The organism is Streptomyces adelaidensis (genome assembly GCF_016598475.1).
Lineage (GTDB): Bacteria > Actinomycetota > Actinomycetes > Streptomycetales > Streptomycetaceae > Streptomyces > Streptomyces adelaidensis.
The window spans coordinates 1-57,671 of sequence record NZ_JAEMUX010000041.1 but is presented as its reverse complement, the minus strand read 5'-3'; the positions used below and the strand labels follow the sequence as shown (position 1 = coordinate 57,671).

Here is a 57,671-nt window from a genome sequence, read left to right as displayed (position 1 = left end):
GGTCGCCGCCGTAGCTCTGGGCGATGCCCGCGAGCAGGGCGGCCTTGAAGGAGACGAGCCGTTCCTGGGTGTGGGCGGTGACGGCCGGGATGAGGATGCGCAGTGCCTCGGTCTCCAGGACGTGGGCGAGCAGCACCTTCACGCCCGTCTGCCGGGCCTGCGACTCGGTCGGCCCGGAGCGCACCTCGGGGCACCAGGGCCGGTGGTACTGGGTGGCCTTCACCTGGATCAGCGCGTCCTGGTTCATGACGGGCCCGCCGTCGGCGTCGGCCTGTCCGCAGGAGTCGCAGACCCAGAAGGGGTTGAGCCGCACGCGCCGGCCCGCGAAGGCGTCGTCCGCGACGGCGTCCACACGGGACGCCCCGACGTTGATGTGCCGGACGGTGGCCTGCCGGGTGTACTCCCAGCCGAAGGTGGCCCGGGGGTGCCGCCACGCCTCGACGACGCCGTCGTGCGCAATGTCGACGGCCGGTACGACGGTGTAGTGCCGGCGCTCGCGCTCGTCGGTGTCGTCCCGCACCCGGGCGTCGTCGCGCTGGTCCCTGGAGTGCGCGCGATGCGGCACGAGGACCTTGTGCAGACAGCCGACGTCACCGATCGCCGCCGAGCGGCAGCGCGGGCAGGCGGAGGAGTCCTGTTGTGCCTTGTGGGTGCGGACGTGGCCGCAGTCGGGGCAGACCCGCCACCACAGCCAGGCCGGGCGGCCGGGGCTGCCGATGTCGAGGCCGCTGAGGTGGTGTTTGTAGCCCTGGACGTAGAAGTGGTTGCCGGGTGCGAAGTCCTCCAGGGCCAGGCGCGCGGACCGCTCGTAGCGGAGCACCTTGCTGTGGTGCTCGGGCTGCCCGTCGGTGCCTTCCTCCCGCCAGATGAGGGTGGCCTCCAGCTCGGTGGTGGAGTCGACGAGGCTGTAGTTGGGCAGCAGACCGAGGTCGACGAGGGCCCCGTGCGCGGTGCCTCGGCTGATGACCGCGGCGCGCGCGCCGATGGCCCGCCGCTCGGCCCGCAGTTCGCGTCCCTGCCGGTCGTGCTCGGGGTCACCTGCGACGAGCCGTCCGATCGCGTCGTCGATGGCGGCGACACGGCGTTGCAGCTCGCCCTTGCGGCTCTCCCACTCCCCGCTCGCCCCGGCCAGCGCGTCGGCGACCCCACCGGTCGCGAACCTTCGCAGTGCCTCTGCGGCGTCGGGGCTGACGCCGATGCGCCGGCTCTCGTCGTACGGCGGGAAGAGGCCGAGGAAGTTCCGGACGAGCTCTGCCCCGTTCTCCACCGCGGCCGTGGTGAAGTCGGACAGCCAGGCGGAGGGCCCGAACAGGGCGGTGGCCAGACGCGGCAGAGCGAGCACCGCGGTCCCGTCCGCCGACAGCAGCCGCCCGGCCCCCGCGAGGTCCAACAGGTGTGCCAGGTACTGGCGTTGGAGGATCTCCACGGCGGAGAGGAAGCAGCCCGGCGGCTGGATGTCGCCGGCGATCATCCGGAGCGGGTCTTCGAGGTAGTACCGGTCACGCGGGCCGCGGTCGACCATGGTGAGCAGGTAGGCGTTGCCGGTGGACCGCCCGGCCCGGCCCACCCGCTGCACGTAGTTGGCCGGGCCCTTGGGCAGTGAGGCCAGCACCACGGCCGACAGGTCGCCGATGTCGATGCCGAGTTCGAGGGTCGGGGTGCAGGACAGGACCTGCGGGTTGGCGTAGTGGACGTCGGTGCCCTCCCGGAAGGCCTTCTCGACGGCCTCCCGCTCGGGCCGGTCCAGCGTGCCGGTGTGCTCGGCGGTGTTGATGGTGAAGACTCCGGCGTCGCGGTACATACGCCGGTAGAAGTCGTCGGTGAAGTCCCGTTGCCGCAGGCTGCCTTCGCCGTCGCGTCCCGCCTGGAGGTGGCCCCCGCACCGGTAGCGCGGGCAGGGCTGGCCGTGCCAGTGATGAGCCAGGTCCGGGTGGACGGTCTGCTGCCACGAGCAGTCCGGGCAGCGCACACCCGCCTCGGCGACGATCTCGTCCGGCAGCTTGCGCACCCGCACATGGCCGGGCTGGAGACCGTACACGCGGGTGGCGCCGTCCTTGGCTGTCCGCACGGACAGGACACCGGCTTCGGCGAGGGCGGGAAACAGTCTGACGAGGAAGGCGTTCGCCGCGTCGGCCTGCCGCAGGCCGAGGCTGCGCCGGGTGAAGTCCTGGTACCAGCCGAGGCGTCCGGTCAGGACGTCGAAGTCGTCGCTGCCCTTCTTGGGACTGCCGAGGAGGAAGGCAGGGGCGGAGACGCCCGGCGGGAAGGCGGGCATCCCCGCCTTCCGGCCGCCCCAGATCAGCCAGCGGCGCACACCTGCCTGGTCGAGCCAGGGGTCCAGCCAGGCGTGCCGGATGGCGCCCCGCGTCCGGAGCCTCTCCAGCAGTCCGCGCACATAGCCCACGAACCGGTCCGGCCCCGGTACGGAGCCGTCCGGCAGGGCGATGTCACCGGGTGTGGTGTACAGCAGTCCGCGTACCAACTCGGCCACGCCGTCGGGGTCTTCGAGCGGCACCTCGGCGGCGACCGTCCGCGTCAGCTCCAGGGTGCGTCCCTGCCGCGACCTGAGCCCGAACTCCATCACCGTCGCGAAGGCCAGCCGCTGCGCGATGAGCTCCCACGTGGGCTTGGAGCCGTGGCTGCGGCCCGCGAGCAGGATGTCCACGCCACGGAGCACGTGCAGGTCCGGCGGGATGACGGCGACCCGCACCTTCCGGCTGTCGACGACCTCCTCGACGATGTCGGCGGCGAGGTCGCTCAGCGCGATCGGGGTCTCCTCGTCGACGCGTCGGGCGAGCAGCGAGCGGAAGGAGAACGTGTACGAGCGGCTGGCGACGTATCCGGCGCGGTGGGCGGCGTCCTGGACGGAGTCGTTGAAGAGGAGGGTCTTGTTCTCCTTGAGGTTCTCGTCCAGCTCACCCCCGGTGAACAGCTGGGTGATGGAGGCGGCGGCGAGGGCGGCGAGGCCCGTGCCGAGGAAGCGGATGGCGTTGAAGGTGCGGCAGGCCGGGCACTGGTCGGTCTGGGCCGCGCGGTCGTTGGTGAGGTCGACGACGACGAACGCGGCGCCCCGCAGCGCCTTCGCCACGCTCGGCCCGGCCCCGTCGCGGGGCTTGTCGAAGTCCTTCCCGGGCGACAGCGGCCGCAGCCGGCCGCTGTCCCCGTCGAGCACCATGACCGTGGGCCCGCCGCGCGCCGGCTCCTTCGCGAACGCGGTCTCGTATGCCTCGGCCGCGGTAGCCGCGATCATGTTCCGCACCCGGCGCTTGTCCCGCCCCACCGAGGCCCTGCGGATCTTGGTGGCGTTCAGGTCGAGCTCGGCCGCGTCCGACTCCGGGGAGAGCGCGGCCCACCCGGAGCGCCCGCACTCGCGGCAGAACACGGCGGGCAGGAACACCTCGGCGGGCGAGGGCGCGCTGTCGTCGGCCGGGACGGTGGCGGCCTCCTCGTCCCCCGCGCTCGTGTCCTTCCCCGCCGGTGTCCTGTGCGTGAGCCGCCCCCCGGACGCCACCCGCTCGTCGTCCCAGCGGAACTCCGCCCGCGCGGGCGTGATGCCGCGCAGCACCCGGGAGACGGACCGCACCCAGTGGTGGACCTCGACGGAGAGCAGCGGCCGCCCGGGGTTGTCCGGGTCCTTGGCCGTGGACAGCAGCGCGACATAGCGGGCGAGGGCCTGGGCGGCGACGGTCGGTTTCCGCTGGGCGGCCATGCCCCAGTGGTAGGCGTACCGCGGCAGGACCTCCATGAGTTCCGCGAGCGTACGCGGACGGCCGTCGAGGATCTCCAGGACCGCGGCGGTGAGCCGGTGCCGCCGCAGCCTGGCCCCCAGCTCCTCGGGCGTGAGCCCCCACTCGCCGGTGAACTCCGCCGCGAGCCGGTCCAGGGCGCCCTCGTCCCGGGTCGGATCACCGAGGAGTACGACCTCCTGCGGCGCCGGGAAGGGCAGGCTGAAGTCGCTCTCCCCGGCGAACTCCTGCACGCTGCGCCGGGACTCGCCGACCACCGACTCCGCGGGGAACGGCACGCCGAAGACCTGTTCGGCGACCTCCAGCATGGCGTCGCCGGACCCCCCGGACTCGCCGAGGGTGGCGGAGGTGGCGACCGGGCAGACCGGTCCGAGGGGCCGCCCGTCGCGCGCGAGCCCGGTCACGGAGCCGAGCCGGCGCAGCAGCATCGCGACGTCCGTGCCCTGGGCGCCGTCGTAGGTGTGGAACTCGTCGAGGACGACGTAGGCGAGGGAGGAGCCCTCCCAGAGTTTCTGGTCCTCGGGCCGCTGCAGCAACAGGTCGAGCATCTTGTAGTTGGTGATCAGGATGTCCGGCCGGGTCCGCCGGATCTCCTCCCGCTCCACCGCCACCTTGGGGGCGGAGTCCTTGAACTCCCGGGACGGCTTGTCCCCGATGTACAGCGCGGCCCGGACCCCTTCCAGCCGCGTGTCCCGCTCCAGGTAGTCGTTGATGCGCTGTGCCTGGTCGGTCGCGAGCGCGTTCATCGGGTACAGCAGGACGGCCTTCACCCCGCTCCGCCCGGCCTCGCGCTCCCGGCGGCAGTGGTCGAGCAGCGGCACGAGGAAGGACTCGGTCTTGCCGGAGCCCGTGCCGGTGGTGACCAGCGTCGGCTCGGCGGGCCCGTGCAGCGTGGAGAGCCGCTGCCAGGCCCGTGCCTGGTGCCGGTGCGGGCGGAAGGCGCGCGGCCACCACTGGAGGTGCCGCTGCCAGTCGTCGTTGTCGGAGGCCCGGAACGGCGTCCGGATCCGCAGATACGGTCCCCGGAAGATCCCGTCGTCAAGGTCGCCGAGGAACTGTTCCAGGGCCCGTCGCGTCGACTCGTCCGCCAGGGCGTACGTCGTCGACAGATACTGGCTCAGGCTGGCCCGTACCTGGTCGGCGGCGAGAGTCGGTCGCACGCGCGGTCCCCCTTCTGCGCCGGATCATGATTCGCACACCCACCGTAAGGGACGGCGGGGTGCGCGGGGACCCCTGCGGGGCTCTGCGGACCTGGTCAGGCCCCGAGCTTGCGGCCGACGTAGGCGACGCGGACGGTGCGGTCCTCCGGTACGAGCCTGAAGTGGATCCGGCCGGGCTTGGGCGGGTAGTCGGTGTGCAGGTAGAAGAGCCGCTGTTCGCCGTCGAGGTCGGTGAACCGGCACAGGTGCTTGCGGGACTCGAACTCGCCGCGTACGTCCCCTCGCCACTGCGGACGCGGCCGGGCGTCCGGGTCCCAGCCGGTGACGGCCTCTTCCAGCTCCGTCAGCCGCCTGCGTACGACGGCCACGGAGGCGGGGGCCAGCTTGCGCAGGTGGTTCTCGACCTCGGGCAGGAACTGCAGGCTGGGGCAGATCCTGTCGCGCTTCTCCCACAGCTGGGCTCCGGTGGTGGCGGCAGTGTCGAGGGAGGTCTTGATCCACCGTAGGTGGTCGTCGACGTGCGGCACAGTCGACACGTGCCGGACATCGACGAGGTCGGCCTCCGTGCCGCTGCCTTCCTCGCTCTCGTCCTCATCGACCAGCCGCTCGCGCTCCAGCGTCAGCGTGGTGGCGTCCCAGTGGGCGTCGACGGGCAGCGAGATGCCCAGCCCGCCGGTCATGTGGGCTGCGCCGAGGCCATCGACGAGGAGCCCTCCGTGACGGTATTCGACGTCGTAGCCGTCCACCCCGTCCGGGAGCCCCGCCTTGAACGGCGACTTGGTCCGCAGCTTGAGCAGCAGGACCCAGGCGGCCTGGTTCTTCGGGTTTGAGATCCATTTGCCGATCGGGTGCCCCTGCGCGATGTACAGCTCGTTGAGCTTCGCTTCGGTCACCAGTGTCGTCCCCGTCGGGTCGGCGCGCTGGACCGCTGCCGCGGTGCGGGCGAACTCCGTCATGGCCCGCTCCGCGCGTAACGGTTCGCAGACGCTGCGGCACGACTCCTCGTTCAGGAACAGTTGCGGCACAAGTCCCCCTGGCTCATGACGTGTTACGGGTGGTCGCCGGGCTCAGTCGAGCAGTCGCACCAGCGTGTTCTCCAGCTCGTCGAAGAATCCCTTGGGCCACTGATCGAGCTGGCCGCCCTCGTCGATGTGGGGCGTGATCACCTCGACGCCCGAGCCGTTGGTGCTGCGGAAGAAGTGCACGACGGCTTGCTCCGGCGTCAGCAGTCCCTGCTTGACAGCGAGACGGATGCCGTTGAGGACGTGGTCGCTGTGGGTCTCGACGATCAGCTGCGCGCCCTGGGCGGCCGCGGAGGCGGCGAGTTCGGCCATCCTGGTCTGCCCCTGCGGATGCAGATGCGCCTCCGGGTTCTCCAGGAGGACGAGCCCGCCCGGCTGAGCGGTGAGGCAGGCGACGACGACGGGCAGCGCGTACGTCAGACCGAAGCCGACGTTGGTGGGGCGGCGGCGCCGGGTGGCGGTGAGGGCGTCACCGAAGCCGTAGGAGAGGCGGACCGTGTCCGTACCCTCGATGGGCACGGCCTCGATGTTGACGCCGGGGCACAACTCGCCCATCCAGGCGGCGACTTGGTCGAGGAGGAGAGCGGAGTCCGCTCGCGGGTGGCGGAGGGGACCTTCTGGGACCTCTTCGCGGGCGTGGTGAAAGAGGAAGTTGACTGTGTGTTCGCCTCGGACGCCGAGGAAACCGCGGCCGATGGCGGCCTGGTGGTCGCGGGGGTAGCGCTCGGCGGGGGTGATGCGGTCGGCGTGGAGGTACTGGAACTGGGCCCTGAAATACTCCGGGTACAGCCCTTCCGGCCCCGGGGGCCGGGCAGAGCCCTCCTCGGTGGCGGGTACCTGGATCCGGGTCACTGGCAGAAGGTTCTGCTCGCGCTCGTACTCGGCTCCGTAGGCGTATCGGAGAGCGCCTTCGGCCACCGCCACCACGATGAGCTCGATTCCGACGAAGTCCTCGTGCAGGACGTCCTGTCCGGTGCCGAGGCGGACGAGCTCACCGTTGAGCAGGAATCCTCCTCCGCCCAATGGCCTGCGCTCGTTCCCGTCGGTGATGAAGGGTGCCTTCAGGAAGCCGGCTTGGTACGACTGGTACAACAACGCCAGCGCCTGGATCACCGTGCTCTTGCCGGAGGAGTTCAGCCCGGTCAGGAGGGTGAGCGGGCCGAGCGGGATGTCCGCGTGCTGGAACGCCTTGAAGTTGGTCAGCGTCAGCCGGTCAATCACCGCTCAGTACCTCCTGGAAGAGTTGCTTCACCACCCTGAACCGCGTCCGTACGTTCTCCGGGGTGCCGGTGGCGACGGAGAGGGCGCGCCCGAAGTTCCAGTCCGTCGTGAGCCGGTGCGCGAGACCGCCCCGGACCTCGTCACGCGACGCTACCAGCAGCTCACGCTGATGGTCGTCGAGGTCCGCGAGATTGACCGCCACGGCCTCGAACAGCGCCTTGTTCACCGGATACCTGCTGCGCCCGACCGACTTACGGAAGGCGTGCATCCCGAAGATCCGATGCGCGCACTTCATCGCCTCGCGGAACTCCCTTGCCTCGTCGCCCCTTTGCACGTCCGACAGCTCGTTGACCCGGTGCATGGCCGTGTTCAGGAACTGCTCGAAGTCCTGCTGCCGGTACGCCTCCGGCGGCGACAGCCGGAAGGCCAGGTAGCGGAGCACCATCTCCCGGTCGGTCATCCGCTCGTTCGACACGCTCCATCCGGTGGCCTCACCGAAGGCGGGCTCCTCCACGAGGTCGGCGAGGAAGTCACGGGCGGGGCCGGGAATCATCGCGTGCCGGATCTCTTGGCGGGTAAGGGCGAGTCCGCCTTCGTTGACGCGGGAGAACACGTTGAACTTCACGGCCTCCGGTGTGCTGTGACGTACGAGGTGGACGGCGACATGCGTCTCACGGAGTCGGATACGCAGCCGTCCCGGCAGTTCCTGGTGGACGACCCCGACGAACTGTTCCAGGTAGTCCAGGCCGCGCAGGGCCAGCGGCGGCGCGTCGATGAGTCCGGGAGCGATGAACCGGACGAGGGCGGTGAGCCGCTGGGTGCCGTCGACGACGGACCAGTCGTCGTTCTTCTGCTGGGCCAGGAAGAACGGCGGCAAGGGGATACCCAGGAGCATCGACTCGATGAGACGGCTCTGCTGCACCTCGCTCCACATACTGGCGGCCCGGCGCTGGAAGTCCGGTGCCAGGTCGAGCGTGCCGCTCGCGAGCCGGTCCAGCAGTCCTTCGACCGTGACGGACAGGATGTCGATGCTGACGCTGTCCGGATCGAAGGGCTCCGAGATCCGGTCGGGCTCGTCGGCCGGCACCTCCAGCTCGACGCCGGTCGGCCGTCCGTTCGCGCCGATCTCGACCGGGCTCTCGAAGAGCGGCCCGCGCGGGTCCGCTTCGTCGTCCTCCAGCCCTGTCATGTCTCCTCGTCGCCCTCGCCTCGCGGTGCCGCCGGCGTGTCGCCGCGGATGCGGCAACCCTACCGAGCGGTCGGCGAGGGCAACGGCCGACATGTCGGGCGAACAGTGCGGTCATCTCCTTCCGGAGGACGTCGACGCCCGAGGCGAACGGCCGGCGCGGTGTCCACCGTCAGTCTCGCCGCAGGTCCAGTTCGGCCCTGATCGTCTTGCCGAGGAGCGCCACTCCGCCCGCCACCCGGTCGACCACCTCCCAGCGGTCGGCGAGCGCGTCCACGAGGACGAGTCCGCGCCCGGACTCGTCGAGCGGCGCCGGACACCCGAGGTCCTCGGAGCGGGGCGGTCGGCATTCGGCGCGGGTGTCGGAGACCTCGATCAGGAGGAGGCGGTCCGGGGTGTGGGCGAGGCGGAGTTCGAAGTCACGGCCCGGCACACGGCCGTGGGTCACCGCGTTCGCGGCCAGCTCGGCGACGATCGCGGCGGCGGTGTCGGACAGTGAACTCCCGTGCGGCACGCCCCAGATGTGCAGTTGGGCGAGCACGAGGTGCCGGGCGAGACGGGCACCGAGCGGGGTCGAGCTGAACCTCTGGGTGAACACACGTACGGTGACCTGGTGTTGGCGGGTGGACGGTGGCGGAGGTGGCGTCATGGGCCCAAAGCTGGCGCCCGCACGGAGCGGTTCACCAGGTCGACGACTCGTACTCTGAGTCAGCGTACGAGTGCGAAGAGTGGACAGTGCCCATGACGGGGCGTAACCATGGGCGGGTTCGGAGTGTGCGGCTAGGCAGGTGCGCGGAAGGTGGCCAGGTATGGCGGACGGCGCGGGCGGTACGGACGGAACCGAGGGAACCGGTGGGCACGGCGGGGCGGTCACGGTGGCCGCCCTGGCCGGTGGGTCGCCACCGGGTGGGGGTGAGCCGGAGTCGTCCGACAGCCTGAAGACGTTCGGCGCGGTGCTGAGGGCGTTCCGCAAGCGGGCCGGTCTCACGCAGGAGGAACTGGCCGAGCGGGTGCGGTACTCCGTGCAGACCGTGGCCTCCATCGAGCAGGGGAGGCGTTTCCCCCAACCCGAGTTCGTGACCAGGGCGGAGGAGGCACTCGACGCGTTCGGGGCACTGCGCGCTGCCGCGCAGCATCTGTCGCGGCAGCCGGGTCTGGCGAGTTGGTTCCGGCAGTGGGCGAAGCTGGAGGCGGACGCGATCAGCCTCTACACGTACGAATGCCGTGTGGTGCCTGGCCTGTTGCAGACGGAGGCGTACGCGCGGGCGGTGTCGTTGAGTGTGCCGCCGCGTCCGACGGATGAGGAGATGGAGGAGCGGATCGCCGCACGGTTGGCACGGCAGGAACTGCTGTCGACCCGACGGAAGCCGCCGGCCGGGTTCACCTTCATCGTGGAGGAGTCGGTACTCAAGCGGGATACGGGTGGGGAAGAGGTCACGCGGGAGTTGCTTGACCATCTGGTGGAGGTGACGGAGCGGCACTGGAACATGGAGTTGCAGATCGTGCCGTTGCGGCAGCCTGTGCATGCGGGGCTGGATGGTCCGCTTCAGCTGCTGGAGACGCCGGAGAACGAGTGGTTCGGGTACTCGGAGGGGCAGAAGAACGGCCGTCTCATCACTGACCGGAAGGAGATCAGCGTCCTCCACCAGCGGTATGCGAAACTGCGCTCGCAGGCTCTCACTCCGGCGGACTCCTTGAGCCTGCTGAAGCGAATGCGAGGAGCGCTATGAGCATGTCCGAGCTGGCCTGGTTCAAGAGCAGCTACAGCGGCTCCGAGGGCGACAGTTGCGTGGAAGTGGCCGTCTCCTGGCAGGGCTCGGGCGCCGCCGAGGCGGTCCAGGTCCGGGACTCCAAGGAGAAGCGCGGCCCGCAGCTCGCCCTCTCCCCCGCCACATGGAACGACTTCGTCTCGTACGCCGCCCAGGCCTGACCACGTACGTCAAAGCGCCCCGCCCCGGTCGACTCCGGTGCGGGGCGCTCGCGTTCACGCCGACAGTTCGTCGCGGGCGGGCGGCGAGGCCCACTCACCCTTGGCGATCGCGTCCTTCAGCCTCTTCTCGAAGTGGGCATGCGCGGTGCGCATCTCCTCCTCGCGGTTGGCCTTGTAGAAGGGGGCGGTGTAGCCCTCGGGCGGCTCGGTGCGCTCCTTGTCCTGGTACGCCATGTACTGCTCGTAGTGCTCCTTGGTCTGGCCGTGGCCGAAGGCGTACGAGTCCTTCGCGAGCTGGCGCCCCTCCACGTCGAACCACATCTCGGACTCCCGGTCCGCGAGGATCGCGTACCGCGCCTTGTGGATGGCGATCAGCTCGTCGGCGCTCATCCCCAGCCATACGGCGACCAGCGCGTCCATCTCCACGAGCGCGGCCCGCCGCTCGTACTCGGTCCGCAGTGGAGTGCCGTACTCCCAGGCCGACTTGAGGTGCCCGGCGAGCGGCTTGAGCTTGGGCCACCGCACGGCCCAGGCCTCGTAGCCGGGCCAGGTCATGTCGTAGAGCTCTTCCCAGAGGGGGGCGTAGGCCTCGGTTAGGGAGTTGAGGCGGAGGGTGCGGAGGAGGAGGGGGGCGGCCAGGGGGTGGGTGGGGTCGGCGTAGGGCATCTTCTTGGCTTCGGCGACCTGGAGATGCGAGCGACCAGTGATGCGCAGCAGGTAGTCGAATGGCAGCGAAGCCCAGAGACCGGCGTTCAGCGCAGTAGCCCGGTTGTTCTCCAGCGCCATCGACTGCACGGTGTGAACGTGCGCCGGGCCCGGCGGGATAAGCGCCGCGAAAAGGCTCCGCTCCGTGTTGAACGGGATCATGACGCGCCACGCCAGACGGTAGAACCGCGTGTACGGCCGGAAGAGCCACAGACGCTGAAGCAGCCGCTCCCGTTGCTCATCGGCGGGGAGCAGCAGCTCCTCCTCCGTCAGTACATCACCGCGACTCTCCCAGTCCTCGGTGGTGGGTTCCCAAGCACTGCTCAGCCGGGAGCGGTCCAACCAGCGGTCTTGCTCCTCCTCGTAACGCTCCAGCGAACACGTTTCAGGCCGCACGTAGTTCGTGCGCGGTACGGCATCGGCGGCAAGGCCCGTCAGTTCGAAGCTCGTCCAGTCGTGGTTGCCCCGGCAGGGAACCTTCGGCTGCTTACTCACGGGCGTCGCGTTGCCGAAGTGCGGCCCTTGGAGGACGAGTTCGGACATCGACGGGGGCTGAGAAGTGTCCCAGCTGATGAAACCGTCCTTCTTTCCGTTCGCCTCGTCGTACCCCCGGGTGATGCGCGGATCGTGCTGCCCCACACGGTCGACCACATTGGACAGTGCCGTGATGGCTCCCTGCTCGTCGGTGGTCACCGGTTGCAACAGGGCCGCCTGACTCGCGAGGGCGCCTGCCTCACCGGTCAGCCACCGCCACTCCGCGAGCCTGACTTCATCCACAGTGATCACCCGTGCCTGATGCGCCCGTAGGTCCCATCCCCCGCCGTGCTTCATGCCGGGCACCTCGCCCTCCCCACTGTGCTCCAGGGAGGCCACGAGCGGCTCCACACCGTACAGACGGCTCAGGTTGTCGAAGTGGATGGCCTGCTGCGGAGTGCCGTAGATGTGCACCCCGAACTCGGTGTTCCTGCTCGCCTCGAAGGCCCAGTTGCCGACGTTCACGAAGCCCGCGTGCAGTCGTAGCCGCCGGTAGGCCGCGCCGCGAATCCTGCCGTCCTTCGTGCCGCCCAGGTGTGTGTCCGGGTGCACCAACCCGGCAATACCTTCTTCGCCCAGGTTGTTCCACGCCCGGCACATGAAGGCCCGGTACAGATCCGGCTGTGTGCCCGTCAGTACCGGGTAGGTCACCGCCGACCCGAGCCACTCCGCCATCCCGGAGTTCGACACCAGCTCCCGCAGGAAGTACGGCAGCGCCCCCACCGACTCCAGCAACTCGTCCTTGCGCCCCCGCCAAACGGCCACACTCGGCTTCTCCGCCAGCTTGAACCAAGGCTCAAGCTCAGCAAGAACCGTGTCCTCCTCCCACCTGGGCCGCACCCAAGGCGGATTCCCCACCTGAAGATCGAACCCCCCGCTGACCCCCCGAAAAACATGCGCGAAGTGCAGCTCCCAGTGAAAGAACCCGTGCCCGTCCTCCGCCTTTATGTCCTTCTCGGTCGTGCCGGCGATGTCCTCCACCGCATGGAGCCAGGGGAACCGCGACCGGAGATTGAACCCCCGGTCCATCCCCAGCGCGACATCCATGTCCCGCTCGAAGTCCTCCAGGATGGGCAGCGCCTCATCCACAGGGAGGTCGTCAAGACCGTCCAGGAAGGACCCGTCGGCGTCGTTCGTGCCGAGGGTCGCCTCCAGGAAGTCCAGCCAGTCCTCGAACGACTTCAGCGGGATGACATCGCGCCACGGACTGTCGCCGATCTGGGCCTTGCGGCCACCCCCGCCCCCGGCCAGAGAGGCCTTGGTCCGTAGCCCCTTCCCGGCGTCGGCGACGAGGAGCGGTTCGACGAACTCGCCCTGTTCACCGTCGGGGTCGTCGAAGAGGCCACCCGCCTGCCAGGCGAGGTCACCGGGCGCGGGCCCGCTCGGCTCAGGGGCGGTCTCCGCCACCTCGGACGTAACCGAAGCCTCCTGCCCCGCCAACAACTCCGGCAGATCCGCCGCCCGGACAACGACCCCGCCCGCCGCGTAGTCGGGACCCGTACCGTCCAGGTCCGCCACCTTGTCCAACGGCCAGAACCACAGCGCGCACCACGTGTCCATGACGGTCTTCAGCCGCCAGTACGGGGTACCGAGCGCGGTCAGGTCGTCCAGGACCTTCTGTTTGTCGGCGGCCTCGACGGACGGCGTCAGCCAGTCCGCGCCCCAGACGTCGATCCGTCGGGACACCTTGCGTTCGGACAGCTCAAGCCGCTTGGCGACGAGGCTCCACAGGAACTCGGCGCGGCGCGCGACCCGCTGGACGCGCCACAGCTCGGTCTTCTCCCGCGCCTTGGCCCACCGCTCGTACCGCTTCTGCCGCCGCTCCTTGCTCTCGTCCCCCTTCTCCTCGAAGGGCTTGTACGGCTTGGGCGCCCGCAGAATCCCCTTGCGCCACTGTCCGAGGGCCTTCGCCTCGTCCTCCGCGAGCTTCTTCGCCTCGGCCTCACCGGCGACGGCTCCCCACCCCACGGCAGGCAGCAGAAAGTGATGGACAGCCCCGTCGGGCAACTCGCCTTCCCTGAAGGGGAGTTCACGCGGCGGAAGCGGATCCTTCTTCGCCAGCCACCCGCCCCCCGGCAGGACCTCACCGGCGTACACCTTGCGTCCGGCGCCGATGAGCGAGTTCCCGCGCCGCAGATGCAGGCCGAACCACGGCGCCTGCATCCCGGGATGCATGGTGTTCAGCCACAGCGAGACCTCCGCCAGCTCCACAGCCGTGGCGTTCAGGTCGACGCCGTACGCGTTGTGGAGGGCGATGTACGCCTTCACCTTCTGCAGCTCGATCTGCCGCAGCTCGGTGTCGACCCGTTCGCCCCGCTCGGCCTCGCGGCGCCGCAGGTACTCCTCGGCGACCTGGTCGATGGCCTCGTTGAGGAACGCGCCCGAGCCGAGGGCCGGCTCGCAGATCTTCCACTCCAGCAGCTCCCGGGCCGCGGTGGTCGTACCGTCCTGGTCGAGCCGGTGCCGCAGCGCGAGCTCGACCGTGACCGCCGTCAGGCTCTTCGGCGTGTAGTACGAGGCGGACGTCTGCCGGTCCCGGCCCGCGAGGCGGTACACGAACGAGCCCGCCGGGTGGACGACCCGCCGCAACTGGCCCGTCTCCTCGTCCACGCGGTGCACGAAGACGTCGTCCGGATAGTCCTGCACCTTCGACGCCGGAATCATCCAGCTGCCGCCGGACGGGTCCCCGCCCTTGGCGACCTCGTACAGGTCCTCCTCGGCGATGAAGCCGGTGTAGGACATCAACCCCTCGTAGACCGCGCCGAGTTGGTTGATACCGAGCTGCGCGTACGAGATGAAGCCGCCGCGCTCCCGCCCCTTGCCCTTGGTGAGCATCAGGCGGCGCAGTACCCGGTGCAGGGTGGCGTTGCGCAGACTGGTGTCCAGGAACTCGGGTTCGTCCGAGTCGTCGCCCTCGTACAGCGGGTTGTCCAGGCGGCGGCCGATCAGCCGTACCGCGTCCTCCTTGAACAGCTCCGACCGCAGCGGCTCGAACCGCAGTCCGGCGCTCGCGCTGAGCGCGGCGGCCCGCCGTACCCGGCCGGCCTCGCGGACCCGCTCGTCGTGCTCGGCCTGGGTGAGGGAGCCCGCGGCCAGCAGCTCGGCGGCCTCGGCCTCGGCCGTGCTCGCCTCACGGTCGGCGGCGTCGGCGGCGGCGTCCTCCGGCTCGCTGCCGTACCGCCGGTGCCCCTTCTCGACCATGCGGAAGAGCAGGTCGAGCGAGTCGTACAGATGCGCGCCCCGGCGGGACTTCTCACCGATGAGGTCACGCACCACGAGGTCACCGAGACGCTGGAGGCCGTACCCCTGCGCGTACTCGGGATAGTCGGAGGGCAGGATGCCGAGCGCCGGCTGGGCCTCCGCGTAGAGGAGGAAGAGGACCCGGTACAGGTAGCGCAGCGACTCCCGGCTGAGCTGCTTGGCCAGGCGGGTGGGATCGTCCAACTGATGCGGGCTGACGCCCTGTTCGCGCAGCCGCTCCAGCACCTCGTTGGCGATCCACTCCACGGACAGCCTGAGACCCTCGCGGAGTTCCGTCGAGACACCGACCGCGTGCTTGCCCGACTTGTCGACGAAGTCGGCGAGCGGTGCCGTACCGCCCTCCTCGGGCCCTCGCATCGCGTCCGCGCTGAACAGGGCGGCGACAGTGTCGAGTTCGCCGCCGCCCCGGTCGTCGCGCCGGTTGAGCGCGGTGTCGAGGCTGACGGCGAGATAGCGGCCCTCGTGCCAGGCCATGCGGTCGGCGAGGACCAGGACACCGCCGACGAGCAGCAGCACGTACCGCGACGGCTCGTCGCACTCGAAGAGGAAGTCGGTGAGCGCCTTGCCGTTCACCAGCCGCGCCGAGCCCTCCAGCGCGACCGGGTGGAGGAGGGCGCCGGGGCCGTCCGGGTCGAGGGCCGCGTCCGGCTGTGCCGTCCAGCCGCACGCGACGGCGGTGACGAGACCGGGCTCGTGGTGCAGGACCTCGACGGCGTACTCGTGACCCGACCGGTGCACGGTCACCGTCTGCTCGTGCGCCTCGCCGAAGCCCAGCGCCCGCAGGGTGGTGAGGTGCAGGTCGGTCAGACGCTTGACCCAGTCCGCCGGGGTCGGGCGGTCCGGGTCCGTCGCCGCCTCCGCGTCCTGGGCGAAGGCGGCGCGGCCGGCGAAGTACGGGCCGTGCAGGCCGCGCAGGCCCTCACGCGGGGTGCGGGCACGCGGCGGCACGGTGTCCGGGTCGTCGCCCAGGCGCCCGGCCTCCGCCACCGCGTCGGCGTACCGGCGGCGCTCCTCGTCCTCGGTCGCCGCCCAGCGGGCGAGGAGACCGTCCTTGGCCTTGAGATCCTTGGGGAGGACCTCGGCGAGGTAGTGGGCCGAGAGGTAGTCACCGTGGTTGACCAGCGAGTCATACGTCATGTCTCAGCTCTCCGCCGGGTCGTCGTCGGTGATCGCGTCGGTGGTCGAGTCGGTGATCGCATCGGTGGTCGCGTCGGTCGCCGGCCGGTCCAGGACGGCCAGGACGCGCAGCAGGGGACGGCCGGTCGTCCGGAGCTGGTCGAGGAGGTGCGCCTGTTCGTCGGCGGTCTCCTCGATCTGGCGCCGACGGCGGGTCGTCCGCTCGGGCAGGAGGGAGTCCTGGCGCCACTGGGCGAGCTGCTTGCGATACTTGGCGAGGGGCTCGCTGATCAGGTCGGCCCACTCGTCCTTCGTACGCTCCAGGTGGTCGCGGGCGGCCGAAACTGCTGCCGGCACAAGGGACTTGAGGTGGTCCGGGTCGCGTGGGCCGCCGGTCACGGCCAGGCGTGGGCCGACCTCGGCGGCCTCCAGCGCCTCGGACATGGAGCCGACCACCGGTGCGCCGGGCAGACCCGAGACGGCCATCCACCTGACGACGGTGGGGCGGCCGAGGGCGTTGGAGTAGATGCCCTGGATGAGGAAGGTCGGGTCGCTGACGTGCCGGGAGGTGATGACCGGCGCCTCCTGGCGGCCGAACTGCACGAGCACCTTGTCGATCAGCCACTCCACCACCGGGTGGATGTCGGTGAGGAAGGAGACGTTCGGCCACATCGTGGCCGAACTCTCGCGGGCGTCACTGAGCTTGCGCTCGGCGAGGGGGCGGTCGAAGGTCACGAGCATCCGCTCGGCCACGCCCTGTTCCTTGAGATAGGAGGGCGGGAGGGCCTTGAGGCGGTGCAGGAGGTCGGGGGCCTTGACCGGGGAGAGGGAGAGGTAGCCGCCGCCCTTGGGGTCCTCGCCGCGGGAGAGGGCGATCAGGTCCTCGGCCCGCTCGTCGTACAGCTCGGCGAGGGCCGCCTCGACGAAGGCCGCCGTGTCGCCCTCGAAGAGGCTGGGGACGTCGGCGCGCGGCGGGAGCTCCTGTTCGGTGATCGTGTCGACCTGGCCGAAGAGGTCGGCGAGCATGCCGTCGTCGGCGGCGGGCGCCGAGTCGAGGAACCCCTCGACGGTTCCGCCCTCGACCAGCTCGCGGATCAGCCGGCGTTCCTCCTCCTCCGCCCGGTAGTAGCCGGTCACCGCCTCCGCCGTGCCGTCCAGCTTGTGGGCCTCCTCCTCACGCTTGAGCAGCTTCTCGGCGACCGTGCGGTCGTCCTTGGCGCCGGGGGTGGCGGAGGTGAGGATCATCGCGCGGAACTGCGGCTGGTGCTTCTGCCCGTAGCGGTCGATACGGCCGTTGCGCTGCTCGATGCGGATCAGCGACCACGGGATGTCGTAGTGGATCAGGTGGTGACACTGGCGGTGCAGGTTGACGCCCTCGGAGGCGACGTCGCCGGTGAAGAGGAGCCGTACCGGGTTCTCCGCCAGGCCGAAGGCTTCGAGGACCTTCTGCTGCTCGTCGTCGCTGAGGCCGCCGTGCATGACGCGGACGGGTTCCTGCGGCTTCCTGCCGCTCTTCGCGTCCTTCGCGGGCTCCTCGGCGTAGTCCTTGGCGGGGAAGCCGAGCCTCGGCGGTACGACCCTGGCGAGCCACTTCAGAGTCTGCACGCGCTCGGAGAAGACGACGGCGCGCATCGCGCTCTTCGGGCCGATGCCGATCTGCTCCAACTGCCCGACGAGCGCGTCGAGTTTGGCCGAGTCGCCCGGGGCGCTGCCGTCGCCCATGGAGTCGGTGATCGCGCGCAGACGGGCGATGGCCTCCTGCTCACGGTCGATGGCGGGGTCGTGCCTCTTGCCGTCCTTCTCCGCCTTGGCGACGCGGTCGGCGAGGTTCCTGGCGCGGGTGCCGAGCGTCTCCGCCAGGGCCCGGTGCGAGGACAGGAAGGACTTGAGAAGGTTGTAGGCGAAGAGCGCGTCCGTGCTGACGGACCGCCGGTCCTGCTCGGCCGTGCCGAACTCGGCGGAGGCGGGGCGGGCGGGCAGCCAGTGCTCGGTCAGCTCGGCGAAGATCCGCTCCTCGTCGTCGCCCGCCGCGCAGTGCAGGGAGTGGGTGGGGCCGCGGTCCGCCCACTCGGTGCCCATCTGGTCGCGGACCTCGGGGCTGATCTTCGTACGCCTGATGAAGAGGTGGCCGAGGTCCTCCTCCGGGTCGTAGTGGTTCGCGTCGGCGATGGCGGCCGGGTCGAGGAGCGAGACGAGGTCGGCGAAGGACTGCTTGTCGCCGTTGTGCGGGGTGGCGCTGGCCAGCAGCAGGGCGTCGGTGCGCGGGGCGAGGATCTCGGCGAGGGCGCGGCGCTGACTGCCGGGGTTGATGAGGTTGTGGGACTCGTCGATGACGACGGCGTCCCACTGGATGCGCTCCAGGTGGTGGCGGTACTGGCCGATGTTCTTCAGTGTGTCGACCGAGATGATCACGCGCTTGTAGTGCGTGAACGGGTTGCGGCCGGCCGGGATCTCACGCTGGATGCGCTGGATGCCGAGCGAGTCGAGACGCACGAGGGGGATGGAGAAACGGGTCCACAGCTCGTGCTGGAACTGCTCCAGCACGCTCTGCGGAGTGACGACGAGGATCCGCTCGCCGCGGCCGCGGCGGATCAGCTCGGCCAGGGTGAGACCGATCTCCAGCGTCTTGCCGAGCCCGACGACGTCCGCGATGAGGATGCGGGGCCGCAGGTTCTCCATGGAGAGCGCGAGTTCGGCGGGGCGCTGCTGGTAGGGAAGCGGGTCCAGGAGGAAGCGGTCGGCGAGGGCCAGGCCGCGCTCGGACTGCGGGAGCGGCGTCTTGCGCAGGACGGCTTCGAGGAAGAGGCGGCTGCGGCGGAAATAGGAGGAGGTGTCCGGTACGAGGCGGGTGTTCTCCGGTTCGAGCAGATCGACGTCGTCGATCTTCGTGAAGAAGACGGCCTCCTCGTCACGCACGAACTCCGACACCCCGACGGCTTCGATCTTGTCGCCGTCGTAGTCGGTGCGTATGGCGTTCTTGACCAGCCACTCCTCGTCGCGCACCAGAATCTGCGCGCCCGGCGGATAGCGGGTCTCCCCCTGGTCTTGCACCCGGCGTTCCTCCGTCAGCAGAGCGAAATGTGGGCAAAGTCTTTCACGGGGCTGGAGGTGCGGGGAGCCCCGGTCGCCGGAAAAGAGCCTCGTCAGAAACGGGCGTCGCGGGCGTAGGCGGCGCGGAGGCGCTCGGCGATCCGCAAGGGGGCGGAGAGGCGGGAGAAGGAGTCCCGGGAGGAGGGTGCAGGGGAGGCCGAGGCGGGGGAGGCGGTGGCCGGGGAGGCGGAGGCAGAGGCGGCCACGGGCTCGGGTTGGGGTTCAGGCCTGGGCTTGGGCTTGGGCTTGGGCGTGGGCTCCAGGTCGTGCGGCGCGTCTTCCGGTTCTTCGTCCTGTGGCTCCGGCCGCTGCTCGGCGGGGCGGTCGTCGTCCTCGTGCGCGGCCGGGTCGACGACGGTCGGGGTGTAGGACGCGTACTCGGACGGCGCGGGCAGGTCCGGGAGGGGCACCGCCGGGGTGAGCCCGGTGAGCCGGTGCTTGGCCTGCGCCGATGTCAGGCCGCAGCCGTGGATGACCTGGACCAGGCGCTCGGTGACCTCGTCCAGCGAGGGACGCGCGTCGGGGTCGTACGCCAGCATCGCCTCGATCACCGGCCGCAGCTCCGCCGGGAGCGCGGACAGGTCGGGCGGCGTGGCGGGGTCCTCGATGCGCAGGGCGACGGCCTGCCAGCCGGGGCCCGTGTAGGGGTAGTGGCCGGTGGCCGCGTAGAGCAGGACGGCGCCCAGCCCGTACACGTCGGCGGCCTGGGTGAGGTCGTGCTCCCCGCGCGCCTGCTCCGGCGCCATGCACAGGACCGAGCCGACCACGAACCCGGTGGCCGTCAGCATGGAGCGGCGCTCCGCGAGCACGGCCAGCCCGAAATCGATCAGCTTGGGCCCGTACTCGGCGAGGAGGATGTTCTGCGGCTTGAGGTCGCGGTGCAGCAGCCCGGCCTCGTGGACGGTGTGCAGCCCTTCGGCGAGCAGCGCACCGAGGCTGGCGGTCTCGGTGAGGGGCAGCGGACCGTGCTCGGTGATGAACGTACGGAGATCGGGGCCCGGCACGTACTCGACGGCGAGCCACGGCTGGTCCGCGTACGCGTCGGCGGCGACGAAGGCCGCCACGAAGGGGCCGTAGACCGTCTTGAGGCTGTCCACCTCCAGGACGAAGCGCGCCCTGGTGTCCTCGTCGAGCACGGACGCCTTGATCACCTTCACCGCGACCTGGAGACCGGCGGCCGACTCCCCGAGATAGACCTGGCCCATCCCGCCGGCACCGATGCGGCCCCGCAGCGTGTACCCGCCGATGACCGCCGGGTCGTCTTCCTGCAGTGGTTCCACGGGCCGTCGCCCTCCCCCTTGGTCAAGTACGGCGTCTCGCCGCCCCTCGTCGGGCAGTCTAGTGAGCGCCCACCCCACCCGAGTCTCTGTCCCGTCACCCACCAGGAGCCCCCGTTGAACACCCCGCCCACCCTGCTGTCCCGCGCCAAGCCCCGCCTGCGGCGGGCGTTGGAGATCCTGGTGGAGGAAGAGGGGGGTCCGCACTCCCGCCTTGTCCCCGCGCTTCCGCAGGACGGAGGGACGAGAACACCCATATCAGTGTTTCTTCCTACTTCCGGTTGGCCGCCCGTGCACGGGTCGTCTGGCGCGGCCCGCTCCCCGACCGGTCAATGAGCCTTCTTCTCCAACAGTGACTCGACCGCCACCAGGGCTTGGACCATCACTCCGGGTCCTGAGGCAGTGCACATCGTCTCGATGATCCCGTCCACCCCCCGCAATCCCGCCCGTTCCAGCAACCGCTTCTCGTTCGTCACCCACTCCCCGCGCGCCGCCAGCACCCCGTGCGCGGCCTGGGCAGCGGCCGTGCCGATGGCGCCGGCGACCTCGGTGAGGCGGCCCTTGGTGGCGTGGTTGGCCTTCGCGTACGCGAGAGTCGCTCGGGCAGTGCCGTGCCAGCGTTCGGCGGCGGTCGTGCGGAGCCTGTCCGGGTAGGCGGCCGGGCGGGGCAGGTCGCCGCGCAGGACGTGGTTGACGGCCAGTTCGGCGACGAGGAGGTAGCTGGGGATGCCGGCGAGGTGGAAGAGGAGGGGCTCCACGTGGAAGCGCCCTTCCTCGGCCTCGGCCAACTCCCGTTCGACGACGTCCAGATCGCGGTAGTGGACGTCGACCCGACGTCCGTCGATGGCCAGCCAGGCACCGCCGTTGAAGACACCCCCGCCCCAGCCGCCGATCTCGGAGACCTCGCCCTCCCAGCCGACCGCACGGAGATCGGCCGGATCGAACGGGCCTCGGTAGTAGACCGCCAGATCCCAGTCGCTGTCCGGACCGTCCGTGCCCTGCGCCCGGGAGCCGCCGAGGGCGACGGCGCGCACGGTGGGCAGGGCGGCGAGGCGGTCCGCCACGTGGTCGAGGAACGCGGGGTCGGAGAACTCCCGGCCAGGAGATTCTTCGGCTGAGCGCGCCCAGCCGGTGAGCGCGGCGCCGGAGGGCTCCGCGTCGCCGGTCGTGCTCATCGCCGGGTTTCACCGGTCATCCGGCCGATCGTGCCGGCCTGGATGACGGTGCTGTTGCGATACACGCCGTTGTTGATGGTGTTGTAGGTCGATCCTCCGCCCCGGTCGCTCCTCTCGGGCGCCAACTCGTCGAGCAGCGCCCGGAGTTCGGCGGCGGCGTTCGGATCCGCCCGCAGGGTGCGGCGGAGACGGTTGCGCCACTCCGCCTGTACGTCGGCGAAGGCCTCCTCGTCACCGGTGTCCTGCGCGGCGACCAGCTCGGCCCGCGACTCCTCCAGGTCCTCCTGGACGTCCTCCTCGTTCCTCCCGCGTGAGAAGAAGGAGGCCACCCGATCACGCAGCCCTGCCCATCCGTCGCCCACCATCGACTGAACCAGCGTCGTGGCTCCCGCCGCCGCGAGTGCGGCCAACTCCGCGTCCACCGGGCCCCCTTGCTCTTCATCGCCGTACCGGACCCCCAACCGTACCGTCACACCGCGCACGGGCCGAGAGACCAGGACGAAGGCTTCGGCCCCGCCTGTTTCCGTGGGCGCCGGCTGAGCGGGGGCCGTCGTCCGGGCTGTCCGAACTGCGCTCGGCCGAGCCGCGGCCGATGCTGGTGGTGGGGTCCTGATGACTCCGTACTCAGGAGCAGGAGGTCGTGATGGCACGTCTGAATGAGCGGGTGGCGATCGTCACCGGTGGGGTCGGAGGGATCGGGGCCGCCGTGGCGCGTCTCCTCGCGGCCGAGGGTGCCACCGTGGTGGTCGCCGACGTCCGCGACAGCGAGGGGGCGGAGCTGGCGGCGGACCTCGGCGGCAGGGCCCGCTACCTGCGCCTCGACGTCAGCAGCGAGAGCGACTGGCAGCGGACGGTGGCCGAGGTGGAGCAGGATCTGGGGCCGGTGTCGGTGCTGGTGAACAACGCCGGGATCGCCGAGTGGGGCGCGATGGAGGAACAGTCCCTCGAATCGTTCCGCCGGGTCATCGACGTCAATCTCCAGGGCCCCTGGCTGGGCATGCGCGCGGTGGCGCCCTCGCTGCGCCGGGCCGGCGCAGGGGTGATCGTGAACATCTCCTCGCTCGCGGGACTGACCTCGTACGCCGGCATCGGATCGTACGCGGCGAGCAAATGGGGGCTGCGCGGACTGACGAAGACCGCCGCGCTGGAACTGGCCCCCGACGGGGTCCGTGTCTGCTCGGTCCATCCCGGCGCCATCCGCACCCCGATGACAGCCGGCTTCGGCGACTCCTACACCTCGGGACAGCCCATTCCCCGGTTCGGTGAGCCCGAGGAGGTCGCCCGCATGGTGCTCTTCATCATCACCGAGGCCACCTTCTCCACGGGCACCGAGTTCGTCCTGGACGGCGGCATCCTCGCCGGCCAGCCCACCGTCGTGACCTCGGACGACCGATCGGACGACTGACACAGCGGACGGTGGACGGTGCTCCCTCTGTCCGTCGCGCGCCATCCGCATCCGCACCCTCATCGACATCGACATCGACATCGGCATCGGCATCGGCATCGGCATCGGCCGGGAATTCGGATGCGAAGCCGTCGCGTGCTTTGCATGATCGACAGGTTGTCCGACCGATTACCGGGAGCCGTCATGATTCAGCGCGTCACCGTCCCCAGCCTCTTCCGGCCGCCCGTCTACTCGCACGCGTCCGTCGTCGAGGCGGGGACCAAGCTGGCATTTCTCGCCGGTTCCGTTCCGCTGGACGCCGACGGGAACCTGGTCGGGGAGGGGGACCCCGTACGGCAGGCGGAGCAGGTGCTGGCGAATCTCGGGGAGCAACTGCGGGCGGTGGGCAGCGACTTCACGCAGGTCGTGTCGACCGACGTGTACGTCGTGAGCGGCGAGCCGGCGGTCCTCTCCGCGGTCTGGGACGTCGTCGAGGCGTCCGGCCTCAGCACCGGACCCCACTCGTCGACCCTGCTCGGCGTGGCCTGTCTCGGCTACACGGGCCAACTGGTGGAGATCACCGCGACGGCGGTGGTCCCGGAGGCGTGAACCCGTCACTCGCGTTGCGAGCCAGTTCCAGCGCGTACGCCGGCCGCCACTGGCCCGCCGCCGGACCGCCCCGGCAGGTGCCGTCGCACTCACGCGGGCGTTTGATCCACAGGTAGGCGTCGAGGAGAGGCTCGCCCGTGGTGGTCGTCGGGGGGCGGCCGAGGGCTCTGTCCGGCGGGTCGCAGCAGGCCTCGGCGGAGAGGTCGGCGTAGGGGCCGTTGCCGTTGCGGCTGCTGTCGATCACGAAGTGCTTGCCGCCGAGGCGGGCGGACAGTTCCCTGCCGTACGCCGTACTGGCCTAGTCCGTCTGGAAGTGGGAGTCGTTGAGGGCGAAGCCGTCGGCGCCTGCGACGCCGGACGCCCGCAGTGGTTCGACCAGCCCTGAGGTCTCCGGGACCCAGGCGGCGTTGCCCGCGTCGACGTACACGCGGGCGCCCGGCTGCCGTGAGGTCGAGGACGCCGAGCCCGGTGCCGACGATCGCGGCGCAGTCGCGGCCCACCCCGGCGGCCTCCAGGCTGTCCTCGATCTGCCCGCACGAGCGTTCCAGCGTGGTGACGACGCCGTAGCGCCGCCCGAGCAGACAGGCCAGGTGGGCGGCGGCTTCCGTGGCCCGTCCCCGGCGCTCAGCCCTTGGCGTACTTGTCCGACGCCTCCACCAGCGCCTGCGCCATGTCCGGTGCGCCCGCGTTGTGTCCCACGTCGTCGATGAGGACCAACTCGCTGCCGGGCCAGGCATGGTGGAGGCGCCAGACGATGCCGAGGAGGTTGCCGGGGTCGAGGCTGCCCTGGACGAGGGTGCCCGGGACGCCCTTGAGCAGCGGCGCGTCGCGCAGGACGACGCCGGCGTCGTTGCCCTCGCCGAGGAAGTGGTCGTTGCCCCAGTAGTGGGTGACGGTGCGGGCGAAGGCGTAGCGGAACACCGGGTCCTCGTAGCGTGGCACGGAGCGGGGCGGCTGTGCCGCGATGGCCGTCTCCCAGTCGGTCCAGGCCCGCGCCGCCCGCGCCCGCACCGCCTCGTCGGGCGACTCGATCAGCCGGTTGTAGGCGGCCGCCAGGTTCCCGTCCCGCGCGCCTTCGGGCAGTCCGGCCAGGAACTGTTCGAAGGCCGCCGGGAAGAACTGTCCAAGTCCCCTGGTCAGCAGGGCGACTTCGGGGTCGGAGCCGGTGGCGACCCCGGTGAGGACCAGCTCGGTCACGGCCTCCGGATGCGACTGCGCGTACCGCAGCCCGAGCACCGACCCCCACGACACACCCCACACCAGCCACCGCCCGATCCCGAGATGCCGCCGCAGCAGCTCCAGGTCGGCGATCAGATGCGCCGTCGTATTGACGCTCATATCGGTGTCGTACGCGCTCGCCGGCGGCGTCGATCGCCCGCAGCCGCGCTGGTCGAGCAGCACGATCCGGTACGCCTCGGGGTCGAACAGACGCGGGAACCAGGCGTTGGCCCGGGACCCGGGCCCGCCGTGCAGCACCACCGCGGGCTTGCCCTGCGGATTCCCGCAGACCTCCCAGTACACGCGGTTGCCGTCCCCGACGTCGAGCATGCCGTGGTCGTACGGTTCGATCTCCGGATAGATGGGCATTGCGCGACCCTAACCGGCGTACGCCGGTGTCGGCAGCCGCTTTTCCGCCGGCCCCAGACGGCGACCACCTGGTCCCGACAGCTCCCCGTAACCGGCTACGACGTGACGCCGAGCCCCGCCGTCCGCGCAGCCGTGCGCAGGACCTCGCGCAGCATGGCGGGGGTCAGCCGGCCGGTGAAGGTGTTGCGCTGGCTCACATGGAAGCAGCCGAAGAGGTCGAGCCCGTCGAGCGGTACGTGGGTGCCGTGGCCGAAGACGGGTCGCGGGCGGGGCACGTCCCAGCCGGCCTCGGCGAGCGCGGGCAGTGCGGCCTGCCAGCCGAAGGCGCCGAGCACGACCACGGCCCGCAGCGACGGCCGCAGCAACTCCAGCTCCCGGACCAGCCACGGCCGGCAGGTGTCCCGTTCCCCGGGGGTGGGCTTGTTGGCGGGCGGCGCGCAGTGCACGGGTGAGGTGATCCGTACGCCGTACAGTTCGAGTCCGTCGTCGCGCGCGACCGCCGTGCCGCGCGAGGCCAGGCCCACGTCGTGCAGCGCCGCGTACAGCACGTCGCCCGAGCGGTCGCCGGTGAACATCCGCCCGGTCCGGTTCGCCCCGTGCGCGGCGGGGGCGAGCCCCACGATCAGCAGCGAGGCGTCGGCCGGTCCGAAGCCCGGCACGGGCCGCCCCCAGTACTCCTCGCCGGCGAACGCGGCCCGCTTGGTACGCGCCACCTCTTCCCGCCACTCGACCAGCCGGGGACAGGCCCGGCACCCGGCGATCCGCCCGTCCAGCGCGGCCAGACCGGCGCCCCCGCCGATGTCCCCGTCACCATCCCTGCCGCCGCTGCCCATGTCTCCACGGTACGTCCGGTGATCGCCTTCCCGAGAGGGCCGACCGGGGAGCTAAGGTCGAGGCATGGCTTCTGAAGGTGACATCGCTTCTGAAGGTACGGAAGAAGGTACGGAGAAGCGGGCGAGCGGCCCGGACGCCGTGCACCGGGGTTCCGACGCGGCGGCCGCAGCAGCCGAGGCCGCACGCCCCGCGAGCGGCGAGACCGTGCGCATCGACGCCTGGATCTGGTCCGTCCGTCTGGTCAAGACCCGCTCGATGGGTGCCACCGCCTGCCGGGGCGGCCACGTCCGTGTCAACGGCGAACGCGTCAAGCCCGCATACTCGGTGCGCGTCGGCGACGAGGTGCGGTTCCGCCAGGCCGGGGGCCCCGAGCGGATCGTCGTCGTCAAGCGTCTGATCCGCAAGCGGGTCGGCGCTCCCGTCGCAGCCGAGTGCTACGTGGACAACTCCCCGCCGCCCCCGCCCCGCGAGGCCATCGCCCCCGCCGGCATCCGCGACCGGGGCGCCGGCCGCCCCACCAAACGCGACCGCCGGGACCTGGAACGCCTCCGGGGCCCGGCCGGCCCCGGCACGCCCGACGGCTCCTGAGCCGAGGCCCCCGGACAGGTATTCGGACGCACATTCGGGCAGGCACTCACACATCGCAGGGCAGGGCAGGGCAGGGCCCAGGGGCTCCCCGATCACCACCGGAAAGCCCCTGGGCCCTGCCCTGCCCTGCCCGCGAGCATCCCTCCGCGCGCACAGTCCGCCGACGATCACGCCGCCCGTCGCCCCGACCGCACCCACCGCGCCGGCCCCGCCACATCCTGGCGCCGCGCCCAGGCGATCAGGGCGAGCGGAACGATCAGGATGAGTGGCGTCGCCGCGTACTGCCCGTCGAAGGCGGTGATCTGCGTGATGAACGCCCCCACCATCAGCGCCCCCAGCGACGCCGCCGCGACCGAGGCCAGCGCGGGGATCAACAGGCCTATGGCACCGGCCAGTTCGAGCGCGCCGATGGTGTACATCCCCGCGCTGCCCCAGCCGAGCGTGTCGAAGGACTCGACGGCCGACGGGTGCGCGATCAGCTTGGGCAGCGCGCTAGCGAACCCGTAGAAGAGAGCGAGCACGATCTGGAGCGCGCCCAGTGAGATCCGCGCACGCCTGCTGCGAGCGGTGCCCTTCGCGGCGACGGCGGACCCGGGGGCCGAGGAGGCGGTGGGGGCGACACGGGTGGCGGAAGCGGTGGTCTCGGACATGAAAATCTCCTGGTCTCCTGTGTGAAGCAGCTCCGAATCGCTGTCACAGAGGTAGACCGGGGCACTCCCCCGAACTCATCGCTGCCTGCCCGGCGGAATTTCACCCCGCGACTTCACCACCATCCCCCCTCCCCCTCCCCCTCCCCCTTCCCCTCCCCCTCCCCCTTCCCCTCCTCCCTTCCCCCCTCAACTCGCCGTCAGCTCGTCACCCGACCGGCACCGCCTTCACCCACACCCGGTCCTCCGTCAGATACTGGTCCGCCTTGAGCCCCGCTTCCCCCAACGCCTCCTCGAACTGCTCCTTGGTCAGCGGCCGCGACCGGAACGTCTGGGTCCACTCGCCGTCCGGGAAGAGATACTCCGCGTGCACCGAGTCGACCCCGTCCCCGACCGGTTCGGCCGAGACGATGCGGACGGTGAAGCCCTGGGCGTCGACCCGCTCACGGGGCACGTTCGTGTGGTAGTCCTCCCCCTCGCGCTGGATCAGTACGAAGCCGTCGTCGGCGACATGCCTCAGACAGGTCGCGAGCAGGCCTCGCCGCACCTCGGGGTCCCCGGCGTGGACGAGGAACGACGCGAGCATCACCACGTCGAACTTCTCCCCCACGTCGAGCGCCTCGATCGGGGCGCATATCGTGCGGGCCCCGCGCACGCGCTCCAGCATCTGTGCCGACTCGTCGACGGCCGTGACGGTGAACCCCCGCTCGATCAGCGGGTGGGTCATACGGCCCACCCCGCAGCCCAGTTCGAGAATGCGCGCACCCGCGGGCGCGACGCCCGCGATGACATCCGGCTCGTCCCCCACCGGCAGCCGCGCATACAACTCGACCGCGCAGCCGTCCGGGGTGATCGCGCCGGGTCCGGTCCCCTCGTACCCCTCACGCATGTGAATGCTCATATCCGCTCAACGGCCGTACGGACACGGGCAGTTCCACTCACCCATCACTCGATGGGGTGAATACACGTGCCGTGATCCGATGGTGTCGCCTCACCACGCGAACCACCCATGGCCGCTGTACCAGTGCCCACCCGCCCGCAGGTGATCGCCCACGGCCCGTTCGAGGCTCGTCCGGCGCGGCAGGGTCTCCACCGGCAGGTCCGGGTCGCCGAACACGAAGCGAACCGGCAGGTCGTCCTCGGGGTCGCCGTTCCCGCAGCCGACCCGGAACCGCTCCTGGAACCGGACGATGTTGGAGTCCGCCGGGAGATACCGCTTCAGCTGCGGATCGAGGAGCCAGGAGTGGCAGCAGGCGGCCGTGTAGCGCTCCTCGGGGAAGTGGCGCGGGAAGAAGTCGCGGGCCAGCGCCAGCGACCGGTCGCACGCCTGCGGCGTCAGCGGTCCCGCGTAGTCGGGTATGTGCAGGTCGAGGCAGGGCTCCCCGGGCCCGAGCGCCAGACCGGAAGCCGCCGGCGCGACCCCTTCTCGCCCGCCCAGCCGGGTCCGCTGGAACTGCAGCCGCCCCAGCTGGAACAGCTCCCCGTGGAAGTGCAGCGAGAACCAGGTGGGCGCCATCAGCCCGCCCACCCCGTACCGCCGTCGGTACAGCACCAGGCCGCGGCCGAGATCCGCGAGGGCGCGCCGGGAGACGTCGTCGGGGATGCCGCGCTCCCGGTGGTACGCACGCACATACGGCAGCGCCGCGACGAAGACGAACACCGGGAAGTAGCGGCCCAGCGGACCCGACTCCGGTGGGAACGGAAGGATCTTCAGCCCCTTGCCGATCTTCCCCAGGTCCCGTACGAGCCCGTCGACGCACTGCCCGAGAAGCCGGGTCGCCCCCTCGTCGTCCGCCAGCGTGCGGCGCAGCGCGACCAGGTCGTTGACGTCCTCGTACGGCACGGCCAGGTCCAGCAGAATGTCCGGCAGGTCCGAGGCGTCCGGGAGCCGCGCCTCCGCCCCCGGGGCCCCTTCGCTCTCCTCAAGTCGCCTCAGCCACTCGACGAGCTCCTCGTCCGCTCGCAACGCGTCCAGCAGCACAATCGCCTCCCCCGTCACACGACACCGTCTCCTGGAGAACGCACGAACCGAAGAGTACGTTTCCGAATAGGACGAGTAGGACGAGTGGAGCAAGTGGGAAAAACGGCACGAGTAGAACAAGCAGGATCAACAAGACGGGGCGATACGAAGCAGTGGTTCCCGCCCGCCGAGGAGCAGCGATCGCGATGCGTACCGGCAGTGAACCGACGACAGCGCGCAGTGCCCTGCGGATGCGGCTCTGGCTGAGCGTATGGGGTCTGATCTGGGCGATCGCCGGAACGGCGGCCTTCGCCCTCGCCGACCGCCCCGGCTGGGCCGTCGCGTGTGGCGTCCTGTGGCTGATCGTCACCGTCGACCTGACGATGATCCTGCGCCACATCCGCCAGGGTCCGCACTACCAGCCGGGCCGGGACATCCCGCCGTACCCGCCGCCGGGGCACCGCCACCCGTAGGAGCCGGAAGCCCCCGGAGCCCTCAGGCGTCGAACCGGGCCGCTTCCAGGTACTGCGGGTTCGGGTCGAGGGCCGCGGCGAGGCGGAAGTGGCGTTTGGCCTGATCGGGTCGGGCCTGGCGCTCATAGGTCCGGGCGAGGGCGAAGTGCGCGAACGCGTTGTCCGGCTCGCGCTCCAGGACGATGGTGAACTCCAGCTCGGCGGGCCGCAGTTGGGCCGCCGCGAAGAAGGCGCGGGCGCGCAGCAGCCGGGCCGCGGTGTTCTCCGGGTGCTCGGCTATGACGCTGTCGAGCAGCTTCACCGCGCCCCGCGGATCCTTCGCGTCGAGCAGTTGCTCGGCGGCGCGAAAGTCGATGACGTGCGTCTCCGGCGTACGTCCGGTGGAACCGCTGATGTCGGGCACGGCTGAGTCCTTCCCTTGCTGCGACGGTTCAACGCCCGTCGCGAGGCCGCTATTCCTGTGCGTGTTCGGACCCCTCCCGGGACGGGTGTGCCCTGCGAGTGAGATCCGCCCAGACGTCCCGCACACGCCGGCGGAGGTCTTCCAGGGGCACGTCGTTGTCGATGACGATGTCCGCGATCTCCAGGCGCTTCTCGCGGGTCGCCTGGGCGGCCATGCGCGCGCGTGCGTCCTCCGCCGTCATGCCGCGCAGGCGGACGAGCCGGTCGAGCTGCGTCTCGGGGGCCGCGTCCACGACGACCACGAGGTCGTAGAGCGGGGCGAGGCCGTTCTCGGTGAGCAGGGGGACGTCATGGACGACGACGGCGTCCTCGGCGGCGGTGTCCTCCAGCTCTCTGGAGCGGGCACCGACCAGGGGGTGCACGATCGCGTTCAGCGCGGCGAGCTTCGCCGGGTCCGCGAAGACGATGGAGCCCAGCTTGGGGCGGTCCAGTCCGCCGTCCGGCGCGAGGACGTCCGCGCCGAAGGCCTCGACGACCGCGGCGAGCCCGGGGGTGCCGGGGGCGACCACCTCGCGCGCGATCCGGTCCGCGTCGATCAGCACGGCCCCGCACTCCACGAGCAGCCGCGACACCTCGCTCTTTCCGGCGCCGATACCGCCGGTCAAACCAACCTTCAGCATGCCCGGCAGCTTAGGGCCTGCCACTGACACAGCTGTGGGAGGCCCTGATGCCAGGGCCTCCCACAGCTGTGTGGACGAGGAGTCCGAGGGGCTCAGCCCTCGCCCTCCCGCTCCGCCAGGAACTTCTCGAACTCGCGCCCGATCTCGTCCGCGGACGGGATCTCGACGGGTTCGGCGAGCATGTTGCCCCGCGTCTCGGCACCCGCGGCGGCGTCGTACTGGTGCTCAAGGCCCTGGACGAGGGCGACGAGCTCCTCGTCGCCCTCCCGGATCTGCCGGTCGATCTCCGTCTGCGTACGGTGCGCCTCCGTACGGAGGGCGTGCGCGACGGAGGGCAGGACCAGACCGGTGGCAGCCGTGACGGCCTCCAGCACGGTCAGGGCGGCGTCCGGGTAGGGCGAGCGGGCGATGTAGTGCGGGACGTGCGCGGCGACGCCCAGGACGTCGTGCCCGGCCTCCATGAGGCGGTACTCCACGAGGGACTCGGCGCTGCCGGGCACCTGCGCCTCCTCGAAGGGGCTGCGGTGGCCGGGGACCAGGTCGGACCGGCTGCCGTGCGGGGTGAGGCCGACCGGGCGGGTGTGCGGCACGCCCATGGGGATGCCGTGGAAGTTCACCGAGAGGCGGACGCCGAGCCGTTCCACGATCTGCTGGACGGCGGCCGCGAAGCGCTCCCACTCCACGTCCGGCTCGGGGCCCGACAGCAGGAGGAAGGGCGCTCCCGTGGCGTCCTGGACGAGCCGTACGTCCAGCGTCGGCTCCTCGTAGTCCGTCCAGCGATCGCGCTTGAACGTCAGCAGCGGGCGGCGCGCCCGGTAGTCCACGAGCCGGTCGTGATCGAAGCGGGCCACGACCTGGTGGGGCAGCGAGCCGAGGAGCCGGTCGACGATCTGGTCGCCGGTCTCACCCGCGTCGATGTATCCGTCGAAGTGGTAGAGCATGACAAGTCCCGCCGACTCCTGGGCGAGCGCCACGTCGACGACTGCCAGGCCCTTCGGCTCCCATGCGTACAAACCCTGCGGATCAAGCACTGTGACCGCTCCTCCTCATGTCCATAGTCCACAACGTGGCAGGGGGTCCGGGCATTCCCGGGGACCGTTCCCTTCGACGGATCCGCGCGGACTTCAGCGCCCCCTGCCGCCAGGTGACGGTGCGGCTGGGCCAGACCGGCGAAGTGGACGCGCCCGGTGGATGGACGCCGTCCGCCGTGGCACCGAACCTCGACGAGCAACTCCGAGACGGAGCCGGGGACATCGGCCTTCGCGGTCCGGCACCTCATCGCCTTCGTCATGCCGGTCGACGCCGTTGAAGAGGTACGCGTCGGCGTCGACCTCGATGAACACCGCTACGCGAATGCCGAGTTGCGGAAGACCGGCCCGCCCTGTCGTTGCCCGCCTCGCCCAGCTCGCACCTGGCCGTCAGGTCGGGCATGCCGCGTGTGCGCTGGGCGGCCTGCGTGGTCGGGGCGAGTTCGAGGGCGCCCGTGGTCGCGGACATCGTCTGCCCGCCGCGCGACCACGCCGGTGTCCGTGCCATGTGCTCGGCTCCCCTTCCCGTCATGGATGACCGGAAGAGCCTGTCAGCGCCAGGTGACGATCCGCCAGCCGCCTGCGTATCGCACAGGTTTCTGGCGGCGCGCACGGGCAGCGGGCTGTACCTTCGCCCGCCCTTTCCCCGCTACCGCGCCCCTCGCCGGTCCACGCCGGTCCACGCCGGTCCGCGCCGGTCCACGCCGGTCCACGCCGGTCCACACCGGTGGCAACACTTCGGGCCCGCATCCACGAAGGATGCGGGCCCGAAGTGTTATCGGCTAACTCTCAGCGGTGAGCGTTCAGCTCTGGCCGCCGGCGAGCTTCTCGCGGAGCGCGGCGAGCGCCTCGTCCGAAGCGAGCGCACCGGAGGTGTCAGCACCCTCGGAGGAGTACGAACCACCGCCGCCACCGGAGGCGGCCGGAGCCGCACCCGCGGTGTCGCCGCCCTCGGCCGCGGCAGCGGCGTCGGCCTCGCGGGACTTGATGACCTGAGCCTGGTGCTGCTCGAAGCGCGTCTGCGCCTCGGCGTACTGGTTCTCCCACACCTCACGCTGGGACTCGTAACCCTCGAGCCAGTCGTTGGTCTCGGGGTCGAAGCCCTCGGGGTAGATGTAGTTGCCCTGGTCGTCGTACGACGCGGCCATGCCGTACAGCGTCGGGTCGAACTCGACCGAGGCCGGGTCGGCACCGAAGGACTCGTTGGCCTGCTTCAGCGAGAGGCTGATGCGGCGGCGCTCGAGGTCGATGTCGATGACCTTGACGAAGATCTCGTCGTTGACCTGGACGACCTGCTCCGGGATCTCCACGTGGCGCTCGGCCAGCTCGGAGATGTGGACCAGACCCTCGATGCCCTCGTCCACGCGGACGAACGCACCGAACGGGACGAGCTTCGTGACCTTACCCGGGACGACCTGACCGATCTGGTGGGTCCGGGCGAACTGCTGCCACGGGTCTTCCTGCGTCGCCTTCAGCGACAGGGAGACACGCTCACGGTCCATGTCGACGTCGAGAACCTCGACGGTGACTTCCTGGCCGACCTCGACAACCTCGGACGGGTGGTCGATGTGCTTCCAGGACAGCTCGGAGACGTGGACGAGACCGTCGACGCCACCAAGGTCCACGAACGCACCGAAGTTGACGATCGAGGAGACGACGCCGGAGCGGACCTGGCCCTTCTGCAGGGTCGTGAGGAAGGTCTGACGGACCTCGCTCTGGGTCTGCTCCAGCCAGGCACGGCGGGACAGGACCACGTTGTTGCGGTTCTTGTCCAGCTCGATGATCTTGGCCTCGAGCTCCTTGCCCACGTAGGGCTGGAGGTCGCGGACACGGCGCATCTCGACGAGGGAAGCCGGCAGGAAGCCACGGAGGCCGATGTCGAGGATGAGTCCACCCTTGACGACCTCGATGACGGTACCGGTGACGATGCCGTCCTCTTCCTTGATCTTCTCGATGGTGCCCCAGGCGCGCTCGTACTGGGCGCGCTTCTTCGAGAGGATCAGGCGGCCTTCCTTGTCCTCCTTCTGGAGAACAAGGGCTTCGATCTCGTCGCCGACCTTGACGACCTCGTTCGGGTCGACGTCGTGCTTGATCGAGAGCTCGCGGCTCGGGATGACACCTTCAGTCTTGTAACCGATGTCGAGGAGAACCTCGTCCCGGTCAACCTTGACGATGACGCCGTCGACGATGTCGCCATCGTTGAAGTACTTGATCGTCTCGTCGATAGCGGCGAGGAATGCTTCCTCGTCACCGATGTCGTTGACCGCAACCTGCGGGGTGGTGGCGGTGGTCTCGGTGCTGCTCGTCATGTGGGAAAGGGCTCCGGTACGGACATTGAAGTCGTAGGTACTGCTACGCCGGGAGCCCGTGTCGCTCTGAAGAAGCCGGACAGCCAAGGAAGCGCCACACCGGAAAATTCCGGTGGCGCCTCGAAAACCGAGGGGACATACAACAGATGCGAGCGCAGCCTGCTAGGTCTGAGGTGCGCAGGCCCGCAGCGCAACTTGTAGCATACGGGGGCAGCCAGGCAGGGTCAATGCGCGAAGGCGCACACCCGGGGCGGAACGCCGCATACCCGGCACAAAACCTGTCCCATGAGGCCACGCAGGCCTGAGACACCTCTTTCGTGACGCCCCCGGAGCGGGTCGCGCCACGCGGGTGACGGAAGAGTACGACGAGGGAGCCGATCATCCAAGAGCCCGATGTCCACGAAGCCGAAGAGGTCCCCGGGGCCTCCGGGACCCCCGCTTCCCCCGATGCCGCCGAGCCGGAGGCCACCCGGCGCGAGGCCGGTGTGACGGAGAGTTCCCGGGCCAACCGGGGCTGGTGGGACCGCAACGCGGACGAGTACCAGATCGAGCACGGCACGTTCCTGGGGGATGACCGCTTCGTGTGGGGCCCGGAAGGGCTCGACGAGATCGAGGCGGAGCTGCTGGGGCCGCCCGAGGAGCTGAAGGGCAAGCATGTCCTGGAGATCGGCGCCGGCGCCGCGCAGTGCTCGCGCTGGCTGGCCGCCCAGGGTGCCCGTCCGGTCGCCCTGGACCTCTCCCACCGCCAGCTCCAGCACGCTCTGCGCATCGGCGGATCGTTCCCGCTGGTGTGTGCCGACGCCGGCGAGCTGCCTTTCGCGGACGCCTCCTTCGACCTGGCGTGCTCGGCGTACGGGGCGCTGCCCTTCGTCGCCGACCCGGTCCAGGTGCTGCGCGAGGTGCGCCGTGTGCTGCGCCCCGGTGGCCGTTTCGTCTTCTCGGCGACCCATCCGATCCGCTGGGCGTTCCCCGACGAGCCCGGCCCGGAGGGCCTGTCCGTGTCCGGCTCGTACTTCGACCGCACGCCGTACGTCGAGCAGGACGACGAGGGCCGCGCGATCTACGTGGAGCACCACCGCACGATCGGCGACCGCGTCCGGGACGTCGTCGCGGCCGGTTTCCGGCTGGTCGACCTGGTCGAGCCGGAGTGGCCCGTCTGGAACACCTCCGAGTGGGGCGGCTGGTCACCGCTGCGCGGAAGCCTGATCCCGGGGACGGCGATCTTCGTGTGCGCGCGGGACTGAGGCCTGCGGGAGACAGACAAGAGATCAAGGGATAGAGGGCAAGAGACAGAGAGGCACGCGCGCGTGTACGCGTATAGCTGCGCACGCGCGCGTGGAGGGTGTTCCGAGGGGCGTACGACACTAGGGGCGTGATCCGTTACGACGCCTTGGACGCGCTGCCCGTGCGCGCTGCCCTTTCCGGTCTGACCGACGCCCTGGAGGGGCACGGCGCCGCCGTCCTCGTCGCGCCGCCCGGCACCGGCAAGACGACGCTGGTGCCGCTGGCTCTGGCGGGTCTGCTGGACGGCGGGCCGGTACGGCGGGTGGTCGTCGCCGAGCCGCGGCGGATCGCGGCGCGGGCGGCGGCCCGGCGGATGGCGTGGCTGCTGGGCGAGCAGGTCGGCGGGCGCGTCGGTTACACCGTGCGCGGTGAACGGGTCGTCGGTCCACGCGCGCGTGTGGAGGTCGTCACGACCGGTGTACTGCTGCAACGGTTGCAGCGGGACCAGGAGCTGCCGGGCGTCGACGTCGTCATCCTCGACGAGTGTCATGAGCGGCATCTGGACGCGGACACGGTGGCGGCGTTCCTGCTGGACGTGCGCGAGGCGCTGCGGCCCGAGCTGCGGCTGGTGGCGGCGTCGGCGACGACGGACGCGGAGGGCTGGGCGCGGCTGCTGGGCGGGGCGCCGGTGGTCGCGGCGCAGGCGGTGGCGCATCCGGTCGAGGTGGTGTGGGCGCCGCCGGCCCGTCCGGTACGTCCGCCGCACGGGATGCGGGTGGATCCGGCGTTGCTGGCGCATGTGGCGTCGATGGTGCGGCGGGCGCTGGCCGAGCGGCAGGGGGACGTCCTCTGTTTCCTGCCGGGTGTGGGCGAGATCGCGCGCGTGGCCGGGCAGCTGGGCGGTCTCGGTGACGTGGACGTGCTCCAGGTGCACGGGCGGGCGCCCACGGCAGTGCAGGACGCGGTGCTGACCGGCGGGGAGCGGCGCCGGGTGGTCCTGGCGACCTCGGTGGCCGAGTCCTCGCTGACGGTGCCCGGGGTGCGCGTGGTCGTCGATTCCGGGCTCGCCCGAGAGCCCCGCGTCGACCACGCGCGCGGGCTGAGCGCGCTGACGACGGTGCGGGCGTCACAGGCGGCCGGGCGGCAGCGGGCCGGGCGGGCCGGCCGCGAGGCCCCCGGTGCGGTCTACCGGTGCTGGGCGGAGGCCGAGGACGCCCGCCTGTCGCGTTTCCCGGCGCCGGAGATCAAAGTGGCCGACCTGACGGCGTTCGCCCTCCAGGCGGCCTGCTGGGGTGACCCCGACGGAGCCGGGCTCGCCCTCCTCGACCCGCCGCCGAGCGGGGCGATGGCGGCGGCCCGCGGCGTCCTGTCCGCCATCGGCGCGGTCGACTCCGCCGGGCACGCCACGCAGCGGGGTGTCCGCATGTCCCGGCTGGGCCTCCATCCCCGGCTCGCCCGCGCCCTTCTCGACGCGGCACCCCTGGTGGGACCCGAGCGCGCGGCGGAGGTCGTCGCCCTGCTGAGCGAGGAGCCCCCGCGGGAGTACGGCGACGATCTCACCGCCGCGCTGCGGGGCGCCCGGCGCGGGGGTGACGCCTACGCCGCTCGCTGGCGCAAGGAGACCCGGCGCCTGCGAGCCGCCTCGGCACCGTCGCCTCCGGCACGGCTCCTCTCCCACCCCGACCCCATCGATGACTCCTCCTCGGGCGAACCGGGCGCCAAGGTTCCGGGGAACGGGAAGGGGGCCGGCAACCGGAGGAGCGGGCCCCTGACCGACAGCCGGGCAAGCGGACGCCAGGACGGCACTCGCGGCGGCGCACGCCGGGCCGATGGACAAGGGAGCGGGCGCGAGGCCGACGCTCAGGCGCCCTCGGCGGCTGCCGCCGGCGGTTCGCGCGACGGGGCTCCCCCCACGGCCGGGGACGACCAAGCCGTCGGGGTGGTGGTCGCGTTGGCGTTTCCCGAGCGGGTGGCCAGGGCGGACGGGGGGTCGTACCTGATGGTTTCCGGGACTCGGGCCGAGGTGGGGGACGGGTCGGGGTTGCGGGGCGCGTCGTGGGTCGCGGTGGCTGTGGCGGATCGGCCGGTGGGGGCCGGCCATGCGCGGGTGCGGCTGGCGGCCGCGGTCGACGAGGGGGTGGCCCGGGAAGCGGCCGGGGCGTTGTACAGCCGGGGCGAGGAGGTCGCTTGGCGGGACGGGGACGTCGTAGCACGGCGGGTCGAGCGTCTCGGGGCCGTGGAATTGGCGGTGCGGCCGCTCGAGAAGGCCGCGCCGGGGCTCGTACGGGAGGCGTTGCTGGAAGGGCTGCGGGTCGACGGGCTGGGGCTGTTGCGGTGGTCGCGGGACGCGGAGCGGTTGCGGGAGCGGCTGGCGTTCGTGCGTGCGCGGCTCGGTGAACCGTGGCCCGATGTTTCCGAGAGCGCCCTCCACGCGCGCGTGGACGAGTGGTTGGAGCCCGAGTTGAGCCGGGCCCGGCGGCGGGCCGATCTCGGGCGGATCGATGCCGGGGAGGCTCTCGGCCGGTTGTTGCCGTGGGCGTCCGGGGACGCCGGACGGCTCGACGAGTTCGCGCCCGAGCGGATCGAGGTGCCGAGCGGGTCCCGGATCCGGGTGGACTACGCGCGACCCGAGCAGCCGGTGCTGGCGGTGAAGCTGCAGGAGATGTTCGGGCTGCAGGAGTCGCCCGTGCTCGCCGGCGTGCCCGTGCTGGTGCATCTCCTCTCCCCCGCCGGGCGGCCCGCCGCCGTCACCGCCGATCTCGCCTCTTTCTGGAAGGACGGCTACAAGGCCGTACGGGCAGAGCTGCGGGGGCGGTATCCCAAGCATCCGTGGCCGGAGGACCCGGCGACCGCCGAGCCCACCCGGTACACGAACGCGCGGCTCAGGCGCTGACCGGCTCGGGGGCCGTGGGCCTGCTGGACTCCGGTTCGCCGGGCCGGCGGCCGCGGGCCTCGACGTAGAGGGAGAGGGCGAGGAGCAGGATGCCCAGGCCCAGGGAGCCCCAGGGCAGGTAGGTGGTCATGAGGAGGACGAGGAGGCGCTGGGACTTGACCAGATCGACGGTGTGTTCGATGTAGTCCTCGCGCATCTTCACGTGGCCGGCGAAGGCTGTCACCTTGTCGCGGTCGCCCAGGAGCGTGCCGCCGCGGAGTTCCTCCTTGTGGATCTCCTCGCCGTACACGGGGGCGCCGGTGACGGGCTCCACCCAGAACTTGCGGACCGTGGTGTACCAGCGGGTCGTGCCCGTCTCGGCGACCGTCTCCCGGGTGATGCCCTCCACGGGCATGGTCCGGGGGAAGGGGACCTTGGTCCAGGGGATGGTCTGTTCGAAGTAGTAGACCTCCACGCCGCGGAAGTCCTGGGTGCCCTTGTAGTGGATGGGGGCCGTGATCCGGGCCTGGGCGTCGAAGTACTCGTAGTCCCGCTTCTCCGTGAGGAAGGGCCATTTGAATTCCAGACCCTCCCGTCGGACCGGGTCGCCGTCGACCATCTCGCCCTTGGCGTGGACGGGTTCCTGGGTGTGGGCGTCGAAGATGTAGCGCTCGGGGATCCGGGAGACCATCTCGCCGTCGGGGCCCTGCACGTACGACAGGCCGTCCCAGACGACGACGTCCCGGCCGGCCGTCTTCTCGATCTTCTCGGAGGCCTCCACGTTGCCCTTGAGGGTCTGCACGATGGTGACCTCGGGAACCGTCCGCGCGGTCATCGTGCCGTAGTCGAGGAGGGTCGCGTCCTTCGCCGTAAGGACCATGTCCTGGTACTGGTCGGCCGGGATCTTGGCCACGCTCGGGAAGACGTACCAGCGCAGCAGTGGGGACAACGCCGTGCAGAACACGGCGAGCGCGAGCAGGATCAGGCCGGCCCTTCGGCGCATCTCGGCCTCCCTCCCGGGCGGTGGTGCGGGTTCGGCCCGTCGGTCATGGATGTGCGGGCACCGTCGTCAGCAACGGTTTCGGTGAGGTCTCGCCCGTGGGTGAGCCCATCGCCGTGATCGTGAAGGCCAGGGCGAAGGCGAGGGCGAGTCCGGTCGCGGCGGCGATCACGGCACGCATACGGACCTCCCGGCTACGGGCTTCCCCAACAGGAACTGATAGTTCGTCAGGTCCGGCACCGTAGCAACGCTCGGGCGAGATGAGAACAGGTCGCACACACACCCGCGGCGCCCCTCCCGGAAGAAGGGCGCCGCAGGGGCCGTACGAAGTACTGCGCGCTGGACCGCGCGCCGGGTTACGCGGCGGGGCTCGGTGACGCCGAGTCGGTGGCCGCCGGCTCGGTGGGCGTCGCCTCGGCAGGCGCCTCCACCTTGAGTTCGACCGTCAGCGTTGCGCCGCCCTCGGTCTCGATGCGGAGCAGGAACGTGCCGGTGGTGTCGTCCGAGTGCAGCTTCGGCAGCGTGAGCAGGCCGTTGTCGTCGGTCTCCAGAGTCATGGTGCGAAGCACCTTGTCCCCGTCCTTGAAGTAGGGGCCCTTGTCGTTCTCGGTGGTGTCGAGGAGCGACTTGATGAGGGTGGCCTTGACCGCGACCTTGTCCGCGATCTCGCCCTTGTAGGTGGCCTTCACCCCGACCTGCTCGGCGAACTCGCCGTTCGGTACGCAGGTCAGCGCGGTGTCGCTGGTGCGGGCGAGGGCGTCGGCCCGGCGGGCGGTGACGGTCGCCGTGTAGTCGAGGGCGGTCACGGAGCGGCCCACGACGGTGGCGCGGATGGTGACGTCGCCGGTCGTCTCGCCGGCCACGAGCGCGGGGGCCGTGGCCTTGCCCGCGCTGTCGGTGAGGATGGTCGCGACCTTCTCGCCACCGGTGAAGGTGGTGCCCGAGTCACCGACGACGGTAAAGCGGACGCGGACCTTCGCCACTGCCTTGCCCGCCTTGGTCTCGGTGCGGGCGACGATCTTCTCGGTGAAGGTGTCACCGGCCATGGCCGTGAGGTTCGACGCGCCCGCGTTCTCCAGGTGGTGCACCGTGTCGGTGTTGGACGGCGGCGTCGTGGGCGTCGTGGGCGGCGTGGTGGTGGGCGGGGTCGGCGTGGTGGTACCGCCGCCCCCCGGCTCGCCGCCCCCCGGCTCGCCGCCCCCCGGCTCGCCGCCACCCGGCTCGCTGCCGCCCGACTCGCCGCCGCCCGGCTTCTGCGTGTTCGGCGGCGTCGGGCTGGGACTCGGCGTGGAGTTGTCGGTGTCGTTACTGCCGCCGCCACCGCTGTTGTCGCTGTTGCCGCTCGGCGTCTGGGGCAGGGAGCCGGTACCGTCCGGGATCTCGTGGGTGCCCTTGCGGTAGTACTCCAGCCACGAGATGACGGTGTTGTAGTACTCCGTCGAGTTGTTGTAGCTGAGGATCGCGCTGCGGAGGTTGCCGCCGTTGGACAGGTCCCAGTCGAAGCGGCACAGGTAGTGGCCGGCGGCGAGGGCGGCGTCGTAGATGTTGTTCGGGTCCTTGGCACCGTCGCCGTTGCCGTCGCGGCCCGCCCACTCCCAGGTGGAGGGGATGAACTGCATGGGGCCGACCGCCTGGTCGTACGTGGTGTTGCCGTCGTACGCGCCGTTGTCGGTGTCGCTGATGTTGGCGAACGCGCCGCCGTCGAGGACCGGGCCGAGGATCTTCTTGTACGTCGTGCCGTCGGCGTCGACCTGGCCTCCCCTGGCCTGACCGGACTCCACCTTGCCGATGGCGGCGAGGAGTTGCCAGGGCAGGTTGCAGCCGGGCTTGGAGTCGCGCAGGGACGACTCGGCCTTCTTGTAGGCGTCGAGGACGGTCGCGGGTATCCCGCGTTCGCCGCCGGCGGTCGTACCCGAGGAGTCATCCGTGCCGGTGGTCGGGGTGGGGGTGTCCAGGGGCGGAAGGTCCGTGTAGTACTGCGAGTTGCCCGAGGCGGTGTCGCCGGCCCGGGCGCTCGCGTCCGGCGAGGGCGCTCCCGCCGCCAGTCTGCCCGCGCTGTCGGTGGTCACTCCCGGGGCCTGCGAAGCGGCCAGTGCCGCTACCGTGGCCGCGGCCAGGGCGGTGGTGGCCGCCCCCTTGCGGAGCCTCAAACCGAACTGCGCCGCCATTGAGTGAACCCCTCCCCGGTGGTCGACCGCCTTGGCGCTCTACCGATCTACTGCCGTCTCAACCAGTTGTCCGCTTTTTGTCCGGTCTTCATCCGGACCGGTTTCCTTGCTCCGGTACACCGACTCCGGAGTTCCGGTTTTGGTTGCCCCGTTCCGGCATTCCCTTTCCGGAATTCCAGCGGCCCCCGCACCCACCGGCGCGGCGACCCAGGCGACCCTACGACAACTTCCGCCGCCCGGACACCCGTTGGTGCCCGATATTCACCGATTGGCCTTATCGGTTTCCTGTCGTGCGGGCACCCTTCGGATACGCGGGCACAAGTCGCGCATACTGGCGACCGGTCGACGCCGGGCCGAACCGTCCGGCCGAAGTCCGCCACAGGGGGAAGACTTGCCTTTCACGCTCAGCCATGCGGCCGCCGTACTGCCCGCCCTGCGGGGGAACGGGACCGCGCGCGGGCCGCTGATGCCGTCGGCGCTCGTCGCCGGTTCATTCGCGCCCGACATGACCTATTACGTGGCGAGTGTGCTGCCCGAGGCGATGGAGTTCGGCGATGTCACGCACTCCTTCGTCGGGGTCTTCACGGTCGATGTCCTCGTCACCGGGGTACTGGTGGGGCTCTGGCTGCTGCTCCGTGAGCCGCTGGTCGCGCTGCTGCCGACAGAGCGGCAGGGGCGGGTGGCCGCGCTGGTGCGCTGCGGGGCACGGACCCGGCGGTTCACTCCCGCCCTGGCTCTGTGGTGGTACGTGTCCGCCGTCCTCGGTTCGCTGACCCATGTCGTCTGGGACGCGTTCACGCATCTCGACCGGTGGGGGATGCGGCTCTTCCCCGTCCTCGGCGAGGAGATCGCGGGCTCGCCGCTCTACTGGTACCTCCAGTACGGCGGCTCCGCGATCGCGGCGGTCGTGATCGCCGTCTTCCTCGCGCAGGCCCTGCGCCGGCAGCCGGCGATCCAGCCCGTGGGCGTGCCCGTGCTCTCCTCGGCCGACCGGTGGCTGGCGTGCGCCGTCATCGGGGGCTGCGCACTGGTCGCGGCCGCCCAGCGGGTGACCCGGTGGTGGGCGTACTGGGGTTCGGTCGCCAAGCCGTACGAGGTCATCCCGACGCTCTGCTTCGGGGCGGGCGCCGGGCTCGTCCTCGGCGTGGTGCTCTACGGCGTGGGCGTCAGGGTGTGGCGCCCGGCTCCCGTGCCGACGCCCGCAGCCGACGCGGCGGCGGACAGCTCGGTCCCGCGCTGAGGACCGGGCGCCGCGCGGGCGCTCCGCTGGGGATACGGGGCGCGGCGGCGCGGGTCGCGTACGGCGGTACGTGTCCGCGGAGGGCCGCCAGGGGGTGGGTCAGCGCCCAGGGGCGGAGGCTGTGCGGCCGTCTCACGCGGATGCGCGCCCAGGGGAGAGGGAGCCGGGGGTGCGCCGACGCGAGGCGGGTGCGCACCGCTGACAGGCGGGTGGCAGCTGTCGCTGTACGGCGGCGGAGCGTGCGTATGCCCATGCGGGCATCCTTGCGCCGACGCTCCGCCGGGGGCTCCCTGGTGGGGGCCAGGCGGGTGACACGGCCGAGCGGATCGCGGCGCCGTCCGACGCGATGGCCGGCAGCCGGCAGGAAGGTCCCGGCAGGAAGGTCCCAGCCGCCGGTGGGAGGAGCCCGGCGCCGCGAGGCCGGGCTCCCTTCCGGTCTTCTTCCCGTCTTCCGGCGGGGCTAGGCCGTGTCGTCGAATTCCCGTCGTCGCCCGGAGGGCGGCCTCGCGGCGTCGTGGGGGCCCTCCCGTTCGAGCGAAGCCGAGAATGGGGGAGCGTGCTCTCGGCGTGCCGGGCGTAGACCCGTGTACTGGACGTACTCGGGTCTGCGCCCGGTGCGGCGGTGGGGGCCCCTCCCGTTCGAGCGAAGCCGAGAATGGGGGAGCGTGCATGGCGTCGCGAGGCAGACGGGAATTTGACGACACGGCCTAGTGCGCCGCCGATTCCCAGTCCGGGCCGTGGCCCACCGAGACGCCCAGCGGGACCCTCAGGTGTACGGCCTCGGCCATTTCGTGGCGGATGAGCTGCTCGGCGCGCTCGCGCTCGCCGGGGGCGATTTCGAGGACGATTTCGTCGTGGACCTGGAGGAGCATGCGGGAGGTGAGGCCCGCCGCGTCCAGGGCCCGGCCGACGTTCAGCATGGCGATCTTGACGATGTCGGCGGCGGTGCCCTGGATGGGCGCGTTGAGCGCCATCCGCTCCGCCGCCTCGCGGCGCTGACGGTTGTCGCTGTTGAGGTCGGGGAGGTAGCGGCGGCGCCCGAAGATCGTCGCCGTGTAGCCCGTCGCCCTCGCCTCCTCCACGACCCGGTGCAGATAGTCCCGTACGCCGCCGAAGCGCTCGAAGTAGGCGTCCATCAGGGCGCGGGCCTCGCCCGCGTCGATGTTCAGCTGCTGGGAGAGGCCGAACGCCGACAGGCCGTAGGCCAGGCCGTACGACATCGCCTTGATCTTGCGGCGCATCTCGGCGTCCACGGCGGCGGGCTCGACCCCGAACACCTGGGCGGCGGCCGTGGTGTGCAGGTCCTCGCCGGAGGTGAACGCCTCGGTCAGGCCCTCGTCCTCGGAGAGGTGGGCCATCACGCGCAGCTCGATCTGGCTGTAGTCCGCCGTCATCAGGGACTCGAAGCCGTCGCCGACGACGAAGCCGCGGCGGATGGCGCGGCCCTCGTCGGTGCGGACCGGGATGTTCTGCAGGTTCGGGTCGACGGAGGAGAGGCGGCCGGTGGCGGCGACCGTCTGGTTGAAGGTGGTGTGGATGCGGCCGTCGGCGGCGATGGTCTTGATCAGGCCCTCGACGGTGACGCGGAGCTTCGCCTGCTCGCGGTGGCGGAGCATGATGACCGGCAGTTCGTTGTCGGTCTGGCCGGCGAGCCAGGCGAGGGCGTCGGCGTCCGTGGTGTAGCCCGTCTTGGTGCGCTTGGTCTTGGGCAGGCCCAGCTCGCCGAAGAGGACTTCCTGGAGCTGCTTGGGCGAGCCCAGGTTGAACTCGTGCCCGGCCGCCGCGTGCGCCTCCTTCACCGCCTGCTGCACGGCGCCCGCGAACATCTGCTCCATGGCCTCCAGATGGGCGCGGTCCGCGGCGATGCCGTAGCGCTCCATGCGGGCCAGCAGCGCGGAGGTGGGCAGCTCCATGTCACCGAGGAGGTCGGCCGCGCCGACCTCCCTCAGGCGTGTCCCGAAGGCCTCGCCCAGGTCGAGGATCGCGCGGGCCTGCACCATCAGCGCGTCGGCCTCGGCGCCCTCGTCCGCGCCGAAGGCCAGCTGCCCGTCGGCGGTGGCGGCGGGGGCCAGCTCGCGGCCCAGGTACTCCAGGGAGAGCGCGTCCAGGTCGAAGGAGCGGCGGCCCGGCTTGACCAGGTAGGCGGCGAGCGCGGTGTCCATCATGACGCCGGCGACGGTCCAGCCGTGCTCGGCGAAGACCCGCATCGCGGCCTTGGCGTTGTGGAACACCTTCGGCCGGTCGGCGTCGGCGAGCCACGCCGCCCAGGCGTTCTCGTCCGCCTCGTCCAGCTCCGTCGGGTCGAACCAGGCGGCCGCTCCCCCGGCCGCGGCGAGCGCGATCTCGGCGACCGAGCCGGTGCCGAGCGCCCAGGTGTCGACCGTGGCGACGCCGAGGACCGCCGTGCCGTGCTCGGTGAGCCAGGGGGCCAGCTCGCCGGCGCCGAGGACCGTGCCGTCCACCTCGACCCCCGGTGCGGCCGGCTGCCCGGCGTCGGCCTCCTCGGCGCCCGGGTCGACGGCCAGCAGCCGCTCGCGCAGCGAGGGGTTGCGGATCTCCAGGGTGTCCAGGACCATCGCGACGGCCTTGCGGTCGTACGCGGCACGCTCCAAGTCGGTGACGCCCTTGGGGAGTTCGACCGTGCGGACCATCTCGGTGAGGCGACGGTTGAGCTTGACGGCCTCCAGGTGGTCGCGGAGGTTCTGCCCGGCCTTGCCCTTGACCTCCTCGACGCGCTCGACGAGATCGGCGAACGAACCGAACTGGTTGATCCACTTCGCGGCGGTCTTCTCGCCGACGCCGGGGATGCCGGGCAGGTTGTCGGACGGGTCGCCGCGCAGGGCCGCGAAGTCCGGATACTGGGCCGGGGTGAGCCCGTACTTCTCGAAGACCTTCTCCGGGGTGAACCGGGTCAGCTCCGAGACACCCTTCGTCGGGTAGAGCACCGTGGTGTGCTCGCTGACCAGCTGGAAGGAGTCGCGGTCCCCGGTGACGATGAGGACGTCGAAGCCCTCCGCCTCGGCCTGGGTGGCGAGGGTGGCGATGATGTCGTCGGCCTCGAAGCCGTCGACGGCGAAGCGCACGGCGTGCATCGCGTCGAGGAGCTCGCCGAGCAGCTCGACCTGACCCTTGAACTCGTCCGGGGTCTTCGAGCGGTTCGCCTTGTACTCGGTGAACTCCTCCGAGCGCCAGGTCTTGCGGGAGACGTCGAACGCGACCGCGAAGTGGCTGGGCGCCTCGTCACGCAGCGTGTTCGCCAGCATCGACGCGAAGCCGTAGATCGCGTTGGTCGGCTGGCCCGTCGCCGTCGTGAAGTTCTCCGCGGGCAGCGCGAAGAACGCGCGATAGGCCAGCGAATGCCCGTCCATGAGCATGAGCCGGGGACGGCTGCCGCCGGGGGTCTTGTCGGTCTTCTTCGATCCTGTCTCTGCCACGGACCCGATCCTGCCACGTGCCACTGACAGCCGGACCCCACGGCCGCCCCTCGGGCCTCCCCGGGAAGATCCCCGGGGACATGGACGGGTACATGGCCGGGGACCTGCGGCAGCCGTTCGGCACCGCCGCCCCCGGCCGGCCGCCCGACCTCCTTCGATGTCGGTGACACGTGCGAGGATCGAATACGTACCTCACGCCCGAAGCACGCGTACGCGAATGGGGAGCAGCGATGGCCGGCAAGGCGCCGAAGAATGATCCGGTCCAGGACGCCCCGCAGGTCGCGGAGCCGAAGCACGCGGCCGCGGGGCTCCCGGCGATCGGGCACACCCTGCGGATCGCGCAGCAGCAGATGGGCGTGAAGCGGACCGCGCTGACCCTGCTGCGGGTCAACCAGAAGGACGGCTTCGACTGCCCGGGCTGCGCCTGGCCGGAGCCGGACCACCGGCACGCGGCGGAGTTCTGCGAGAACGGCGCGAAGGCCGTCGCCGAGGAGGCCACACTGCGCCGGGTCACCCCGGAGTTCTTCACCGCCCACACCGTCGCCGACCTCGCCACCCGCAGCGGCTACTGGCTGGGACAGCAGGGGCGGCTCACACACCCCATGTACTTCCCCGAGGGGGGCGACCGCTACGAGCCGGTGACCTGGGAGCGGGCCTTCGACATCGTCGCCGAGGAACTGAACGCCCTCGCCTCCCCCGACGAGGCCCTCTTCTACACCTCCGGCCGGACCGGCAACGAGGCCGCGTTCCTCTACCAGCTTTTCGCCCGCGAGTTCGGCACCAACAACCTGCCGGACTGCTCCAACATGTGCCACGAGTCGTCGGGCTCCGCCCTCACCGAGACGATCGGCATCGGCAAGGGCAGCGTCCTGCTGGAGGACCTCTACAAGGCCGACCTGATCATCGTCGCCGGCCAGAACCCGGGGACGAACCACCCCCGCATGCTCTCCGCCCTGGAGAAGGCGAAGGCCGGCGGCGCCAAGATCATCACGGTCAACCCGCTGCCCGAGGCCGGCCTGGAGCGGTTCAAGAACCCGCAGACCCCACAGGGCATGCTCAAGGGCGCCGCCCTCACCGACCTGTTCCTCCAGATCCGCATCGGCGGCGACCAGGCCCTGTTCCGCCTCCTCAACAAACTGATCCTGGACACCGACGGCGCGGTCGACGAGGAGTTCGTCCGCGAACACACCCACGGCTACGAGGAGTTCACCGCCGCCGCGCGCGCCGCCGACTGGGACGAGACCCTCACCGCGACCGGCCTCACCCGGGACCGGATCGACGAGGCCCTGCGCATGGTCCTCGCCTCGAAGCGGACCATCGTCTGCTGGGCCATGGGCCTCACCCAGCACAAGCACTCGGTGCCGACCATCCGCGAGGTCGTCAACTTCCTGCTGCTGCGCGGCAACATCGGCCGCCCCGGCGCGGGCGTGTGCCCGGTGCGCGGCCACTCCAACGTGCAGGGCGACCGCACCATGGGCATCTTCGAGCGGCCCGCCCCGGCCTTCCTCGACGCCCTGGAGAAGGAGTTCGGCTTCGCCCCGCCCCGCGAGCACGGCTACGACGTCGTCCGGGCCATCAAGGCCATGCGCGACGACAAGGCGAAGGTGTTCTTCGCCATGGGCGGCAACTTCGTGTCGGCCTCCCCCGACACGGAGGTCACCGAAGCGGCCATGCGCCGGGCCCGGCTGACCGTGCACGTGTCGACGAAGCTGAACCGCTCGCACGCGGTCACCGGCGCCCGGGCACTGATCCTGCCCACCCTCGGCCGCACCGAACGCGACCTCCAGGGCGGCGGCGAGCAGTTCGTGACCGTCGAGGACTCGATGGGCATGGTGCACGCCTCACGCGGGCGCCTGGCACCCGCGAGCGGGCAGCTCCTGTCCGAGCCGGCCATCGTGTGCCGACTGGCGCGCCGGGTGCTGGGCGAGGACAGCCGCACACCCTGGGAGGAGTTCGAGAAGGACTACGCGACGATCCGCGACCGCATCGCGCGCGTGGTGCCCGGTTTCGAGGACTTCAACGCGCGCGTGGCCGACCCGTCCGGCTTCGCCCTCCCGCACGCCCCCCGCGACGAACGCCGCTTCCCCACAGCCACCGGCAAGGCCAACTTCACCGCCGCGCCCGTCGAGTACCCGCGGCTGCCGGAAGGCCGGCTCCTGCTCCAGACACTGCGCTCCCACGACCAGTACAACACCACGATCTACGGCCTGGACGACCGCTACCGGGGCATCAAGAACGGCCGCCGGGTCGTCCTGGTCAACCCCGAGGACGCCCGCGCCCTGAAGGTCGCCGACGGGTCGTACGTGGACCTCGTCGGCGAGTGGGAGGACGGGGTGGAGCGCCGCGCGCCCGGCTTCCGCGTCGTGCACTACCCGACGGCCCGCGGCTGCGCGGCCGCCTACTACCCGGAGACCAACGTCCTGGTGCCGCTGGACTCCACCGCCGACATCAGCAACACCCCGGCCAGCAAGTCCGTCGTGGTCCGTCTGGAACAATCGTCGACCGACTGAGCGTTTGCTCAGCCGCGGTCGGCGCACCACCGCCGACGCACTGATCGACGACGAACGACGAACGGAGCCCCATGGGCGAGCAGCACCACGCGAAGTTCCCGCAAGAGGTCATCGACGAATACGCGACCCTCGGCATCGACCTGGTCGCGATGTTCTCCGCGGGACACCTCGGCACCCGGATGGGCGTCCGCATAGTGGAGGCCTCGGCGGACCGCGTCGTCGGCACGATGCCCGTGGAGGGCAACACCCAGCCGTACGGGCTGCTGCACGGCGGCGCGTCCGCCGTGCTCGCGGAGACACTGGGGTCGGTGGGCTCCATGCTCCACGCGGGCAGCTCCAAGATCGCCGTGGGGGTGGACCTGAACTGCACACACCACCGGGGCGTCCGGTCCGGGCTGGTGACCGGTGTCGCCACACCCCTGCACCGGGGGCGCTCAACGGCGACGTACGAGATCGTCGTCAGCGACGAGGCCGGCAAGCGGGTCTGCACGGCACGCCTCACCTGCCTGCTGCGGGACGCCGGGCACGCGGCCGGGGGCGAGCGGGTGCGGGCGGCGGACTGATGCGAGCGGACGGGGTACGGGCCGAGGCGAAGGCCTGTGCGCCTATGGTCCTGCGGGGCGCACAGGCCCTAGCGTCAGGTCATGGCAACGGGAGGAGCCCCCTGGCCGGGGGCGGCGCTCGGGCTGGCGCTGCTGACCGGCGCCCTGCTCACCGGGTGCGCGCAGTCGGGCGGACCGGCGAGCGGGCCGGGCAGCGGTTCGCCGTCACCCTCGGCCACCCCGCCCGAGGAGGTGTGCGCGAAGATCGTCGCGTACTGGTCACGGGAGGAACTGGACGGCGACACCTACGGGGACTACCAGTCCATGGGGCTGTCGAACGGCCAGTACGAGATCCTGCGGGACGTCGTCGACGCGGCCCGCACCGAGAAGAAACGCGCGGGCCGGCCGGCCGCGGAGCGGCTCATCGACCGGCAGGCACGGGCGGGCTGCGTGGAGTGGTACCGCGCGGGCGGCCCCGGCGAGGGGCCCTGGCAGTGAGCGGGGTCGGCCCCGTGGAGCCCGGCGAGGGCACACGCGCATGGGACGCGCCGCAAGCGGACGCCGTACCCGCGCCCGAGCCTTCGCACGGACGGCTCGCACTCGTCCACGCCCGGCACCGCCGTGCCGTGTTCGCGGCCTCGGCGGCCGTCGTGGCGCTCGCGGGCGGCGGCTATCTGTACGCCACCCGGCCCGAGCCACCGGCGCCGCCCGCCCCGCCGTACCCCTCCCAGGTGCTCGGCGTCCACTATCTGGGCCCGGCGACCGCGCCCGCCGGCACACCGCGCGGGAGCTTCGGCTTCGAGGTGGAGCTGAGCGTGCAGGCGGGTCCCCCGGTCACGATCACACGACTGACCCAGCCCTACGCCGGGCTCACCCTGAGAACAGACCCGCACATTCCGGTCACGGTCACGAGCGACACGCCCCGGAAAATCGCCATCACCATGCGCGTCACCGACTGCGAAAAAGTACCGGAGAACGCCGGACTGCCCTTCCTGGACGTAACTCTACGTAATACGCGCGCAATAGAAGCGCACAGTTTCATCTTGGGCGAGCGCTACGCGCGGAACCTCAACGACGCCCTCCAGGTCGCCTGCAGCAACGATTTCACGTCATCACCAAAAGCATGAACACTCCTGAACCGCCCTGGCTCAATCCTGCGCGTTCTCAACATGTGGACAGAATGAATCGACCCGAACTCCACATACCCACCCACCGAGTACCGCTCTGCATTACCTCGTGTCATAACAAGAGCGTCACAGCCTTGGCCAGACCCTCCTACACGTTCCCCACACACCCTTAGAGTCACGCCCAGTCACCGCGCCAACGGAATCGAAGTCACGTCTTCGGCCCAGCGCTCGACTCGGCTGCTTCCAACAGGGAGGGCCGTGCCAGGGAAAGGACTGATCGTGCGCCAACGTTCGCTCATAGCCATCACCGCCGCGCTGGCGGCGGGAGCACTCACACTCACCGCCTGCGGTTCGCGCGACGAAGGCGGCAGCTCGGACACCGGCAGTGGCACCACTGTCGTCATCGGCGTCGACGCCCCGCTGACCGGTGACCTCTCCGCCATGGGTCTCGGCATCAAGAACTCCGCCGACCTCGCCGCCAAAACGGCCAACAAGGACAAGTACGTCGAAGGCATAACCTTCAAGATCGAAGCCCTCGACGACCAGGCCCAGCCCTCCTCCGGCCAGCAGAACGCCACCACGTTCGTCGCCGACAAAGACGTCCTCGGCGTCGTCGGCCCCCTGAACTCCTCCGTCGCCGAATCCATGCAGAAGGTCTTCGACGACGCGGGGCTCGTCGAGGTCTCCCCCGCCAACACCGGCCCGACCCTCACCCAGGGCGCCGACTGGCAGACCAAGAAGGTCCGCACGTACAAGTCGTACTTCCGCACCGCGACCACGGACGCCGTCCAGGGCCCGTACGCCGCGCAGTACGTCTACAACGACGCCAAGAAGAAGAAGGTCTTCGTCATCGACGACAAGAAGACCTACGGCGCCGGCCTCGCCGCCACCTTCACCGACGAGTTCGAGAAGCTCGGCGGCGAAGTCGTCGGCACCGAGCACATCGACCCCGAGACCAAGGACTTCTCCGCGGTCGCCACCAAGGTCAAGAACTCCGGAGCCGACGTCGTCTACTACGGCGGCGAGTACCCGCAGTCCGGCCCGCTGACCAAGCAGCTCAAGGCCGCCGGCGCCAAGATCCCCGTCGTCGGCGGCGACGGCATGAAGGACGACGAATACATCAACCTGGGCGGCAGCGCCAGCACCGGCGACCTCGCCACCTCCGTCGGCGCCCCCGTCGAGGAACTGACCTCCGCCAAGGACTTCGTCGCCGACTACAAGGCCGAGGGCTACAAGGAGCCCTACTCCGCCTACGGCGGCTACTCCTACGACTCCACCTGGGCGATCATCGAAGCCGTGAAGAAGATCGTCGAAGACAACGACGGCAAGCTCCCGGACGACGCCCGCGCACAGATCACCGCCGCCATGCAGAACGTCTCCTTCGACGGCGTGACCGGCAAGGTCTCCTTCGACGAATACGGCGACACGACCAACAAGCAGCTCACCGTCTACAAGGTCGAGGGCGGCGAGTGGAAGGCGGTCAAGTCCGGCACCTACACCGGCTGATCCCACCCGCACAATCATGAGCCGCGCGGGGCGCCGCACCAAGCGCCCCGCGCGGACTCGCATCCGGTCACATTCGTCGAACGTCCGAAAGTCTCGGAGGACATGCGGTGCACGAACTGCCGCAGCAGCTGGTCAACGGCCTGCTACTAGGATCCATGTACGGGCTGGTCGCCATCGGCTACACAATGGTCTATGGCATCGTCCAGCTCATCAACTTCGCCCACGGTGAGATCTTCATGTTGGGCGGCTTCGGCGCCATCACGGTCTACCTCTACGTGCTGCCCGACGGCACCACCCTGTGGGTAGCGCTCCCCCTGATGCTCGTCGGCGGCATCATCGTCGCCGTACTCGCCGCCGTCGGAGCGGAACGGCTCGCCTACCGACCCCTGCGCACCGCCCCACGCCTGGCCCCCCTCATCACCGCCATCGGCCTCTCCCTGGCCCTCCAGCAAGCGGTATGGGCCTGGTACCCGGACGCCAAGGAGTCCATCAACTTCCCGCAGATCGACGGCGGCCCCTTCGAGATCGGCAACGTCACCATCCAGACCGGTGACATCTTCCTCCTCGTCGCCGCCCCGATCAGCATGGCGATCCTCGCCTACTTCGTCATGAAGACCCGCACCGGCCGCGGCATGCAGGCCACCGCCCAGGACCCCGACACCGCCAAGCTCATGGGCATCAACACCGACCGCATCATCGTGGTCGCCTTCGCCCTCGGCGCCGCGTTCGCCGCCGTCGGAGCCGTCGCCTACGGCCTCAAATACGGCCAGGTCCAATTCCGCATGGGCTTCATCCTCGGCCTCAAGGCCTTCACCGCAGCCGTCCTCGGCGGCATCGGCAACATCTACGGCGCCATGCTCGGCGGCGTCGTCCTCGGCCTCGCCGAAGCCCTGTCCACGGCCTACATCGCCGACATCCCCGGCATGGAGCAGTTCGGCAGCCAGTCCTGGGCCAACGTCTGGGCGTTCGTACTCCTCATCCTCGTACTCCTGCTCAGGCCACAAGGCCTGCTCGGGGAGCGCGTGGCGGACAGGGCGTGACACCGATGACAACAAACACCACCGCGAACCCCGCAACGACCGCCAAGCACGACACCACCCCCAAAGCCCTCATCGGCATCCCCGAGAACATCGGCCGCGCCCTCGCCACCGGCGGCGGCACCCTCGCCGTGATCTCCACCTTCCTCACCTGGACCTGGACCTCCGCCTTCCCCGGCAACCTCACCGTCTACGGCTACCCCGGCGGCCTCCAGGTCCTCGTCCTCATCGGCGGCGCCCTCACCACCCTCTTCGGCCTCGCCTCCTACGGCATCAAAGGCCTGCGCTGGCTCACCCCCGCAGGCGCCGACAGCTCCATCAAACTGGCCGCACTCGGCACCTTCCTGACCGCCTGGTACACCGTCCTCGCGATCAGCATCCAGCTCGGCGGCGTCGTCAACCTCGAACCCGGCGGCTACGTCGCGGCCATCGCCACCCTCGCCGCCCTCCTCGGCGCACTCGCCCTGCCGTTCACCCGGCCCGAGCCCGAGACCGCCGACCCCGAGGACACCGCCTGGGAGCAGTTCCTCCTCAACTCACGCAACACCTGGGCCATCGTCAAATCCTGCTTCGCCACCGGCACCAGCAGCCCGACACCCAAACTCCCCGCCTACGCCGAAATCCTCATCATCATCGCGGCCATGGCCCTCGGCCTGACCGTCTTCACCTACGGCATCGGCACCGAATACGACGAACTCTTCGTCGGCTTCCTCATCACCGCCGGCTTCGGCTTCGGCGCCCTCGCCAAAGCCGGCCTCGCCGACCGGGTCTCCACCGTCACCGCCAAACACCGCACGGTCACCATGACCGGCGCGTTCGCCGCGGCCGCCGCATTCCCCTTCACCCAGTCCGACGACCGCTACGCGACCATCGGCGTCTACATCCTCATCTTCGCCACCGTCGCCCTCGGCCTCAACATCGTCGTCGGCCTCGCCGGCCTCCTCGACCTCGGATACGTCGCCTTCCTCGGCGTCGGCGCCTACACCGCGGCCATGGTCTCCGGCTCCCCCTCCTCACCCTTCGACATCCACCTGCCGTTCTGGGCCTCCGCCATCCTCGGCGCCGTCGTCGCCATGATCTTCGGCGTCATCATCGGCGCCCCCACCCTGAGACTGCGCGGCGACTACCTCGCCATCGTCACCCTCGGCTTCGGTGAGATCTTCCGCCTCGCCGTCCTCAACATGGACGGCACCTCCGGCCCCGACATCACCAACGGCTCCAACGGCATCTCCTCGATCCCGAACCTCAACATCCTCGGCTTCGACTTCGGCCAGGAACACACCATCGCCGGATTCACCATCGCCCGGTTCGCCAACTACTTCTTCCTGATGCTCCTCATCACGCTCATCGTCGTGATCGTCTTCCGACGCAGCAGCGACTCCCGCATCGGCCGCGCCTGGATCGCCATCCGCGAGGACGAGACAGCCGCACTCGCCATGGGCATCAACGGCTTCCGGGTCAAACTCATCGCCTTCGCCCTCGGCGCCGCACTCGCCGGCCTCGCCGGCACCGTCCAGGCACACGTCACCTACACCGTGACACCCGAGCAGTACCAGTTCGCCGCGGTCGTACCGCCCAACTCGGCCTTCCTCCTCGCGGCAGTCGTCCTCGGCGGCATGGGGACCATCAGCGGCCCGCTCGTCGGCGCCGCACTCCTCTACCTCATCCCCGCCAAGCTCCAGTTCCTCGGCAACTACCAGCTCTTCTTCTTCGGACTCGCACTCGTGGTGCTCATGCGCTTCCGCCCGGAAGGCCTCATCCCCAACCGGCGCCGCCAGCTCGAATTCCACGAAGAAGCCGAAGCGCCGACAGTCCTCAGCAAGGCAGGGGCCTGACACATGACCACCGACACCACCACCAAGGACGCCACCCCCGGCTCCAACCCCCCCGGCGAAACCGTCCTCGACGCACGCGGCGTGACCATGCGCTTCGGCGGCCTCACCGCCGTACGCAACGTCAACCTCACCGTCAACAGCGGCGAGATCGTCGGACTCATCGGCCCCAACGGCGCCGGCAAGACAACCTTCTTCAACTGCCTCACCGGCCTCTACATCCCCACCGAAGGCGAAGTCCGCTACAAGGGCCAGATCCTCCCGCCCAAGTCCTTCAAGGTCACCGCCGCAGGCATCGCCCGCACCTTCCAGAACATCCGCCTCTTCGCCAACATGACGGTCCTCGAAAACGTCCTCGTCGGCCGCCACACCAGGACGAAGGAAGGCCTCTGGTCCGCACTCCTGCGCGGCCCCGGCTTCCACAAAGCCGAAAAAGCCTCCCGCGAACGAGCCATGGAACTCCTCGAGTTCGTCGGCCTCGACGCCAAGGCCGAACACCTGGCACGGAACCTGCCCTACGGCGAACAGCGCAAGCTCGAAATCGCCCGAGCACTGGCCAGCGAGCCGGGCCTGCTCCTGCTCGACGAGCCCACGGCCGGCATGAACCCCCAGGAGACGCGGACCACCGAAGAACTCGTCTTCGCCATCCGCGACAAGGGCATCGCCGTCCTCGTCATCGAGCACGACATGCGATTCATCTTCAACCTCTGCGACCGCGTCGCCGTCCTCGTCCAAGGCGAAAAACTCGTCGAAGGCGACAGCGCCACCGTCCAGGGAGACGAGCGCGTCGTCGCCGCCTACCTCGGCGAACCCTTCGAAGACGCACCCGGCAAGGACGAGGTCGCCGAAGTCGAGGCCGCCGAAGCACACGCCGAGCCCTCGAAGGACACCGCGCCCGGCAAGGAGAACGACCGATGACCGCCCTCCTCGAAGTCGAAGACCTCCGAGTCGCCTACGGCAAGATCGAAGCCGTCAAAGGCATCTCCTTCAAGGTCAACGCCGGCGAAGTCGTCACCCTCATCGGCACCAACGGCGCCGGCAAGACCACGACCCTGCGCACACTGTCCGGCTTGCTGAAGCCGGCCGGAGGCCAGATCAAGTTCAACGGCAAGTCGCTCAAGAAGATCCCCGCACACAACATCGTCTCCCTCGGACTCGCCCACTCCCCCGAGGGGCGGCACATCTTCCCGCGCATGAGCATCGAGGACAACCTTCGCCTCGGCGCCTTCCTGCGCAACGACAAGGCCGGCATCGAGAAGGACATCCAGCGCGCCTACGACCTCTTCCCCATCCTGGGAGAACGCAGGAAGCAGGCCGCAGGCACCCTCTCGGGCGGTGAACAGCAAATGCTCGCCATGGGCCGCGCCCTCATGTCCCAGCCCAAGCTGCTCATGCTCGACGAGCCCTCCATGGGCCTCTCCCCGATCATGATGCAGAAGATCATGGCGACGATCGCCGAGCTCAAGTCACAAGGCACCACCATCCTCCTCGTCGAGCAGAACGCCCAAGCGGCGCTCTCCCTCGCCGACGAGGGCCACGTCATGGAAGTCGGCAACATCGTCCTCTCCGGCACGGGCTCCGACCTCCTGCACGACGAGTCGGTCCGCAAGGCGTACCTCGGCGAGGACTGAGGTCCGGCACGGTACGCACATACGACGAGGCCCGCACCCCTTGAGTAAAGGGTGCGGGCCTCGTCGTACGAGTAGGTGGTGGTGCGGTCAGCCCTTCGCGGCCTTCTTCTCCTCGGCGTCCTGGATGACCGCCTCGGCGACCTGCTGCATCGACATCCGACGGTCCATCGACGTCTTCTGGATCCACCGGAAGGCGGCCGGCTCCGTCAGCCCGTACTCCGTCTGCAGAATCGACTTCGCCCGGTCCACCAGCTTGCGCGTCTCCAGCCGCAGCGTGAGATCCGCGACCTCGTTCTCCAGCTCCTTCAGCTCCGTGAACCGAGACACCGCCATCTCGATCGCAGGTACGACATCACTCTTGCTGAACGGCTTCACGAGGTACGCCATCGCACCGGCGTCCCTCGCCCGCTCGACGAGGTCGCGCTGCGAGAACGCGGTCAGCATCAGCACGGGCGCGATGCGCTCCTCGGCGATCTTCTCGGCGGCGGAGATGCCGTCCAGCTTCGGCATCTTCACATCGAGGATCACGAGGTCGGGCTTGTGCTCACGGGCCAGCTCGACGGCCAGCTCACCGTCACCGGCCTCGCCTACGACGGAGTAGCCCTCCTCTTCGAGCATCTCCTTCAGGTCGAGGCGGATCAACGCCTCGTCCTCGGCGATGACGACACGGGTCGTCAGCGGAGGCACGTGCGACTTGTCGTCGTCGGCGACGGGCTGGGGCGACTCGGGGGCGGTCACGGGGGCTCCTTGTTGCAGGGCAGGGGTACTGCTGACAAGAGCCTACCTAGCTGCGGTAAAGTAGTGAGCACGGAGTCGGAGCGAACCTTCGATTCTTAGGCCCTGGTAGTCCAATTGGCAGCAGACAATGGTCTCAAACACCATACAGTGTGGGTTCGAGTCCCACCCAGGGCACTTTTCCTCCGATTCCAAGGTTGCGATCCCGAAGCGGATGTCCACGTTCCCGTGAACGTCCGCTTTTTGCTGCGTGCAGTCACGATCAGTCGCCGAGAGTGACCTCATGTACGACATCAGCACACGCAACCGAGCCCTTGCTCTGGTGGCTCAGGGCCGCAGCCTCAACTCAGTGAGCCGAGAGACAGGCATCTCACGAGCCGCCATCCGTTCTTGGCAGGAGCGCCTTGAGCCCCTGCCCCGCATGGTGACACCGGCACCCGGGCCCCCGACCGATGAATGCGCATACGCCTACCTACTCGGCCTCTATCTCGGCGACGGATGTATCAGCGCCCACCCACGCGGCACCGGCTACTACCTCCGGATCGCGTGCGCCGACGCATGGCCCGGGCTCCTTCAACTCGCCCGCGAGGCCATCACGCAGGTGCGTCCCGGCATCGGTGTCTACACACTGCAGAAGCAGGGCTGCTCAATGGTGACAAGCTACTTCCGGCATTGGCCGAGCCTCTTCCCTCAGCATGGCCCCGGCAAGAAGCACGAGCGTCACATCGCCTTGGAGCCCTGGCAGCAGACCATCGTCGACGCTCACCCATGGGACTTCATCCGAGGCCTTATCCACTCCGACGGCTGCCGCATCACCAACTGGACGACCCGTGTCGTCGCAGGCGAGCGGAAGCGCTACGAGTACCCCCGGTACTTCTTCACCAACCTG

Annotated in this window: 43 protein-coding genes, 1 tRNA gene and 2 pseudogenes (1 of these 46 running past the window's edge); 20 read left to right on the top strand and 26 right to left on the bottom strand. The window is 70.4% G+C overall.

Annotated features, from left to right (window positions below; genetic code table 11):
• The 5 genes from I8N67_RS23325 to I8N67_RS23305 form a co-directional block, all read right to left on the bottom strand.
• Positions 1-4,906, bottom strand: the 5' portion of a protein-coding gene (locus I8N67_RS23325; protein ID WP_200305133.1) for a DEAD/DEAH box helicase. 1,763 nt of this gene lie to the left of the window's left edge; 4,906 of the gene's 6,669 nt are visible here — the first part of the coding sequence; the start codon lies at positions 4,904-4,906; its stop codon lies off the left edge, out of view.
• 95 nt (positions 4,907-5,001) lie between these two features.
• The gene (locus I8N67_RS23320) at positions 5,002-5,862 is read right to left on the bottom strand and encodes a hypothetical protein (RefSeq protein WP_200305132.1); all 861 of its coding nucleotides are present in this window, start codon (positions 5,860-5,862) and stop codon (positions 5,002-5,004) included.
• Between the two features lie 111 nt (positions 5,863-5,973).
• A complete protein-coding gene (locus I8N67_RS23315) occupies positions 5,974-7,149 on the bottom strand; it encodes an AAA family ATPase (RefSeq protein ID WP_200305131.1) in 1,176 nt (391 codons plus the stop codon).
• A complete protein-coding gene (locus tag I8N67_RS23310) occupies positions 7,142-8,338 on the bottom strand; it encodes a DUF262 domain-containing protein (protein ID WP_200305130.1) in 1,197 nt (398 codons plus the stop codon). Before I8N67_RS23310 ends, I8N67_RS23315 begins: the two co-directional genes overlap by 8 nt.
• Positions 8,339-8,507: 169 nt before the next feature.
• Positions 8,508-8,984, bottom strand: coding sequence for an ATP-binding protein (locus I8N67_RS23305; protein ID WP_200305129.1), 477 nt, complete (start codon positions 8,982-8,984; stop codon positions 8,508-8,510).
• Between the two features lie 160 nt (positions 8,985-9,144).
• Here I8N67_RS23305 and I8N67_RS23300 point away from each other — a divergent pair, with 160 nt between their 5' ends.
• On the top strand, positions 9,145-10,065 hold the full coding sequence (locus I8N67_RS23300; RefSeq protein WP_200305128.1) for a helix-turn-helix domain-containing protein: 921 nt from the start codon (positions 9,145-9,147) through the stop codon (positions 10,063-10,065).
• Positions 10,062-10,265 (top strand): DUF397 domain-containing protein, encoded by a 204-nt coding sequence (locus I8N67_RS23295; protein ID WP_200305127.1) that lies wholly within the window; start codon positions 10,062-10,064, stop codon positions 10,263-10,265. The genes I8N67_RS23300 and I8N67_RS23295 overlap by 4 nt, the downstream gene beginning before the upstream one ends.
• Positions 10,266-10,319: 54 nt before the next feature.
• On the opposite strand, the gene I8N67_RS23290 is transcribed toward I8N67_RS23295, so the two are convergent.
• From I8N67_RS23290 to I8N67_RS23270, 5 genes are all read right to left on the bottom strand, one after another.
• The gene (locus I8N67_RS23290) at positions 10,320-15,902 is read right to left on the bottom strand and encodes a DNA methyltransferase family protein (RefSeq protein ID WP_200305126.1); all 5,583 of its coding nucleotides are present in this window, start codon (positions 15,900-15,902) and stop codon (positions 10,320-10,322) included.
• Positions 15,903-15,905: 3 nt separating this feature from the next.
• Positions 15,906-18,932 (bottom strand): SNF2-related protein, encoded by a 3,027-nt coding sequence (locus tag I8N67_RS23285; protein ID WP_200305125.1) that lies wholly within the window; start codon positions 18,930-18,932, stop codon positions 15,906-15,908.
• 92 nt (positions 18,933-19,024) lie between these two features.
• Positions 19,025-20,251 carry a serine/threonine-protein kinase gene (locus I8N67_RS23280; protein ID WP_200305124.1) on the bottom strand — a complete coding sequence of 409 codons (1,227 nt, stop codon included), beginning with the start codon at positions 20,249-20,251 and terminating at the stop codon, positions 19,025-19,027.
• Between the two features lie 326 nt (positions 20,252-20,577).
• Complete coding sequence (locus I8N67_RS23275; protein WP_200305123.1) at positions 20,578-21,423, bottom strand: nucleotidyltransferase domain-containing protein; 846 nt, start codon at positions 21,421-21,423, stop codon at positions 20,578-20,580.
• On the bottom strand, positions 21,420-21,845 hold the full coding sequence (locus I8N67_RS23270) for a hypothetical protein (RefSeq protein WP_200305122.1): 426 nt from the start codon (positions 21,843-21,845) through the stop codon (positions 21,420-21,422). Before I8N67_RS23270 ends, I8N67_RS23275 begins: the two co-directional genes overlap by 4 nt.
• A 221-nt stretch (positions 21,846-22,066) precedes the next feature.
• Here I8N67_RS23270 and I8N67_RS23265 point away from each other — a divergent pair, with 221 nt between their 5' ends.
• Both I8N67_RS23265 and I8N67_RS23260 read left to right on the top strand, forming a co-directional pair.
• Positions 22,067-22,828, top strand: coding sequence for an SDR family oxidoreductase (locus tag I8N67_RS23265; protein WP_200305121.1), 762 nt, complete (start codon positions 22,067-22,069; stop codon positions 22,826-22,828).
• Between the two features lie 183 nt (positions 22,829-23,011).
• Positions 23,012-23,416, top strand: a complete 405-nt coding sequence (locus tag I8N67_RS23260; RefSeq protein WP_200305120.1) for a RidA family protein — start codon at positions 23,012-23,014, stop codon at positions 23,414-23,416.
• Here the strand turns inward: I8N67_RS23260 and I8N67_RS42835 are convergent.
• The 4 genes and pseudogenes from I8N67_RS42835 to I8N67_RS23245 all read right to left on the bottom strand — a co-directional run.
• A pseudogene (locus I8N67_RS42835) lies at positions 23,385-23,861 on the bottom strand (glycoside hydrolase family 6 protein); the annotation flags it as partial. The gene I8N67_RS23260 and the pseudogene I8N67_RS42835 overlap by 32 nt on opposite strands.
• Positions 23,853-24,024, bottom strand: a pseudogene (locus tag I8N67_RS42830) (aspartate/glutamate racemase family protein); the annotation flags it as partial. The pseudogenes I8N67_RS42835 and I8N67_RS42830, both read right to left, overlap by 9 nt.
• Before the next feature lie 16 nt (positions 24,025-24,040).
• Entirely contained in the window at positions 24,041-25,003 is a 963-nt protein-coding gene (pip, locus tag I8N67_RS23250; RefSeq protein WP_200305119.1) for a prolyl aminopeptidase, read from the bottom strand.
• Between the two features lie 95 nt (positions 25,004-25,098).
• Positions 25,099-25,836: a uracil-DNA glycosylase gene (locus I8N67_RS23245; protein WP_200305118.1), complete on the bottom strand. Its 738-nt coding sequence runs from the start codon at positions 25,834-25,836 to the stop codon at positions 25,099-25,101.
• Positions 25,837-25,900: 64 nt separating this feature from the next.
• Here I8N67_RS23245 and I8N67_RS23240 point away from each other — a divergent pair, with 64 nt between their 5' ends.
• Entirely contained in the window at positions 25,901-26,425 is a 525-nt protein-coding gene (locus I8N67_RS23240; RefSeq protein WP_200305117.1) for an RNA-binding S4 domain-containing protein, read from the top strand.
• Positions 26,426-26,592: 167 nt separating this feature from the next.
• On the opposite strand, the gene I8N67_RS23235 is transcribed toward I8N67_RS23240, so the two are convergent.
• The 3 genes from I8N67_RS23235 to I8N67_RS23225 form a co-directional block, all read right to left on the bottom strand.
• Positions 26,593-27,075: a DoxX family protein gene (locus tag I8N67_RS23235; RefSeq protein WP_200305116.1), complete on the bottom strand. Its 483-nt coding sequence runs from the start codon at positions 27,073-27,075 to the stop codon at positions 26,593-26,595.
• A 205-nt stretch (positions 27,076-27,280) separates the two neighbouring features.
• The gene (locus tag I8N67_RS23230; protein WP_200305115.1) at positions 27,281-27,973 is read right to left on the bottom strand and encodes a class I SAM-dependent methyltransferase; all 693 of its coding nucleotides are present in this window, start codon (positions 27,971-27,973) and stop codon (positions 27,281-27,283) included.
• A gap of 90 nt (positions 27,974-28,063) precedes the next feature.
• Positions 28,064-29,053 carry an acyltransferase domain-containing protein gene (locus tag I8N67_RS23225; RefSeq protein ID WP_200305146.1) on the bottom strand — a complete coding sequence of 330 codons (990 nt, stop codon included), beginning with the start codon at positions 29,051-29,053 and terminating at the stop codon, positions 28,064-28,066.
• 185 nt (positions 29,054-29,238) lie between these two features.
• Here I8N67_RS23225 and I8N67_RS23220 point away from each other — a divergent pair, with 185 nt between their 5' ends.
• Positions 29,239-29,505, top strand: a complete 267-nt coding sequence (locus I8N67_RS23220) for a DUF6343 family protein (RefSeq protein ID WP_200305114.1) — start codon at positions 29,239-29,241, stop codon at positions 29,503-29,505.
• Between the two features lie 22 nt (positions 29,506-29,527).
• Here I8N67_RS23220 and I8N67_RS23215 read toward each other — a convergent pair whose 3' ends face one another.
• The 4 genes from I8N67_RS23215 to rpsA all read right to left on the bottom strand — a co-directional run bounded on the left by I8N67_RS23215 (position 29,528) and on the right by rpsA (position 33,924).
• Positions 29,528-29,908: a tetratricopeptide repeat protein gene (locus tag I8N67_RS23215; RefSeq protein WP_200305113.1), complete on the bottom strand. Its 381-nt coding sequence runs from the start codon at positions 29,906-29,908 to the stop codon at positions 29,528-29,530.
• Between the two features lie 49 nt (positions 29,909-29,957).
• On the bottom strand, positions 29,958-30,587 hold the full coding sequence (coaE, locus tag I8N67_RS23210) for a dephospho-CoA kinase (protein ID WP_200305112.1): 630 nt from the start codon (positions 30,585-30,587) through the stop codon (positions 29,958-29,960).
• A 92-nt stretch (positions 30,588-30,679) separates the two neighbouring features.
• Positions 30,680-31,618 carry a PAC2 family protein gene (locus I8N67_RS23205; protein WP_200305111.1) on the bottom strand — a complete coding sequence of 313 codons (939 nt, stop codon included), beginning with the start codon at positions 31,616-31,618 and terminating at the stop codon, positions 30,680-30,682.
• Between the two features lie 800 nt (positions 31,619-32,418).
• Positions 32,419-33,924 carry a 30S ribosomal protein S1 gene (gene rpsA / locus I8N67_RS23200; RefSeq protein ID WP_200305110.1) on the bottom strand — a complete coding sequence of 502 codons (1,506 nt, stop codon included), beginning with the start codon at positions 33,922-33,924 and terminating at the stop codon, positions 32,419-32,421.
• Positions 33,925-34,409: 485 nt separating this feature from the next.
• Here rpsA and I8N67_RS23195 point away from each other — a divergent pair, with 485 nt between their 5' ends.
• Both I8N67_RS23195 and I8N67_RS23190 read left to right on the top strand, forming a co-directional pair.
• Positions 34,410-35,168, top strand: coding sequence for a class I SAM-dependent methyltransferase (locus tag I8N67_RS23195; protein ID WP_307835332.1), 759 nt, complete (start codon positions 34,410-34,412; stop codon positions 35,166-35,168).
• 128 nt (positions 35,169-35,296) lie between these two features.
• The gene (locus I8N67_RS23190) at positions 35,297-38,041 is read left to right on the top strand and encodes an ATP-dependent RNA helicase (RefSeq protein WP_200305109.1); all 2,745 of its coding nucleotides are present in this window, start codon (positions 35,297-35,299) and stop codon (positions 38,039-38,041) included.
• On the opposite strand, the gene pgfA is transcribed toward I8N67_RS23190, so the two are convergent.
• The 3 genes from pgfA to I8N67_RS23175 all read right to left on the bottom strand — a co-directional run bounded on the left by pgfA (position 38,031) and on the right by I8N67_RS23175 (position 41,188).
• Entirely contained in the window at positions 38,031-39,023 is a 993-nt protein-coding gene (gene pgfA, locus I8N67_RS23185; RefSeq protein ID WP_200305108.1) for a cell envelope lipid trafficking protein PgfA, read from the bottom strand. The two genes, I8N67_RS23190 and pgfA, sit on opposite strands and share 11 nt — an antisense overlap.
• Positions 39,024-39,066: 43 nt before the next feature.
• Positions 39,067-39,201, bottom strand: coding sequence for an SPW_0924 family protein (locus I8N67_RS23180; protein WP_200305107.1), 135 nt, complete (start codon positions 39,199-39,201; stop codon positions 39,067-39,069).
• Between the two features lie 175 nt (positions 39,202-39,376).
• Positions 39,377-41,188: a lytic transglycosylase domain-containing protein gene (locus I8N67_RS23175; RefSeq protein ID WP_200305106.1), complete on the bottom strand. Its 1,812-nt coding sequence runs from the start codon at positions 41,186-41,188 to the stop codon at positions 39,377-39,379.
• A 391-nt stretch (positions 41,189-41,579) separates the two neighbouring features.
• Here I8N67_RS23175 and I8N67_RS23170 point away from each other — a divergent pair, with 391 nt between their 5' ends.
• Complete coding sequence (locus I8N67_RS23170) at positions 41,580-42,428, top strand: DUF4184 family protein (protein ID WP_200305105.1); 849 nt, start codon at positions 41,580-41,582, stop codon at positions 42,426-42,428.
• A gap of 707 nt (positions 42,429-43,135) precedes the next feature.
• Here the strand turns inward: I8N67_RS23170 and polA are convergent.
• On the bottom strand, positions 43,136-45,862 hold the full coding sequence (polA, locus tag I8N67_RS23165) for a DNA polymerase I (protein WP_200305104.1): 2,727 nt from the start codon (positions 45,860-45,862) through the stop codon (positions 43,136-43,138).
• A gap of 230 nt (positions 45,863-46,092) precedes the next feature.
• On the opposite strand from polA, the gene I8N67_RS23160 reads away from it, so the two are divergent.
• From I8N67_RS23160 to I8N67_RS23120, 9 genes are all read left to right on the top strand, one after another.
• Complete coding sequence (locus tag I8N67_RS23160; protein ID WP_200305103.1) at positions 46,093-48,372, top strand: FdhF/YdeP family oxidoreductase; 2,280 nt, start codon at positions 46,093-46,095, stop codon at positions 48,370-48,372.
• A gap of 71 nt (positions 48,373-48,443) precedes the next feature.
• Positions 48,444-48,935 carry a hotdog fold thioesterase gene (locus I8N67_RS23155; RefSeq protein WP_200305102.1) on the top strand — a complete coding sequence of 164 codons (492 nt, stop codon included), beginning with the start codon at positions 48,444-48,446 and terminating at the stop codon, positions 48,933-48,935.
• A gap of 81 nt (positions 48,936-49,016) precedes the next feature.
• On the top strand, positions 49,017-49,412 hold the full coding sequence (locus I8N67_RS23150) for a hypothetical protein (RefSeq protein WP_200305101.1): 396 nt from the start codon (positions 49,017-49,019) through the stop codon (positions 49,410-49,412).
• Positions 49,409-50,041: a Tat pathway signal sequence domain protein gene (locus tag I8N67_RS23145; protein WP_200305100.1), complete on the top strand. Its 633-nt coding sequence runs from the start codon at positions 49,409-49,411 to the stop codon at positions 50,039-50,041. The genes I8N67_RS23150 and I8N67_RS23145 overlap by 4 nt, the downstream gene beginning before the upstream one ends.
• A 279-nt stretch (positions 50,042-50,320) precedes the next feature.
• Complete coding sequence (locus I8N67_RS23140; protein WP_200305099.1) at positions 50,321-51,547, top strand: branched-chain amino acid ABC transporter substrate-binding protein; 1,227 nt, start codon at positions 50,321-50,323, stop codon at positions 51,545-51,547.
• A gap of 107 nt (positions 51,548-51,654) precedes the next feature.
• Positions 51,655-52,587, top strand: a complete 933-nt coding sequence (locus tag I8N67_RS23135; RefSeq protein ID WP_200305098.1) for a branched-chain amino acid ABC transporter permease — start codon at positions 51,655-51,657, stop codon at positions 52,585-52,587.
• A gap of 5 nt (positions 52,588-52,592) precedes the next feature.
• Positions 52,593-54,419, top strand: a complete 1,827-nt coding sequence (locus I8N67_RS23130) for a branched-chain amino acid ABC transporter permease (protein WP_200305097.1) — start codon at positions 52,593-52,595, stop codon at positions 54,417-54,419.
• Between the two features lie 3 nt (positions 54,420-54,422).
• Entirely contained in the window at positions 54,423-55,334 is a 912-nt protein-coding gene (locus I8N67_RS23125; RefSeq protein ID WP_200305096.1) for an ABC transporter ATP-binding protein, read from the top strand.
• Positions 55,331-56,047 carry an ABC transporter ATP-binding protein gene (locus I8N67_RS23120; protein WP_200305095.1) on the top strand — a complete coding sequence of 239 codons (717 nt, stop codon included), beginning with the start codon at positions 55,331-55,333 and terminating at the stop codon, positions 56,045-56,047. Before I8N67_RS23125 ends, I8N67_RS23120 begins: the two co-directional genes overlap by 4 nt.
• Positions 56,048-56,134: 87 nt before the next feature.
• On the opposite strand, the gene I8N67_RS23115 is transcribed toward I8N67_RS23120, so the two are convergent.
• Complete coding sequence (locus tag I8N67_RS23115) at positions 56,135-56,785, bottom strand: ANTAR domain-containing response regulator (RefSeq protein WP_200305094.1); 651 nt, start codon at positions 56,783-56,785, stop codon at positions 56,135-56,137.
• A 99-nt stretch (positions 56,786-56,884) separates the two neighbouring features.
• Between I8N67_RS23115 and I8N67_RS23110 the strand changes: the two genes are divergently transcribed.
• Together I8N67_RS23110 and I8N67_RS23105 are read left to right on the top strand one after the other, a co-directional pair.
• Positions 56,885-56,959 (top strand) — tRNA-Leu (locus I8N67_RS23110).
• Positions 56,960-57,065: 106 nt separating this feature from the next.
• The coding region (locus I8N67_RS23105; protein ID WP_200305093.1) for a helix-turn-helix domain-containing protein at positions 57,066-57,671 on the top strand (606 nt) is incomplete at its 3' end.

Bases quoted from the DNA above. Each gene is read 5' to 3' on its own strand.
- pip (WP_200305119.1), bottom strand. From the start codon at position 25,003: ATGCCCATCTATCCGGAGATCGAACCGTACGACCACGGCATGCTCGAC.
- I8N67_RS23310 (WP_200305130.1), bottom strand. From the start codon at position 8,338: ATGACAGGGCTGGAGGACGACGAAGCGGACCCGCGCGGGCCGCTCTTC.
- I8N67_RS23230 (WP_200305115.1), bottom strand. From the start codon at position 27,973: ATGAGCATTCACATGCGTGAGGGGTACGAGGGGACCGGACCCGGCGCG.
- I8N67_RS23275 (WP_200305123.1), bottom strand. From the start codon at position 21,423: ATGAGCACGACCGGCGACGCGGAGCCCTCCGGCGCCGCGCTCACCGGC.
- I8N67_RS23265 (WP_200305121.1), top strand. From the start codon at position 22,067: ATGGCACGTCTGAATGAGCGGGTGGCGATCGTCACCGGTGGGGTCGGA.
- I8N67_RS23305 (WP_200305129.1), bottom strand. From the start codon at position 8,984: ATGACGCCACCTCCGCCACCGTCCACCCGCCAACACCAGGTCACCGTA.
- I8N67_RS23295 (WP_200305127.1), top strand. From the start codon at position 10,062: ATGAGCATGTCCGAGCTGGCCTGGTTCAAGAGCAGCTACAGCGGCTCC.
- I8N67_RS23120 (WP_200305095.1), top strand. From the start codon at position 55,331: ATGACCGCCCTCCTCGAAGTCGAAGACCTCCGAGTCGCCTACGGCAAG.
- I8N67_RS23150 (WP_200305101.1), top strand. From the start codon at position 49,017: ATGGCAACGGGAGGAGCCCCCTGGCCGGGGGCGGCGCTCGGGCTGGCG.
- pgfA (WP_200305108.1), bottom strand. From the start codon at position 39,023: ATGCGCCGAAGGGCCGGCCTGATCCTGCTCGCGCTCGCCGTGTTCTGC.
- I8N67_RS23290 (WP_200305126.1), bottom strand. From the start codon at position 15,902: ATGACGTATGACTCGCTGGTCAACCACGGTGACTACCTCTCGGCCCAC.
- I8N67_RS23245 (WP_200305118.1), bottom strand. From the start codon at position 25,836: ATGGGCAGCGGCGGCAGGGATGGTGACGGGGACATCGGCGGGGGCGCC.
- I8N67_RS23125 (WP_200305096.1), top strand. From the start codon at position 54,423: ATGACCACCGACACCACCACCAAGGACGCCACCCCCGGCTCCAACCCC.
- I8N67_RS23180 (WP_200305107.1), bottom strand. From the start codon at position 39,201: ATGCGTGCCGTGATCGCCGCCGCGACCGGACTCGCCCTCGCCTTCGCC.
- I8N67_RS23260 (WP_200305120.1), top strand. From the start codon at position 23,012: ATGATTCAGCGCGTCACCGTCCCCAGCCTCTTCCGGCCGCCCGTCTAC.
- I8N67_RS23130 (WP_200305097.1), top strand. From the start codon at position 52,593: ATGACAACAAACACCACCGCGAACCCCGCAACGACCGCCAAGCACGAC.
- rpsA (WP_200305110.1), bottom strand. From the start codon at position 33,924: ATGACGAGCAGCACCGAGACCACCGCCACCACCCCGCAGGTTGCGGTC.
- I8N67_RS23160 (WP_200305103.1), top strand. From the start codon at position 46,093: ATGGCCGGCAAGGCGCCGAAGAATGATCCGGTCCAGGACGCCCCGCAG.
- I8N67_RS23240 (WP_200305117.1), top strand. From the start codon at position 25,901: ATGGCTTCTGAAGGTGACATCGCTTCTGAAGGTACGGAAGAAGGTACG.
- I8N67_RS23175 (WP_200305106.1), bottom strand. From the start codon at position 41,188: ATGGCGGCGCAGTTCGGTTTGAGGCTCCGCAAGGGGGCGGCCACCACC.
- I8N67_RS23235 (WP_200305116.1), bottom strand. From the start codon at position 27,075: ATGTCCGAGACCACCGCTTCCGCCACCCGTGTCGCCCCCACCGCCTCC.
- I8N67_RS23320 (WP_200305132.1), bottom strand. From the start codon at position 5,862: ATGACGGAGTTCGCCCGCACCGCGGCAGCGGTCCAGCGCGCCGACCCG.
- I8N67_RS23155 (WP_200305102.1), top strand. From the start codon at position 48,444: ATGGGCGAGCAGCACCACGCGAAGTTCCCGCAAGAGGTCATCGACGAA.
- I8N67_RS23220 (WP_200305114.1), top strand. From the start codon at position 29,239: ATGCGTACCGGCAGTGAACCGACGACAGCGCGCAGTGCCCTGCGGATG.
- coaE (WP_200305112.1), bottom strand. From the start codon at position 30,587: ATGCTGAAGGTTGGTTTGACCGGCGGTATCGGCGCCGGAAAGAGCGAG.
- I8N67_RS23300 (WP_200305128.1), top strand. From the start codon at position 9,145: ATGGCGGACGGCGCGGGCGGTACGGACGGAACCGAGGGAACCGGTGGG.